The organism is Rhizobium moroccans, assembly GCF_057559155.1.
The window spans coordinates 31,977-88,988 of the sequence record NZ_JBHFJG010000041.1; the positions used below are offsets into that span (position 1 = coordinate 31,977).

Genomic DNA, 57,012 nt, shown 5'->3' on the forward strand with positions numbered 1-57,012 from the left:
CCGCACGCCTATCATTTTTTGAGGGGTCGCATCGTGCCGCACTGGCTTCAACTGATGGCGGATTCGCTGCCCACGCTTCTGTGGGCCGGTATCAAGTTCACGATCCCGCTGACGCTGCTTTCCTTTTTCTTCGGCCTCATTCTCGGCCTGGCCACTGCGGTCGCGCGCCTGTTCGCCCCCGCGCCCGTTGCGCTCGTCGCGCGTTTCTATGTCTGGGTCATTCGCGGCACGCCGCTGCTGGTGCAGCTCTTCGTCATCTTCTATGGCCTGCCCAGCATCGGCATCCTGCTCGATGCCTTCCCCGCGGCACTGATCGGCTTCACGCTCAATATCGGGGCATACAGTTCCGAGATCATCCGCGCCGTTATCTCCTCCGTGCCGAAGGGACAGTGGGAGGCCGCCTATTCCATCGGCATGTCGTGGCGCCAAGCCATGAGCCGCACGATCATGCCGCAGGCCGCACGCGTCGCCGTACCGCCTCTTTCGAACACTTTCATATCGCTGGTGAAGGATACCTCGCTGGCCGCGGCGATCACCGTGCCGGAGCTTTTCCAGGCTGCCCAGCGAATCGTCGCGACGAGCTATGAGCCGCTGATCCTCTATATCGAGGCCGCACTCATCTATCTCGTCCTGAGCTCAGTGCTATCCGCACTGCAGGTCCGCCTGGAACGGCGTTTTGCCCGCTATGGCGGCATGCTGGAGGCAAACACATGATCGAGCTTTCGGATATCGAAAAGCGTTTCGGCGATTCCGTGATCCTGAAGGATATCAGCCTCCGCATTCCGGAGGGCAGCGTCACCGCCCTTGTCGGTCCGTCCGGCGGTGGCAAGAGCACGCTGCTGCGCTGCATAAACCTCTTGGAAATCCCGACCGCCGGCTCCATCCGCCTCGGCGAGGAACGGCTGGACTTCCAGCCCGGCAGGAAGGTCGGCTGGCAGGCGATCCAGAAGATCCGTCGTCAGACGGGCATGGTCTTCCAGAATTTCCAGCTATTCCCCCACCGCACGGCGATCGAGAACGTCATGGAAGGGCTGGTCACCGTTCTCAAATGGCCGAGGGAAAAGGCGCAAGCTCGCGCCATGGAACTGCTGACCAAGGTTGGCATGGCCCATAAGGCCGATGCCTGGCCATCGACGCTTTCCGGCGGGCAGCAGCAGCGTGTGGCGATCGCCCGTGCGCTGGCGCCCTCGCCGCGCGTGCTTCTCTGCGACGAGCCGACCTCCGCTCTCGACCCGGAACTCTCCGCGGAAGTCGTCGACGTGCTGGGCAGGCTTGCCAATGAGGGGACGACCATGGTGATGGCGACCCACGACCTGCGCCTGGCCTCCCGCATCGCGCATGCCGTCGTTTTCCTGGAGGCCGGCAGGGTTGTCGAGACCGGCAGCGCCCGGTCGATGTTTACCTCCCCAGAGCATGAGCGCACGAAGCAGTTCATCTCGACCATCAACGCCGCCCATAGCTACGATATCTGAACTCCGGCCCACCAACCGGCGCTCAGGCAGGATCGCCCCCGAATTCCTCGACCAGGAAGTCGAGGAACACCCTGAGCTTCGGGGCGAGAAACCGCCGGGACGGGTAGATGGCATAGAGGTTCGTGTCGGCCGTGGACCAATCCTCGAGCGCCGTTTGCAGCAATCCCTTTTCCAGATCCTCCTGAACATAGGAGCGCGGAATGAGGCTGAGGCCGAAGCCGGCGCGCAGCGCGTCACGAACCGCGAGGCTCGACGTCACCTTGTAGCGGCCGTTGATGGCGATGCGCGCCACGCGGTCCTCCTTCCGGAATTCCCACATATCGGCGCTGCCCGAGAGGCTGAACTGGATGCAATCATGCCCCGCCAGTTCTTCCGGCGTCGCCGGCCGCCCGAAGGCCTCGAAATAGGAAGGTGCGGCACAGACCACATGCGGCATGGAGGCAAGCTTGCGGGCGATCAGGCTGGTGTCCTCCAGCTGATCTCTGCCGCGGATGGCGATGTCATAGCCTTCGCTCACGATATCCACGCGCCTGTCGTCGAGGTTGAGATCGAGCGACAGGTCGGGATATCGCGAAAGAAACCGGGGGATCGCCGCCGATAGCCGCGTCAGGGTCACCGTCATCGGGGCCGCCACCTTGAGCAGTCCGCTCGGCGCGTCCTGGAGCGGCCCCATGGCACGGTCGGCCTCCTTCAATCCGTCCAGGATGCGCGCGACATGGTCGAGATAGACCACGCCCGCCTCGGTAAGGCTGACCCGGCGCGTCGTGCGGTTGAACAGGCGGACGCCAAGATGCGTCTCCAGTTCGTTGATGTTCTTGCTGATGGCGGGCGGTGAGAGACCGAGCCGCCGCCCGGCTTCGGCGAAATTCTTCAGTTCCGCTACATGCCGAAACACATTGAGCGCGGTTAGTCGATCCACTTTTATTTCCTATTGGTGAATAATCATATCACCATATAGCTTATTATCCCCGGCAAGTGAATTCGGTAAAAACAGCCTGACAGCCAAAGAGCTGCTCGAAAGCGCCGAGCGAGGCGCGAAGACCGCATTCAGAGATCCGATCATGACCCATCCGACCATTACCCTCATCGAGAAACGCGTTTCCGCCAATCTCTTCGATCCGTCCCATACGCTGCCGGCTGCCGATATCGAGCGGCTGGTCGGCCTGGCGACGCGGGCGCCCACCGCCTATAACCTGCAGAACTGGCGCTTCATCGCCGTCCAGTCGCCCGAGGCCAAGGCGCGGCTGCGCGCCATCGCCTATGGGCAGAAGAAGGTGAGCGACGCAGCCGTTACCTTCATCCTCTGCGGCAGGCTTCCCGATGCGGCCACGCTTCCCGATCGGCTGCGACCTTTCATCCAAGCGGGCTTCATGCCGCCGGCCATGGCCGATGCCTGGCGGGAAGGCGCCGATACTCAATATGGCGGTTCACAGGCCGCCCGCGACGAGGCGTTGCGCTCCGCCACCTTTGGCGCGGCGACACTCATCTACGCCGCCGAAGCACTCGGCCTTTCCTCCAGCGCCATAGTCGGGTTCGATCCGGATGCGCTCCGGGAAGAATTCTCCTTGGAACCCGATGAAATACCTGCATTGCTGGTTGCCGGCGGCGCGCGGCCGAAGGCAATTGGCCGCAAAAGCCCCGTCGCCCCGTCTCGGAGGTTTTGGACATACTATGAAAACATCCAGCTTCGATCTGCTGATCACGGCTCTCGCGCCGGCCATCTGGGGCAGCACCTATATCGTCACCACCCAGTTCCTGCCGCAGGGCTATCCCCTGACGGTCGCCGTCCTTCGGGCGCTGCCGGCCGGTTTGCTCCTGCTCCTCTTCGTCCGCCGGCTGCCCTGGGGCACATGGTGGATGCGCATCGCGATCCTGGGAGTTTTGAACTTCTCCTTCTTCCAGGCCATGCTCTTCATCTCCGCCTACAGGCTGCCCGGAGGCATTGCCGCAACCGTCGGCGCCATTCAGCCGCTGGTCGTCGTCGTGCTCGCACGCCTCCTGCTCGGAAGCCCTATCCACCTTCTGTCGGTCGTCGCCGCGATCGCCGGTCTCGTGGGCGTGGCATTGCTGGTCCTTGCTCCGGGCGCGGCACTCGATCCGCTCGGCATTGTCGCCGGCCTTGCAGGCGCTGCCTCCATGGCCGCCGGTACCGTCTTGAGCAGGCGATGGCAGCCGCCGGTCTCGCTGCTGACCTTCACAGCCTGGCAGTTGACGGCGGGCGGCATTCTCCTGCTGCCGGTGGCCTTCTGGTTCGAGCCGTCCTTGCCGCCGCTCACCGCAACCAACCTGCTGGGGCTGGCATGGCTCAGCCTGATCGGGGCCGCAGTGACATATGTTATCTGGTTCCGGGGAGTTGCCCGCCTGCCGCCCTCCGTGGCTTCGTCGCTTCTCCTTCTGAGCCCAATGGTGGCGGTCCTGCTCGGCTGGATATTTCTCGATCAGACCCTGAGTGCCGTACAGATCGCCGGCAGCCTTCTGGTGGTCGCCAGCATCCAGCTCAGCCACCGTGCCCAGTCCCCAAGCCCGCAACCGGCCACTCGGTAAGCCGGGAACGCAACCCAGAATGCGAAAACCCGCCGGAATGACCGGCGGGTTTTCGTTTGTCTTGGTTTTCCCAGTGTTTAGCGCTTGATGCCGGCCGGACCACTAAACCGGTTCGGGTCGATCGACCTTGCCGCGGTGACCGGCTTGAAGCCGCCGCTCGCATAGGCTGCCGAATAATCCGCGTTGAGCGTGCGGGTGACGACGCGCGGCGCCTTGACGGAAGCCATCTCTCCCGCGCGATTGTTGTTGACGGCCCATTTGGCGATCACGTCGCCGGTCAGCGCGCCGTCGTCCGGCTTTTGCTGGCTGGGCTTTCCTGCGCGTCCGCCCTTTACGACGGCCGCCGGCTTGGAGCTCTCGACGGGCGCATCGAAGCCGTCGCCGAAGCGCATTCCGTTTCCGGAAGGCTGTGCGGGTTTGGAAGGAATTGCCGCCATCTCCATCGGCCTCGCCGCGGGATGTGCCGGCTGCATCTGAGGCGTCATGGCTGCCCGGGCTTCTGCCGCGCTCTGGGTGAGCGCCGCGACGACGGACGGCGTGAGTTGCTGCTGTTCCACGAGATCCGCTTCGCTTTCCGGATCGGCCTCGACGGAAGCAAGCAGAGGTTCGGCGACCGAGGGCCGGGCGACCGGCAGCGGCACGGCCGCAAGCTCGCCGGCAGGCAGCGTGCCATCGGCCGAAGCGGTCATCACGCCCTGTTCCGCATCGCCTTTCAGGCCGCGCGGGCCGAGCAGCGTCGGAACGGGAATGGCATATTGGGCAAGATCGGCGAAGTTTTCGCCTTCAGGCGGCCGCGGCTGCGGCGGCATCGCTGCCTGCAGGGCCTCCTGGGCGGTGTTGCGGGTGGGGGAATAGAGCGCCGTGGCCAGACCGCCCGGCCCATTCTCTTGGCGCAGCGCGGGGCGCGAAAGCGGCACGGGTGCTGCGATATTCTCGGGCTGCTGTGGCTCGACCGCCGCCACCATGACCGGCTGCTCGGCTGCCGGCTGAGGAGCTACCGGCTGCGGGGCGGGTTCCGCCTGCCTCTGCCGCGCGGGGGCAACCGGGGCCGGGGCCGCGATGGCATCGGCATCCTCGTCCTCGTCGCCGCCGAAGAGCACGGCCAAAAGGTTGCGCCGCTTGCCGCTCGAACTGCCGGAAGCGCTGGCGATCTCGATCTGCTGGCCCGAGGAAAGGCGCTTCTTGTAGGAGGCGAGCGCCGTATCGTAGCCCGGAAGCGGCTTGCCGTCGGAAGGAAGATGAACGGTATTTCCGTTCGGGAAGAGCCTGGCCAGTTCCTGGCGGCTCATGCGCGGCCATGCCCGCACTCCACCAACGTCGAGATGCACGAAGGGCGAGCCGGAATTCGGATAATAGCCGACGCCGCCCACTTCCATCTTCATGGCCGTGCTGCGCAGCGTCGCGAGCTTTACGCCGGGAATGTAGAAATCCATCGCCTTGCCGAGCATGTGCTGGCTGTTCTTCGCCACGCCTTTGGTGCGCGAACGCAGCGCGCCGTTGGTCGCGGGAGAACGGTAGGCGGAGACGACGTGGATATAATCGGTAGCGCCGCTGCGCCGGTAGACTTCCCAGACGAGGTCGAGCAGCCGCGGGTCCATCTTGGTGGGCTCATTGCGGCGCCAATCCCGCAGGAGTTGGTTGACCTGCTGCAGCCCCTTGGGATCGAACCTGCCGTTCCGCTTGTAGGTGATGATCGCCCTTTCCTTCGTGTGGACGAAGTAGAGCTTGAGACTGCGATTCTCCGCAGCCGCCTCAGAAACGGAAGCCAGGGTAAACGGGATGGCCATGCACATCAAAAACGCAGCCGCGGCGGCACGCTTCGCGAGAGCCCGGAAAAGCCCGGCATGGAGACCGCGCACGCTTTCACCCGAAGGCGTTTGGCTGGCATTCAGATCAGGCAAGGCTATCCCCGTCTTGTAGGCAACATTCCCCTGTTGCCTCAAATGACTGTCAATTGCGGTGACACGATGGCAATTTTGCCACACATTCACAAGCTTCTCACATTTAGTCAATAATCGACTAACGAGAGATTGACAAAGGGTGACAGAACATCCTTGCCCGAAAGTTAACACCAGCTCACATGCTAATGCCTTGATTTGGCTGGCGGACCTCAGGCCGCCTCCTTCAGCGGATCGTCGGGATCGATGCCGTAATCCTTCAGTTTCCGATAAAGCGTGGACCGCCCGATCCCCAGCTTTCGCGCCACCTGGCTCATCTGGCCGCGGTAGAACTTTAAGGCAAAACGAATGAGTTCCTCTTCCACATCCGCGAGCTTGCGCACTTCGCCGGCTTGATCCGTGCTGGAGATGACGTTTTCCGCGGAAGGATAAGCCGCCGCGAGAAGCGCGCGCGGATCGGGCCTGTCCGGCCGGGGAGGCTCGCCGCGTTCCCTGGCTGCCGCATCGAGCGGCAGGGTGATGACCGGCTCGTAGCGGACGGACGGCGCGATATCCTCCTCCGTGGCGGAAAGCTCGGCACTCCGGAATTCCGGAACCTGCGCGGCGATCTGCGGGAAATCTGCTTCCGTCAGCTCGTCGCCCTCCGCCAGCACGACGGCGCGGAAGACGGCGTTTTCGAGCTGGCGGATATTGCCCGGCCAGTCATAGGCCGTCAGCAGGGCAAGCGCCCCGGCGCCGACCGACAGCATTTTCGGCAGCTTCTGCTCGAACGAGAAGCGCTCGGCAAAGACGCGCGCCAGGTGCGGAATGTCCTCCTTGCGACGGCGAAGCGCGGGAATGGTGATCGGGAAGACGTTGAGCCGGTAATAAAGATCCTCGCGGAACCGGCCTGCCCTCACCTCCTCGATCAGGTCCTTGTTGGTGGCCGAAATCAGCCGGACATTGACCTTCTGCACCTTTGCGGCGCCGACCGTCTCTATCTCGCCCTGCTGCACGGCGCGCAACAGCTTCACCTGCACCTCGAGCGGCAGATCGCCGATCTCATCGAGGAAGAGCGTGCCGCCGTCGGCCTCCACGAACTTGCCGGTATGCCGCTCGGTGGCGCCGGTAAATGCACCCTTTTCATGACCGAACAGGATGCTTTCGACGAGATTGTGGGGAATGGCGCCGCAATTGACGGTGATGAACGGCTTGGCCGCCCGGTCGCCGCCGGACTGGATGGCCCGCGCGATGAGTTCCTTGCCGACGCCCGATTCACCTTCGAGCACCACAGGAATGCTGGATTGCGAGGCGCGCCTGGCCAGATCGATGACGCGCAGCATCTCGGTACTGGCCGAAACGATATCGGTGAAGTTGACGGAGCTGGAGCGGACGCGGCGGCCGGCGCGGTTGCGCCCCTCCCGCTGGTCGAGCTTCAGCGCATTGGAAATGGAGGCGGCGATGCGCTCTGGCGAGACGGGCTTGACCACAAAATCGAAGGCGCCGGCGCGCATGGCCTGCACGACGGATTCGATGCTGCCCTGCCCGGTCTGCACGATCACCGGCGTCTCGACGCCCATTCCACGGATCGTTTCGAGGAAGGTGAGACCGTCCATTTCCGGCATCATCAGATCGAGCACGATGACGTTGATCTCGGAGCGGGAGCGCTTCAGGAACTCGAGCGCGGCACGGCCGTTCTCTGCGAGATGCGCCGCATGACCGTGGCGTTCCACGGCATTCTTCAACAGGCGGCGCTGGATGGGATCGTCATCGACAACAAGGATTTGCGCAATCATGCTCGGCTCCTGGCAGCGGTCATTATGTCCCCTCATGGGCTCATTACAGGCCGCTTGTCCCATAAAGGGTTGAACATCCCCTTTTGAGAAAAGCTTGCATTTTAACTGCTGGCGCGGAAAAGAAGCGAGCATGACGGAAGCGGCGACCCAGGAGAAACAATATGTTGAATATGCCCGCAATCGCAATTCCCCGTGCTCTTGCCCCTGCGGGTAAGGGTGCCGCCGCCGATCCCGCGCTCGGCCTCCTGCCCGTCTGGAAGCTTTCCGATCTCTATGAGGACAAGGATTCTCCGGCTTTCCGCGCCGACCTCGACAAGGCTGCGAAGCTCGCCAGGGAATTCGAGGCGAAGTGGAAAGGCAAGCTCGCCGAAGCAGCCGGCAAGACGGGCAGCGGAGGCATCGGCGAGGCGCTTGCCGAATACGAGGTGATCGAGGATATCTTCGGCAAGATCGGCTCGTTTGCCGGCCTCACCTATTTCTCCGACACGTCCAACCCCGCAAACGGCAAGTTCTACGGCGACGTGCAGTCGAAGCTCACCGATCTTTCGGCGCATCTCCTGTTCTTGCCCCTGGAGCTGAACCGTATTGACGACGCGGTGATGGACGCCTGCATGGATCGTGACCCGGCGGCCGGCCATTATCGCCCCTGGATCGTCGATCTCAGGAAAGACAAGCCCTACCAGCTCGAAGACAAGCTCGAGCAGCTCTTCCTCGAAAAGTCCATGACCAGCAGCGCCGCCTTCAACCGCCTCTTCGACGAGACCATGGCGGAGCTCCGTTACGACATCGACGGCGAGAAGGTGCCGCTCGAAGTGGCGCTCAACATGCTGCAGGAGCCGGACGAGCCGACCCGCGCCAAGGCGGCGGCCGCGCTTTCGAAGACCTTCAAGGACAATATCCGCATCTTCACGCTGGTCACCAACACGCTCGCCAAGGACAAGGATATCTCCGACCGCTGGCGCGGCTTCGAGGATATCGCCGATAGCCGGCACCTCGGCAACCGCGTCGAGCGCGAAGTGGTGGATGCGCTGGCCGAAGCGGTCAAGGCCGCCTACCCCCGCCTCTCGCACCGCTACTACGCCATGAAGGCGAAGTGGCTCGGCATGGAAGAGATGAATTTCTGGGACCGCAACGCGCCGCTGCCGGAAACCTCGAACGCGCTCATTTCCTGGGAGGAAGCGAAAAATACGGTTCTCTCGGCCTATGGCGGCTTTGCCCCGGAAATGGCCGATATCGCCCGCCGCTTCTTCGATGAGGAATGGATCGACGCGCCGGTGCGCACCGGAAAGGCGCCGGGTGCGTTTGCGCATCCCACCGTCCCGTCGGCGCACCCTTACGTGCTCGTCAACTATATGGGCAAGCCGCGCGACGTGATGACGCTCGCCCATGAACTCGGCCACGGCGTGCATCAGGTGCTGGCCGGCAAGCAGGGCGCCCTGATGTGCCAGACGCCGCTGACGCTTGCCGAGACCGCCTCGGTCTTCGGCGAGATGCTGACCTTCCGCGCCCTTCTCGAAAAGACGAAGGACAAGCGCGAGCGCAAGGCCATGCTCGCCCAGAAGGTGGAGGACATGATCAACACGGTCGTGCGTCAGATCGCCTTCTACGAGTTCGAGCGCAAGGTTCACACCGCCCGCAAGGAAGGCGAGCTGACATCGGAGCAGATCGGCGAGCTCTGGCTTTCGGTTCAGGCGGAAAGCCTGGGGCCCGCGATCCGCATCTCGGAGGGCTACGAGACCTGGTGGGCCTATATCCCCCACTTCATCCACTCGCCCTTCTACGTCTATGCCTATGCCTTCGGAGATTGCCTGGTGAACTCGCTCTACGCGGTCTACCAAGGCGCGGAGCCCGGCTTCCAGCAGAAGTATTTCGAGCTTCTGAAGGCCGGCGGCACCAAACATCACTCCGAATTGCTGAAGCCCTTCGGCCTCGACGCCACCGATCCCTCCTTCTGGTCCAAGGGGCTTTCGATGATCGAGGGCCTGATCGATGAGCTGGAGGCTTTGGACAAGGGTAATCGCCTTTAGGGGAGAATGCCCTCATCAGGCTGCCGCCACCTTGTCCGGCCCTTCGCTTCGGCTCAGGGCGTTCGTCATTCGAAACGATTCACTGGATCGTTTCGTCGGCTGCGCCGACCATTCCTCACCCCCGCATGCGGGGAGAAGGGATATGCCGCGACCTCTTCGTCATTCTTTGCCGGCAAGTTCGGCAGGTCCCCTCTCCCCGTCTGACGGGGAGAGAGTTAGGGTGAGGGGCAAGCAAACCTTCGGAAACCAACACGTAGATGGCAGACCACCCACCTTATGCGCTGTTTCGCGACGATCCTGCCGGACGGAGCCTCGTCTTCGACCGGCCGAGAGAGATCGTGACCGCGCATAAGGCCGAGGATGTGCTGCCCGCGTTGGAACGCTTGGAAGAAGCGCGCCGTGCCGGCCAATGGCTCGCGGGCTATATCTCCTACGAAGCGGGCTACGTCTTCGAGGAGAAGCTCAAGCCCCTGATCGTCCCGGAGAGACCGACGCCGCTCATCGCCATGGGCATTTTCGATGCCCCCGCCGGCGAGGACCATCCGCTTGCCGCGCCGCTTGCCGCCAGAAACGAAGAGCCCTTCACCGAACCGCGCGCCGCCTGGGATTTCGAAACCTATCGCGAGCGGTTCGACCACCTGCATCGGCATCTGCGCAACGGCGATTGCTACCAGGGAAACCTCACCATGCCGGTCACCGCCCGCTGGCAGGGCGATCCGCGCTCCGTCTTCTGGTCGCTCGTCGCGCGCCAGCCGGTCCGCTATGGTGCGCTCGTCGATTTCACCAGGGATGCGGGCGGCCCGGTCGTCCTGTCGCGCTCGCCGGAGCTCTTCTTTTCGGTGGATGCCGGGCGCTTCATCGAAACCCATCCGATGAAGGGTACGGCCCCGCGCGGCAAGACGCCGGAGGAAGACAAGGCGATCGTCGAGGCCATGCTCGCCGACGAGAAGACGCTTGCGGAAAACCGCATGATCGTCGACCTGCTGCGCAACGACATCTCACTCGTCAGCGAAGTGGGCACGCTTGACGTCCCGAAGCTGTTCGAGATCGAGACCTACCCGACCGTCCACCAGATGGTGAGCCATGTGCGGGCGAAGCTGAGGCCCGAAATCGGCCTGCCGGAAATCCTCGCCGCGCTCTTCCCCTGCGGCTCGGTCACGGGAGCGCCCAAAATGTGGGCGATGCAGATTCTCAGGCGACTGGAAGCCGATTGCCGCGATGTCTATTGCGGCGCGATCGGCTGGTGCGATCCGGCCGGGCCGATGCGGTTTTCGGTGGCGATCCGCACGATCTCGCTTTTCAACGACGGCAAGGCCGTCTTCAATGTGGGGGGCGGCATCGTCTTCGATTCGAAGGCCGAGGCCGAATACGAGGAATGCCTGTTGAAGGCGCGGTTTGCGGTAGGCGATCAATGGATTTCTCGCTGATCGAAACGATGCGGTGGGAGCCCGAAACAGGCTTCGTTCGGCTGGAGCAGCATCTTCGCCGCTTGAGCCGTTCGGCCGATGCGCTCGGCTTCCGTCAGCCGCCGCTGGATACGCTCAACCAGCTCGAAGCCGCAGCCGGCGGCCAAGTGCCCTTGCGCGTCCGCCTCGTCATGACCTATCGCGGCAAGATCGAGATCACGACCACACCCTTCACACCGATCCCGGAAGGTACGGTCTGGCGCCTGCGCATCGCCAAAGCCGCCCGGCTTGCCTCGGACGATCCCCTCTACCGCCACAAGACATCGAGACGCGAGCCCTATGAGGCCGCCCGCGCCGAGTTTTCGCCCGAAGAGGCAGACGAGGTGCTGCTCCTCAATGAGCGCGGCGAAGTCTGCGAAGGCACGATCACCAATGCCTTCCTCGAGGAGCCGGACGGCTCGCTTCTGACGCCGCCGCTGACCAGCGGCCTGCTGCCCGGCATATTGCGCGCCGAACTCATCCGTGAGAGGAAGGCACGCAGCCAGGTTTTGAAGCCCGAAGACCTCGGGACCGGAAGGCTCTTCGTCGGCAATTCGCTGCGCGGATTGATCCCCGCCGAACTCGTCGGAGAATCATGAGCCCTGAGTGTGGATCTCGGGGCATCTGCAGACTGGAAACGGCGTTTTCCCGCTCCATTTGACAGGCTCTTTATTGTGACGAGATTTTATGATCTTAGAGCCTGCGAACTGCCCAGTTGAAAACCGACCCACGCGTAACAATCATTCCTTCCACTGCCGCACAGTCGGACCACGGCCGAGAGGCCGCCGATCAAGGAGAAACACATGTCAGAAAAGACCTATCCGGTGTATGGCGAGATCACCGGCCCGATCGTGATGATCGGCTTCGGTTCGATCGGCCGCGGAACGCTGCCGCTCATCGAGCGTCATTTCAAGTTCGACAAGAGCCGGATGGTCGTGATCGACCCGCGCGATGACGCCGATCACACAGAGATTCTGGCAAAGCACGGCGTGCGGCACATCAAGTCGTATGTCACCAAGGAAAACTACAAGAAACTCCTGAAGCCGCTGCTGACCGAAGGCGGTGGCCAGGGCTTCTGCGTCAATCTTTCCGTCGATACCGGCTCGCTCGACATCATGAAGCTCTGCCGCAAGCTCGACGTGCCCTATATCGATACCGTGGTCGAACCCTGGCTCGGCTTCTATTTCGACAAGAACATGAAGAATGCCGACCGCACCAACTATGCGCTGCGAGAAACCGTGCGCAAGGAGAAGGAAAAGAACCCGGGCGGCGCGACCGCCGTTTCCACCTGCGGCGCCAATCCGGGCATGGTTTCCTGGTTCGTCAAGCAGGCGCTCGTCAACCTCGCCAACGACACCGGCCTGAAATTCGACGAGCCCGACCAGCATGATCGTGAAGGCTGGGCGAAGCTCATGAAGAAGCTCGGCGTCAAGGGCGTTCACATCGCCGAGCGCGACACCCAGCGCACCAAGCACCCGAAGCCGCTCGACGTCTTCTGGAACACCTGGTCCGTCGAAGGCTTCATCTCCGAAGGCCTGCAGCCCGCCGAACTCGGCTGGGGCACCCACGAGAAGTGGATGCCGAAGAACGCCAAGAAGCACAAGAAAGGCTGCAAGGCGGCGATCTATCTGGAGCAGCCCGGCGCCAATACCCGCGTGCGCACCTGGTGCCCGACGCCCGGCCCGCAATATGGGTTCCTGGTCACCCATAACGAATCCATCTCGATCGCCGACTATTTCACGGTGCGCGACAAGGATGGCGACGTGACCTTCCGCCCGACCTGCCATTATGCCTATCACCCGGCCAACGATGCCGTGCTGTCGCTGCACGAGATGTTCGGCAATGGCGGCAACGCACAGCCGGTCCACCACGTTCTGGACGAGGACGAACTGGAGGACGGCATCGACGAACTCGGCGTCCTGCTCTACGGCCACGAGAAGAATGCCTACTGGTTCGGTTCGCGCCTGTCTCTGGAAGAGACCCGCCGCATCGCCCCCTATCAGAACGCAACCGGCCTGCAGGTGACCTCCGCCGTGCTCGCAGGCATGGTCTGGGCGCTGGAAAATCCGAACGCGGGCATCGTCGAGGCGGACGAGATCGACTACAAGCGCTGCCTCGAAGTCCAGCTTCCCTATCTCGGCCCGGTCGAGGGCCATTATACCGACTGGACCCCGCTCGAGGGCCGTCCCGGTCTCTTCCCGGAGGACATCGACACCAGCGATCCCTGGCAGTTCAGGAACGTCCTGGTCCGCTGAGGCGAGCCTCCCTCCATTGACCTTTATGAAACGCCCGCCTTCCCGCGGGCGTTTTCATGTGTTGAAAAGAAGAGCCTGTGGATAGTTGGACTTGGAGCGCTAGCTGTCCACAGGCCTTGGCCCTATGAAACTGCGCGCCTTGCGTTACATAGGCCTTCGCGGCATGGTTTAGCGCCAGGCCAGATCGAATCGCGGGAGACAGAGTCATGAAAATCAGAGCGAGCCTCGTGCTCATTGCCGCCGCCACGCTCAGCGCGTGCGTGTCCTCTCCTCCTCCCGGTCGCCTGCCGCCGCCCTCCGGAACGCCGCAGGCGCGGGGCGTCGAGGGCAGCTGGGCCGATCCGAACGGGATCGTCTCCACGTTCCAGGCCGGCACCTTCAGCACCCGGTCGACCGACAGCAATGCCCTGCTTGCTTCCGGCAACTACAGGAACGTCTCGCCCACGCTCGTCGAGATCAACATGACCTCGCTGGTGCGCAACACGACCTCCAGGGTCAACTGCGCGCTCGTCTCGCCGAACCAGCTGAACTGCACGCAGGATAGCGGCGCGCAATTCTCGCTCGCACGGCGGAGCTGAGCGACTTCCATCCTCACGGTTCCGAAACCCCGCTCCGGCGGGGTTTTTCGTATTTTCCCGGAGACGCGAAACGCCGCGCCTGCCTGTCATATTTCCCTTGAAACCGACCTTTGTTGATGAAAACATGCCCGGCAGAACGGCTGTCATGGTGGGATGTTACGACGGCCGGCAGTGAAGCGGTGCAACGCCGCCAACAAAGGGAACAGGAGAGGCAACATGATGAAAACATTGAGACTTGGGCTGATGACCGCATCGGCCATGGCTCTTTCGTGCGGCGCCGCACTCGCCGATTACGAACTCAATATCCTGCACATCAACGATCTTCATTCCCGCATCGAAGCCATCAACAAATTCAATTCCACCTGCACCGCGGAAGAAGCCTCCAAGAACGAGTGCTTCGGCGGCATCGCCCGCGTGAAGGCCGCCATCGACGGCCGCCGCGGCGAACTGAACGGGCAGAACCTGCTGGTGCTGGACGCCGGCGACCAGTTCCAGGGATCCCTCTTCTACAGCACCTTCAAGAGCGGCCCGGTCGCCGATTTCATGAACGGCATCGGCTTCGATGCCATGGCGATCGGCAATCATGAATTCGACGATGGTCCGGAAGAACTCCTGAAATTCATCGACGCCGCCGATTTCCCGATCATTTCCGGCAATACGATCGCCGCCGACAACAGCCCGGTCGCCAAGAAGTTCGAAGGCTACATCGTCAAGGACATGGGCGGCCAGAAGGTTGCCGTCGTCTCCGTTCTCGCGACCGATACCGACGAAACCTCCTCGCCGGGCGACACTATCCGCTTTGAGGACGAGGTCGAATATCTCAACAGGATCGTGCCGGAGATCGAGGCTCAGGGCGTCAACAAGATCATCGTCCTGTCGCATGTCGGCTATGTGCGCGACCAGGAGATCGCCGCAGCCGTGAACGGCATCGACGTCATCGTCGGCGGCCATAGTCACACGCTGCTCTCGAACACCGATGAAAAGGCCGCCGGCCCCTACCCCACGCTGGTGAAGAACCCCGCCGGCGTGGACGTCCCGATCGTTCAGGCCTATGCCTACTCGAAATACCTCGGCGACCTGAAAGTGGTCTTCGACGATAACGGCGTGGTGAAATCGGCGGAGGGCGCCCCGAAGCTCCTCGATGCCTCGGTCACGCCGGATGCCGCCTATGTCGCCAAGGTCGCCGAACTCGGCAAGCCCCTGGAAGAACTGAAGAAGAAGGTGGTCGGCGTTTCCGAAGGGCCGATCGAAGGCGACCGCACGGTTTGCCGCGCCAAGGAATGCACGATGGGCAATCTCGTGGCCGAGGCCCAGCTCGACCGCGTGAAGGGCCAGGGCATCACCATCTCGATCGCCAATGGCGGCGGTCTGCGCGCATCGATCGACGGCGGCGATGTGACCATGGGCGAGGTGCTGACGGTGCTGCCGTTCCAGAACACCATCGCCACCTTCCAGCTCAAGGGCTCCGATCTCGTCACCGCGCTCGAAAACGGCGTCGGCCAGATCGAGGAAGGCGCCGGCCGCTTCCCACAGGTCGCCGGCATGAAATATTCCTTTGACCGGTCCAAACCTCCCGGCGGCCGCGTGAGCGACGTTCAGGTGAAGGAAGGCGAGGCCTTCGTGCCGCTCGATCCAAACAAGACCTATGGCGTCGTCACCAACAACTATGTGCGCGGCGGCGGCGATGGCTACAAGACCTTCGCGACCAACGCCGTCAATCCATACGATTTCGGCCCCAACCTCGAACAGGCGGTTGCCGACTACCTGACGGCCAATAATCCCTACAAGCCCTTCACGGATGGCCGCATCACCGACCTTACCCCGGCTGATTATACTCCGCCGGCCAAGGAGGCTCCCGCGGCATCCTCTTCCGCTGCGGCTCCAGCGGCACCCGCCCCCGCCGCTCCGTCGTCCGGCCAGACCGCTGCCGCTCCCGCAACCCAGGCACCGGCGCCTGCGACGCCCGCTCCGGCCGTCGGCGGACCGAAGACCTATACGGTCGCCCGCGGCGATTCTCTGTGGAAGATCGCGGAAGCCGAGTATGGCGATGGCAACCAGTGGACCAGGATCGCCGAGGCCAACAGCCTGCGCAATCCGAACCGCATTCTGGTTGGCGCGGAACTGGAGCTGCCCGCCCAATAAGCAGCTAAGACGATTTGTCTCGCTTGAAGAACCGGTCCGGGCCTTTCCCGGATCGGTTTTTGTTTCTAAATAGGCCGCAATCCGGGCAGCCAATGCCCGCTAGTGAGATCGAAAGAGTGTCCATGGCTTCCGAAACCGCGCATATGCCGATCCTCCAACCGGAGACGAGCTTCGGCAAGGTCGGCGTATTGCTGGTCAATCTCGGAACGCCCGACGACACGAGCTACTGGCCGATGCGCCGCTATCTCTCCGAATTTCTCTCCGACCGGCGGGTGATCGAGTGGTCGCGCCTCTACTGGTATCCGATCCTCCAGGGCATCGTCTTGAGCAAGCGCCCGCAGAAGGTGGGCAAAGCTTACGAGGCGATCTGGAACAAGGAAAAGAACGAGAGCTTTCTGCGCACCTATACCCGCAACCAGGCGGAGCTCATGGCCGAGGCGCTCAAGGACCTGCCGAACGTGGTGGTCGATTGGGGCATGCGTTACGGCCAGCCCTCGATCGCCGCGCGCATCGACGCGCTGAGGGAAAAGGGCTGCGAGAAGATCCTCGTCTTCCCGCTCTATCCTCAATATTCCGCCTCCACCACGGCGACCGTCAACGACAAGGCCTTCGAGCATCTGATGAAGCTGCGCTGGCAGCCGGCGGTGCGCACCGTGCCGCCCTATCACGACGACCCGACCTATATCGAGGCGCTGGCGAATTCCTACAGGCAGACTCTTTCCAGTCTCGATTGGGAGCCCGAGGTTCTACTCGCCTCCTTCCACGGCATCCCCCTCTCCTATTCAGAAAAGGGCGATCCCTATCGCGGCCATTGCGAGACGACCGGGCACCTGCTCCGCGAAGCGCTCGGCCTGCCGCCGGAAAGGTTCATGGTCACCTTCCAGTCCCGTTTCGGCCCGGAGGAATGGCTACAGCCCTATACCGACAAGACGGTCGAGAAGCTGGCAGGCGAAGGCGTCAAGCGCATCGCGGTCATGAATCCCGGCTTCGTCTCCGACTGTCTGGAGACGCTGGAGGAGATCGCCGGCGAAGCGGCCGAGAGCTTCCTGCACCACGGCGGCGAGAAATTCGTCCACATCCCCTGCCTCAACGACAGCCCGGATGGAATGACGGTTCTGGAACAGGTCGTCCGCCGCGAGCTTCAGGGCTGGGTTTGACCGCTCAAACCCCGCGCCGGTTTCCCCAGAGCAGAACATGAAGCTGTGGCAGCACGCGGGCTGCGAACCAGCGATCCTCCGTCACCTTGCCGACGAGCCACAGCATCCGGTCCATGACCCCGTCGATATCGACCACCGCCTCGTCGTCATCCGGTGGCGGCGGCGTGTGATTGCCGGGCTGCAGATAGACCGGCAGATGCGGAAAGCGCGCCGCCGCGTGCCTGGCGAAAGCATAGTCGGCATCGTCGAACACCACGATCTTCAACACCGTCTGCGGCTTGCTGGCCGCCATGTCGAGACAGTTTTGCAGGGCATGCCAGTCCGTTTCCATGCCGCTCGAAGGCGGCTTCGGGCTCAGCACCAGCGTGTCGAGATTTTCGAACCAACCCTTGGCGATGCTGCCCTGTGTTTCGAGCGCGAAGCGGTAGCCCCGCCGATTTCCGTGCTCGATCAGCGGTCCGAGCGGCTGGATGGCCGGATTGCCTCCGGAAAGCGAGACCGTCAGCGGCACGCCGCCGGAAAGGCGCTCCACCTCGGCCCAGATCGCCTCGACGCTCATCGGCTTCCACTCGTCGCGATAGGCGCTGTCGACCGCATGCAGCGTATCGCACCAGCCGCACCGATAGTCGCAGCCGCCGGTGCGCACGAAGACCGTCGGCTGACCGATCAGCACGCCCTCGCCCTGGATCGTCGGCCCGAAGATCTCGCTTATCCGGATGCGGGCATCCGCGCCGGTCATGGCCGGTATTCCGCCCAGGTCTTCGGCGTTTCGCTGACGCGCACGGCAGACGTTTCCGGCAGCCGCGCCTTGCACCAGTCGTAGAAATGCCGGGCGAGGAATTCCGATGTCACCCGCTCGTGCCCGAAGACCTCGTTCAGGTGCCGGTGGTCGAATTTCTCGTCGATATACTGTTTGAGCGGCTTCAACTCGTGATAGTCGCGTACGAAGCCGTCCTCATCGAGCTCGGCGGCGGCAAGCTCCACCACGACGATATAGTTATGGCCGTGCAGCCGGGCGCATTGATGGTCGGCCGGCAGATGCGTGAGCTGATGCGAGGCGGAAAAGTGGAACTCCTTGGTGATCCGGTACATCAGCGGACCTCCTCGGCCCGGAAGCCTTCGGTCGCGGCGATCCAGAAATCCGGGTCCTCGTATTCCGTCGGGTCGGCGATACCGGCCAGATGAAAGGCTTCCCGCCGCTCCACGCAGGTGCCGCAGCGGCCACAATGCCGCTCGCCGCCCTTGTAGCAGGACCAGGTTTCGGCAAAGGGCGTGCCATGGGCCGCACCATCCTTCACGATCTCGGCCTTCGATCCATGGACATAGGGCGCCAAAAGCTTCACCGAGGCATAGCCTTCCAGCGCATGGTCCTGCATCGCCTGGAAGGCGTCGATGAAGCCGGGGCGGCAATCGGGATAGATGAAGTGGTCGCCGCCATGGACGGCGATCGCCACCGCGTCCGCCTCGCGCGCCGCCGCCACGCCGAAGGCGATTGCCAGCATGATGGCGTTGCGGTTCGGAACCACGGTGATGCGCATGGTCTCTTCCGCATAGTGCCCGTCCGGCACATCCACGTCGTCGGTGAGCGCCGAGCCGGTCAGCCGGCTGCCGATGCCCCGCATGTCGATGATTTCGTGGAAGACGCCGAGCCTTTGCGCGCAGGCGGCGGCATAATCGAGCTCCTTGCGGTGCCGCTGGCCGTAATCGAAGGAGATCAGTCCGATAAGTTCGTGTTCCGCAGCGATTCTGTGCGCGAGCGAAACGGAGTCCAGTCCGCCGGAGCAGACGACGATGGTTTTCATAGTCAGGTGTCCTTGTTTTGTCCGGGTAGGCTGCGACCGGTCTTCAAGGCGGCCTCTTTAGAGACTGAGGCCCGCCGCGTCAAACATCCTGTGCAAAGTTCCCGCAACCCACCAGAACTACTGGGTACTGCTTCCCGGATTCGGGTATAAGGGCGGCAAGGACCGTGCTTGTGAACGGCGCGGCGTGTCGACAGCATTGCGCAGCGGGACGCATCACAGCCCCCATAGGAGGGAATTCATGGTTCTGGATGGCTTCGATATCTTCGTGCTGATACTGGTCCTGTTGGTCATCCTGGTGCTGTTCGCCGGCATCAAGACCGTGCCCCAGGGCTATCGCTACACGGTGGAACGCTTCGGCCGCTACACGCGCACGCTCGATCCCGGCCTCAACATCATCACCCCCTTCATCGAACGCATCGGCGCGCGCATGAACGTGATGGAACAGGTGCTCGACATACCCACCCAGGAAGTCATCACCAAGGACAATGCCAGCGTCTCGGCCGATGCCGTTGCCTTCTACCAGGTGCTGAACCCCGCCCAGGCCGCCTATCAGATTTCCGATCTCGAAAACGCCATCCAGAACCTCACCATGACCAATATCCGCTCGGTCATGGGCTCGATGGACCTCGACGCGCTGCTTTCCAACCGCGATGTCATCAACGAGCGGCTGCTGCGGGTGGTGGACGAGGCGGTCGGCCCCTGGGGCATCAAGGTCACCCGCATCGAGATCAAGGACATCCGCCCGCCGACCGACCTGGTGGATGCGATGGCGCGGCAGATGAAGGCCGAGCGCGAGAAGCGCGCCCAGGTGCTGGAGGCCGAAGGTTCCCGCAATGCGCAGATCCTGCGCGCCGAGGGCGCCAAACAGGCCGCCGTCCTCAAGGCGGAAGGCGAACGCGAGGCTGCCTTCCGCGAGGCCGAGGCCCGCGAGCGCCTGGCGGAAGCGGAAGCCAAGGCCACCCGCTCGGTTTCCGAGGCGATCGCCGCCGGCGACATACACGCCATCAATTACTTCGTCGCCCAGAAATACACCGAGGCGCTGACGGAAATCGGCACAGCGTCCAACAGCAAGATCATCCTGATGCCTCTCGAGGCCTCGTCGCTGATCGGTTCGCTCGGCGGTATCGGCGCGATCGCCAGGGAAGTCTTCGGAGATAGCGGGGCTGCGCCCGCCCCGGCGTCTGCTCGGCCCCGCGCAGCGCCGCCGCGCACCACGCCACCCGTCAGGCCCTCCACCCCACCGTCAGAGACCTGAGCCATGGTCCAGTCGCTCGCCGCTGAACTCGGGCCCTGGAGCTGGTGGATCGTCGGCCTCGTGCTACTGGCCGCCGAACTCGTCGCGCCCGGCGTCTTCCTGATCTGGATCGGGCTTGCGGCGATCGTCGTCGGCATCCTCTCCCTGCTCCTGTGGGGGACGCCCTTCTGGTCCTGGCAGGTGCAATTCCTGGTCTTCGCCGTGCTTTCGGTCGTATTCGCCCTGGCTGGTCGCCGCTTCTACGCCCGCGACAATCACACAAGCGACGAGCCGATGCTCAACCGGCGCGGCGAAAGCCTGATCGGCCGCACAGCCACGCTTGCCGAACCGATCACGGAAGGGCGCGGGCGGATTCGTCTGGACGATACCTGGTGGGCGGTCATGGGGCCGGATCTGCCGGCCGGCACGCGGGTAAAGGTGGTTTCATCAACCAGTAGCGGTCTGACCGTCGAAGCCTCGGATATCTGAAAAGACCGCCTCCGCGACGCCGACGCAGAGCTTTACTCCGAAGTGCCTTGTCAGGCGACGCCGACGCGCAGCAGGTCGTGGAAATGCACGATGCCGACCGGCCGCCGGTCCTCGTCGGTGACGATCAGGGCGGAAATATTGTGCTTGTTGAGCAGCCCCATGGCCGCGGTGGCAAGCATGTCTTCCGTCACCGTCTTCGGATTGCCGGTCATGATGTCGTCGACCACCATCTGCGAGAGATTGAGGTTCAGGCCGCGCGCAAGGTCGCCATCGGTGACGATGCCGCAAAGCCGGCCTTCCTCGTCGAGCACGCCGACGCAGCCGAAGCGCATTTGCGAAAGCGTCATCACCGCCGTCGGCAAGGGCGTGCCCTTCTCTACGAGCGGAATGCGATCGCCGCGATGCATGAGGTCTCCGACCCGGCTCAGCATCGCGCCGAGCTTGCCGCCCGGATGGAAGACGCGGAAATCGAGCGCGGTGAATCCCCGAGCTTCGAGCAGCGCCACGGCCAGCGCATCGCCGATCGCAAGCTGCATGATGGCCGATGTGGTGGGCGCCAGCCCGTGCGGGCAGGCCTCCTGCTCCTTCGGCAGCAGCAGAACGATATCGGAAAGGCGCGCGAGCGTGGAAGCCGCACCGGAGGTGATCGATACCAGCGGAATGGAGAAGCGGCGGCAGAAGCTGACGATCCCCTGAAGTTCGGCGGTCTCCCCGCCCCAGGAAAGGGCGAGCACCACGTCCTCGGAAGTAATCATGCCGAGATCGCCATGGCTGGCCTCGGCCGCATGAACGAAGGACGACGGCGTTCCGGTGGACGCGAAGGAGGCAGCGATCTTCACGCCGATATGCCCGCTCTTGCCGACCCCGGTAACGATGACCCGTCCCTTGATGCCGCCGATCAGTTCGACGGCCTTTCGGAACGGCTCGGCAAGCTCATTGCGCAGCGCGTTCTCGAGGGCCTCGAGCCCCTGTCTTTCAATAGAGACTGTCCGAATGGCGGAATCGACCAAGTCCATCTCGACGATTTTTAGAGCTCTCTTGATCATGCTGCCGTTTAGCGTGTTTCGCCGCTCAAGTCCATTGGCATCCATTTACAGCCATTTACCTTCCGTGACCCTGTTCCACAGCAAATTCAGTTGGACAACCAATAATTAACCACATGGCTTTACGTTTGGGTAAGCTTTCGGGTGCCCAGGCAGGTTCATGGCAATCAGCGGCAAAACAGGTGCAACGCTTCCTCGGCGCGGGAGACCGCTCGCGCTGCTGCTTGCCTGTTCCGTGCTCGTCCAGCCGCTGCATGCAGGTGCGCAAAGCGTCTTCCCGCCGCAGGAGACAGCCGGCGCCACCGGCACGCCCATTATCGGCCGCTCCGCCTGGCCGGGCGCGGTGCCGCCGGCGGATGGCGCTCCCGATGCCACCGATCCATTGGGGGCGAACACTGTCGATCCCGGAACCGATACCTCGCTTGCCGGCGATGCCCGGCTTCGCATGGGCGAAACCTCCGCGGGTACCGCCGGGGAGGCCTCTTACGCGGCAGACCTGAACCAGCCCTACGAAGAGGATGACAACCTACCCGCCGGACCGATCGAGGGAGATCAAACACCGCGCGCGGAAGTCGATGCGACCGGCATTCGGCTCGGCACCTTTCTTCTCCGCCCCTCGGTGAACCAGAGCGTCAACACCGAACGGCGCTCGGGGGGGACAGACGAAAAGCGGAACTATCTCGCCACCACGGTTCGCGGCACGCTCACCTCCGACTGGGCGCGCCATGCGCTGACGGTCAACGGCGAAGGCACATTCGAGCGGACGATCAGCGGGGACCGAGAGAACGAGCCGGAAGCGCGCATTGATGCCGATCTGCGGCTGGACCTTGCGGGCGATACCGTCGCCCACCTCACCGGCGGCTATGGTTTCGAGCGCGAGGATAACGACGATCCGAACGCCATCGGCGGCGCGGCCACTCAGTCCGGCGTGCACCAGTTCGATGGCGGCCTCTCGGTCGAGCGCGATCTCGGCGTGATTCGCGGTCTTGCGGCGGTCGCCGTCAGCCGCGAGATCTATACGGAAGCCAAACTCAGGGACGGCACGACCGTCGACCTCAGCGATCGCGACCGCACCGGCATCGATGGCAGGCTGAGGCTCGGCTACGAACTCTCCCCGGCCCTGATACCCTTCGTGGAAGTGGCGACCGGCCGGACCTTCTATGACGAGAGGCGCGATAGCGCCGGTTACGCCCGTTCCTCGCGCAGCTATGCGGCGCGCGGCGGCGTGGAATTCGATTTCGGCGAAAAGCTGCATGGCGAGATCGGCGCGGGCTACGAGACCACGCGCTATGACGACGACCGCCTCGCCTCGCTCGATGCCGTCACCTTCGATGGCCTCGTGGCCTGGTCGCCGAAGCGCGGCACCGATGTCAATATCGGGCTGGCGACGACCATGCAGGATGCGACCGCGCCCGGCCAGAGCGGCTGGGTGGAATATGCGCTGACGGCGGAGGTTACGCACCAGCTCCGCAGCAATCTCGTGGCCCGCTTGAGCGGCGGAACGACGCTGCGCGACTTTTCCGGCGAAACCTCCAGCGAGACTGGCTGGATCACCGGGGCCGGGCTGACCTGGAGCATCAGCCGCTATCTCGATCTCACCGGCGATGTTGAATACGAGCGCAACGAAAATTCGGGCCGCGCCAGCGACAATATCTTCCGCGCCGGTGTCGGCCTCACGCTGCGCCGCTGACGCTTTTCGAGCGGCCGCTTTTCACCAGATATGGGTTTCCTGAACGGTGAAGCCACCAAATGTGAACCGTCTCGGCCTTCCAAACTTCGCAGATGCAGCATATTAGGGCGCAGGCGGAGAAAATCCCGCCGCACCGCAGCATCGACTGCGCCTTTGTGTGTGTAGGAAGGTTTGAACGTGGCTAGTTATTCCAATAGCAGCGTTACGACGGGCGGAAACAGCTCCGCTGCCGGGTCGAGCGCCAACAATTATCAATTCGCACTGATTGCCCTCACCACCCTGTTCTTCATGTGGGGCTTCATCACCTGCCTGAACGACATTCTCATCCCGCATCTGAAGAGCGTCTTCTCGCTGAACTATACGCAGTCCATGCTGATTCAGCTCTGCTTCTTCGGCGCCTATTTCATCGTGTCGCTTCCCGCCGGCGCGCTCGTGAAGCGCATCAGCTACAAATGGGGCATCGTGGTCGGGCTCCTCGTCGCGGCAGTCGGCTGCGCGCTTTTCATTCCAGCGGCCAGCTACCGCGTCTACGGGCTCTTCCTCGGCGCTCTCTTCGTGCTTGCCGCCGGAATCACCGTGCTGCAGGTCGCGGCCAATCCCTACGTCACGGCACTCGGCGCGCCGGAAAGTGCGGCAAGCCGGCTGACGCTCACCCAGGCGTTCAATTCGCTCGGCACCACGCTCGCCCCCATGTTCGGCGCCTTCCTCATCCTCTCGGCCGCAACCGCGAGCCTGCCGGGCGCAAGCCCCGAACAGATGGATGCGCTCCGGGCGGTCGAGGCGGATGCCGTCCGCTTCCCCTATCTCCTTCTCGCCGTCGCCTTCATCGTCCTGGCCGCGATTTTCGCCGCCTTGAAACTCCCGAACGTCGATGAGGAAGAGACCGAAGCCGCAGGCGTCAAGGAAGGCTCCGCCTGGAGCTACCGCCATCTGGTGCTCGGCGCGATCGGCATCTTCGTCTATGTCGGCGCGGAAGTCAGCATCGGCAGCTTCCTGGTGAATTTCCTCGGTGAGCCGACGATCGCCGGCATGCCGGAGGCCGAAGCAGCCCATTACGTCGCCTATTTCTGGGGTGGCGCTATGGTCGGCCGTTTCATCGGTTCGGTAGCGATGCGCTACATCAACGACGGCAAGGCGCTCGCCTTCAATGCCGCCATTGTCATACTGCTTCTTCTCGTCACGATCCTGACGAGCGGCAAGCTGGCCATGTGGACCGTGCTGGCCATCGGTCTCTTCAATTCCATCATGTTCCCGACGATCTTCAGCCTGGCATTGAAGGGTCTTGGCCGCCACACCAGCCAGGGCTCCGGCATCCTGTGCCTTGCGATCGTCGGCGGCGCGCTTCTGCCCGTCGTCCAGGGCGCCCTTGCCGATACGGTCGGCATTCAGCATGCCTTCGTGCTGCCGATCCTCTGCTATCTCTACATCGCCTTCTACGGCGTGAAGGGACACAAGCCGGTCTGATCGCGCAGGTCCCGCTCCGCGACTTGCAAGCAATAAAAAGCCCTCGCGGTCTCCCGCGAGGGCTTTTCGTTTGGATAGATCGAGCGGTCTTTACTTGAGGCCGGATACCATCGCCTTCAACGGCCCTTCGATCGCCGGGCGGATATCCTGGCGCTGCAGGGCGAATGCGAGGTTCGCCAGGATGAAACCGTCCTTGGCGCCACAGTCGTATGTCTCGCCCTTGAAGTGGTAAGCCGCGAATTCCTGTGCCTTGGCGAGCGCCAGCATGCCGTCGGTAAGCTGGATTTCGTTGCCGGCCCCCCGCTCCTGCGTCTCCAGGATCTTGAAGATTTCCGGCTGCAGGATGTAGCGGCCGTTGATGTAGAAATTCGACGGCGCGGTGCCCTTGGCGGGCTTTTCCACCATCTGGGTGATCTTGAAGCCCTCGTTACCGACCGCGGAACCCTTGCCGACGATGCCGTATTTGTGGGCCTGGTCCGGATCGCACTCCTGCACGGCCAGAACGTTCCCGCCGGTCTGGTCGTAGAGTTCCACCATGCCCTTGAGGCAGCTTTTTTCCGAAGACATGATCATGTCCGGCAGAAGCACTGCGAACGGCTCGTCGCCGACGATGTCGCGCGCGCACCAGACCGCATGGCCGAGCCCGAGCGGAACCTGCTGGCGCGTGAAGCTTGCGGTACCGGCCGTCGGCAGGAGATCGGAAAGCAGGGTCAGCTCGGCATTCTTGTTGCGCTCGCGCAGCATCTGCTCCAGCTCGTACTGGATGTCGAAATAGTCCTCGATGACCCCCTTGCCGCGGCCGGTCACGAAGACGAAGTGCTCGATGCCCGCCTGGGCCGCTTCATCCACCACATACTGGATGACCGGCTTGTCGACGACGGTGAGCATCTCCTTCGGCACTGCCTTGGTCGCGGGCAGGAAACGTGTCCCAAGGCCGGCAACCGGAAAAACTGCTTTTCTGATCTTCTTCTGTCCCACGCATACCTCCTGCGGCATTTTCGATGTGAGCCTTTACTAACGGTTTGCTGCCGTTTCGCAAAGAGTGCGCTCGTCCTCTCTCTATGGTAAAGAATTTGTTGACTCTATGATGCTAATCGGTCGTGGAGCCGCTTTGAGCACTCGCCGATGTTAACACAAGAGCAACGGACACGACTGCCGATGACCATGTTTCGCACCAATCGCTTTCGCGGGCTTGTTTTCTCTCTGATCGTAGGCATTGCCGCCGCGACAACTCCGATAGATGCCCGGGCCAACGACAGCTTCAAGTCCTGGATCGCAAAATTCTATCAGACGGCCGCGGCAAGCGGCATCAGCCGCTCGACCTATGAAAAGGCATTCGCAGGCATCACGGAACCTGATTCGGCGGTTCTGGACAAAGCGAACTATCAGCCGGAGTTCAAGGCGAAGATCTGGGACTATCTGGATTCGCGGGTGAACCCCTATACCGTTCGCATCGGCCGAGAAATGAAGGCCAAGCACGGCTCGACGCTCAATGCGATGGAACGCCATTTCGGCGTCGACAAGCACATACTGCTCGCCATCTGGTCGATGGAATCGAATTATGGCGCGGTGCTCGAAAAGCCGGACCGGCTGCATTACGTGCCACAGGCGCTCGCGACCCTTGCATGGGGCGATCCCAAGCGCGCGAAGTTCGCCCGCAACCAGTTGATCGCGGCGCTGAAGATCCTGCAGGCCGGTGATATCACCCCGAAGCACCTCACCGGCTCCTGGGCCGGCGCCATGGGGCACACGCAATTCATCCCGACCAGCTATCTCCTCTATGCGATCGATGCCGATGGCAACGGCCGCCGCGATATCTGGAACTCCATTCCGGATGCGCTGGCGACGTCGGCCAATCTTCTCGCCAAGAACGGCTGGCAATCCGGCAAGACCTGGGGCTATGAAGCCGTCGCGCCTTCCGGCGCTGCAAAATACGAAGGGCAGACGAAGACGCTCGCCCAATGGGCGGCCCTCGGTTTTGCTCGCCCCAACGGCAAGGGCTTTCCCCGCGGCTCCGATCGTGCCGAGCTGAAGATGCTCGGCGGTCCCAACGCTCCTGCCTTCCTGGTGCTGAGGAATTTCTTCGTCATCAAGCGTTACAATGCCGCCGACAGCTATGCGCTCGCGGTCGGCCTGCTGGCCGATGAGATCGCCGGGCATGGCGGCGTGCATCAGCGCTGGCCCCGCCCGAACGGCACCTTGGACGTGAAGGAAAAATTCGAGCTGCAGAGCAAGCTCAAGGAACTCGGCTATTACGACGGCGAGATCGACGGCAATTTCGGCTCCGGCTCGAAGGCCGCCATCTCGGCGATCCAGCAGAGGCTGGGCATGCAGTCGGATGGTGAGCCCTCGCAATCGCTTCTCGAAGCCTTGCGTTGACAAATGCTTGCTCGCGCCCAAGATCGCTCCTATGAGAGCGATCTGCCGGGGGGCGAGAGCGAACGGCTGAACCATGACGGTATCGAGGCGGACGGATATTAAACCTGTTTGGGGCCGGCTGGTCGCGATCCTGCTCGTCCTCGTCGTGGCCGTTCCGCCCTATGCGCCGCCCGTGGCCGCGCAGGAACGCCGCAACCTTCTGGAAATGCTGTTCGGCATCCGCCCACGCGAGGAGCGATACGATCGCTATGAGCGGTATGAGGGATACGAACGATACGAGCGGCGGCCGAGATACAATCGCCGCGACCGTTCCGTCATAGAAACGCCATCCCGCCGCCAGCGCGACCGCAGTACGATACGGGCCGCCACGCCCCGGCCGCAGCGGCCTGCCGCGCCGCCCAAGCCCGCACCGATCCCCAAGCTTGAAAATGCCCGCAAGATACTGGTGGTGGGCGACTTTCTCGCGGGCGGGCTCGCCGACGAGCTGAAGACCGCCTTCGAAACCTCCCCCAGCGTTGCGGTGGAAAACCGCACCAACGGCTCCTCCGGGCTCGTGCGCGAAGACCATTACGACTGGCCGCCGGCCCTGCCCAAGCTGATCGGAGAGGTCGATCCGGCCATCGTCGTCGTCATGATCGGCGCCAACGACCGCCAGCAGATGCAGATCGGCTCGACTTCGGAAAAATTCCGCACCGACGCCTGGTTCAAGGAATACGAGCAGCGCGTCAGCCGGCTTGCCGCGATCGCCACCGCGCGCAAGCTGCCCCTGCTCTGGGTTGGCCTGCCTTCCTTCCAGTCTCCTTCCATGATGGCCGATGCGGTGACGCTGAACGGCATCTACCGTGACCAGGTGGAAAAGGCCGGCGGCGAATTCGTCGATATCTGGGAAGGCTTCGTGGACGAGGAAGGCAAGTTCATCCTCACCGGCTCCGACATGAACGGCCAGCAGGCTCGCCTGCGCGGCGGCGATGGCATCACTTTCACCACCGCCGGCAAGCGCAAGCTCGCCTTCTATGTCGAGAAGCTCGCGCGCCGCCATCTTGGCGAAATGACCGATCCCGACCTCGTGAAGCTGGATGCGAGCAACCTTCCGGCATTGGCTACACTTCCGCCGGCCGCCAATGCGGTGCCCACTCAGCCGATCAGCCTGGCCGATCCCGAGCTCGACGGCGGCACCGACCTGCTCGGCGCCGGCCAGCCGCCCGTCAGCCTCGTGCAGTCGCCGCGCGACCTGCTGGTCAAGCGAGGCGAACTGCCCCCCGCCCCTTCCGGCCGTGTGGACGACTATCGGATACCCGCCGCGACGACGCGGTAGTTGCCGGAAGTCTCGCTCCGCCCCTCATCCGGCTGCCGCCACCTTCTCCCCGCGAGCGGGGTTAGGGGCAATTTCAAAATGATCTGCCGTCGCGGGACAGGATACGCATCAACCTACAGGATCGACCACTCGCGCCTTGTCCACCCGTTGCCTCTCCGCATACCATCTGAGGCATTCCTCGAAGCCCGTAAGATCGGTATAGAGCGCATCGGGTGCTGCCGCATGGACGGCGATATGGCCGCCGCGCCGTTCGATGCCGCCGTGAAGCATGAGATTGTCGATCATGTCGAAATCTTCGAGAGACATTCCGTCCGGCCCACGACGCCGGCCGTCCTCGCCCTCGCGAACGTTTCCGTCGTAAAACCCGGCGGTTCGCGCAAAGTGGCTGTCGGCGACATTGGTATAGGCCGCGACCACCTTGCCCTGCGCGCACATATAGCCGAGCTCGAAGGTCGTGCCGATATCGGCGGCGATGCCCCGGAACGGCGTGAGGTTTGCGATGATGCCGCCGGCCGCATTCATCATGCCCTCGTCGACGGCACTGATCTTCAAGCCGAATCCATGGCGCGTCGGCGCCGGCTCGATGGAGATGTCGCCGGGGCAGATCGGCTGGAAACCATAGGTCCGCGCCAGGGCCGCCTTCGCATCGAGCATCTGCCGGGCATTCGGAAGGAAGACCTCCGGTCCGGCAAGGTAGAGTTTCAGGCTCATCGGACCGTGGTCTCCCGCTCGAACGGCTCTGCCGCTCAGCGCGGCAGGACCGAGCTTCCCATCAGCGCCTCGTCGATGGCGCGGGCCGCCTGACGGCCCTCGCGGATCGCCCAGACCACCAGCGACTGGCCGCGGCGCACGTCGCCGGCCGTCCAGAACTTGTCGACCGAGGTCTTGTAGTCACGGTCGTTGGCGACGACGTTGGTCGAGCCGCGGCGGTCGAGATTGAGCGTCAGCTTGCCTTCGAGCTCGGCAAGAATGCCGTCCGTCAGAGGGCCGGAAAAGCCGATGGCGATGAAGGCGAGATCGGCCTTGATGATGAATTCCGTGCCGGCGATCGGCTTGCGGCGCTCGTCCACCTCGCAGCAGCGCACGCCGGTCAACTGTCCGTCTTCGCCGATGAACTCGAGAGTGGCCACCTGGAACTCGCGGATCGCGCCCTCGGCCTGGCTGGACGAGGTGCGCATCTTGGTGGCCCAGAACGGCCAGACGGCGAGCTTGTCTTCCTTTTCCGGCGGCTGCGGGCGGATGTCGAGCTGCGTCACCTTGACGGCGCCCTGGCGGAAGGCGGTGCCGACGCAGTCGGATGCCGTATCGCCGCCGCCGACGACCACCACATGCTTGGCGCCGGCAAGGATCGGCTCCGCCGCCCATGCCACGCTGTCGATGTTCTCGCGGCCGATCCGGCGGTTCTGCTGCACCAGATAGGGCATGGCGTCGTAGACGCCGTGCAGGTCGGCGCCGGGAATGCCGGCCGGACGCGGCGTTTCCGAGCCGCCGCAATAGAGAACTGCGTCATGCTCGGCGATAAGCTTCTCGACGGGCATGTCGACGCCCACGTTGACGCCCGTATGGAAGGTAACGCCCTCGCCCTTCATCTGCTCGACGCGCCGGTCGATGAAGTTCTTCTCCATCTTGAAGTCCGGAATGCCGTAGCGCAGCAGCCCGCCGGGCTTGGATTCACGCTCGTAGACATGCACTTCATGGCCCGCGCGGCCGAGCTGCTGGGCGGCCGCCATGCCGGCCGGGCCCGAGCCGATGACCGCGACCTTCTTTCCGGTATGAACCGTCGCCGGCTGCGGCGCGATGAAGCCCAGTTCATAGGCCTTGTCGGCGATCGCCTGCTCCACGGTCTTGATGGCGACCGGCGTATCCTCGAGGTTCAGCGTGCAGGCCTCCTCGCAGGGCGCGGGGCAGACGCGGCCGGTGAATTCCGGGAAGTTGTTGGTGGAATGGAGGTTGCGAATCGCCTCCTCCCACTTGTTGTTGTAGACGAGATCGTTCCAGTCCGGGATCTGGTTGTGCACCGGACAGCCGGTCGGCCCGTGGCAATAGGGAATGCCGCAATCCATGCAGCGCGCCGCCTGCTTGGTAACTTCCGCATCGGACATCGGGATCGTGAATTCGCGGAAATGGCGGATACGGTCGGAGGCCGGCTGATACTTCGCCACGCTCCGGTCGATTTCCAGGAAACCCGTTACCTTGCCCATATTTCTACCTCTTCAAAGCAGGGTGCCCGTAGGACCCCAGTACCAGTAGGCGAAACCCATGACCGCCCCCAGTACGATGAATTCGATTGCGACTTCGCCGTTCATTCCGAATGCAACCGCCGGAACGGCGATCGCGATCAGCACCGAAATCAGCCGGTGCATGAAGGGCCAACTCATTCCGCGGCAATGCCCATCCGCATGCGCTCCATTTCCTCCAGCGCGCGCCGGTATTCAACCGGCATGACCTTGCGGAACTTCGGCCGGTACTCGCTCCAGCGATCAAGGATTTCCTTGGCGCGGGTCGAGCCCGTGTAGTGCATGTGGTTGGAGATGAGCTGGTAGAGGCGCTCCTCGTCGTGGCGCGTCATGTCCTCGGAAACGTCCACGCGTCCCTTGTGCATGATGTCGCCGCCATGATGGTGCAGCTTCTCCAGCATGTCGTCCTCTTCCGGAACCGGCTCGAGCTCGACCATCGCCATGTTGCAGCGCTTGGCGAAATCGCCCTGCTCGTCGAGCACATAGGCGACGCCGCCGGACATGCCGGCCGCGAAGTTGCGGCCCGTCTCGCCGATCACCACGACGACGCCACCCGTCATGTATTCGCAGCCGTGGTCGCCCACGCCCTCGACGACGGCGATCGCCCCGGAGTTACGCACGGCGAAGCGCTCGCCAGCCACACCACGGAAATAGCACTCGCCCGTGATCGCGCCGTAAAGCACAGTATTGCCGACGATGATCGAGTTTTCGGCCACGAGCTTGGAGTTCTCCGGCGGGCGCACGATGATGCGACCACCCGAAAGCCCCTTGCCGACATAGTCGTTGCCGTCGCCGACGAGATCGAAGGTGATGCCGCGCGCGAGGAAGGCGCCGAAGGACTGCCCGGCCGTGCCGGTCAGCGTCACATGGATCGTATCGTCCTTGAGGCCCTTGTGGCCCCAGCGCTTGGCAAGCGCACCGGAAAGCATCGCGCCGGCGGAGCGGTCGACGTTCTTGATCGGCACTTCGAAGACCACCGGCTCCTTGCTTTCGAGCGCCGGCATCGACTTTTCGATCAGCTTGCGGTCGAGGATGTCGTCGATCGGGTGCTTCTGCCGCTCCGTCCAGTAGGTCGCTTCCTTGGGAGCCTCCACCTTGTGGAAGATCTTCGTGAAGTCGAGCCCCTTGGACTTCCAGTGGGCGATCGCCTCGTCCTTCTCCAGCAGTTCGGACATGCCGATGATGTCGTCGAGTTTGGTGAAGCCGAGCGATGCGAGGATTTCACGCACCTCTTCGGCCACGAAGAAGAAGTAGTTAATGACGTGCTCGGGCGTGCCCTTGAAGCGCTTGCGCAGAACCGGGTCCTGCGTGGCCACACCGACCGGACAGGTATTCAGGTGGCACTTGCGCATCATGATGCAGCCGGCGGCGATCAATGGCGCGGTGGCGAAGCCGAATTCGTCGGCGCCGAGCAGCGCCCCGACGATGACGTCCCGGCCGGTCTTCAAGCCCCCGTCCACCTGCAGCGCGATGCGCGAGCGAAGCCCGTTCAGCACCAGCGTCTGCTGGGTTTCGGCAAGGCCGATTTCCCAAGGTGATCCGGCATGCTTCAGCGAAGTGAGCGGCGAAGCCCCAGTGCCGCCGTCGAAGCCCGCGACCGTGATATGGTCGGCGCGCGCCTTGGCGACGCCCGCCGCAACCGTGCCGACGCCCACTTCCGAGACGAGCTTCACGGAAATGTCCGAGGTCGGGTTGACGTTCTTCAGGTCGTAGATCAGCTGCGCCAGGTCTTCGATCGAATAGATGTCGTGGTGCGGCGGCGGCGAAATGAGGCCCACACCCGGCGTCGAGTGGCGGGTCTTGGCAACCGTCGCATCCACCTTGTGGCCGGGCAGCTGGCCGCCCTCGCCGGGCTTTGCGCCCTGCGCCACCTTGATCTGCAGCATGTCCGCGTTGACCAGATATTCGGTCGTGACGCCGAAGCGGCCGGACGCGATCTGCTTGATCGCCGAGCGTTCCGGGTTCTGGCTACCGTCCGCCAGCGGCATGTAGCGGTCGCTTTCCTCGCCGCCCTCGCCGGTGTTCGACTTGCCGCCGATCCGGTTCATGGCGATCGCCAGCGTCGTATGCGCCTCGCGGGAAATCGAGCCGAAGGACATGGCCCCCGTCGAGAAGCGCTTGACGATATCGACTGCCGGCTCGACCTGATCGACGGAAACCGGCTTGCGGCCGATCTGATCCGCCGTCTTGATGTTGAACAGGCCGCGGATGGTGTTCATCCGAAGCGCCGTCTCGTTCACCATCTCGGCGAATTCGCGGTAGCGGTCCTGGCTGTTGCCGCGCACGGCATGCTGCAGGGAGGCAACCGCATCCGGCGTCCAGGCGTGGCTTTCGCCGCGCATGCGGTAGGCGTATTCGCCGCCGATATCGAGCGTGGAGGCTAGAACCGGGTCCTTGCCGAAAGCGGCATGGTGACGGGCGACCGTCTCTTCGGCGATCTCCTTGAGGCCGATGCCTTCGATCGAAGTCGCCGTGCCGAAGAAATATTTCTCGACCAGTTCCGAGGAGAGGCCGATCGCATCGAAGATCTGCGCGCCGCAATAGGACTGGTAGGTCGAAATGCCCATCTTGGACATGACCTTGAGGATGCCCTTACCCACCGCCTTGATGTAGCGGTAGACGATCTCGCTCGCATCGACTTCCTTCGGGAATTCGCCGCGCATGTGCATGTCGGTCAGCGTATCGAAGGCGAGATACGGGTTGATCGCTTCCGCGCCGAAGCCGGCAAGACAGCAGAAGTGATGGATTTCGCGCGGCTCGCCCGATTCGACGACAAGACCGACCGAGGTGCGAAGCCCCTTGCGGATCAGGTGGTGATGCACGGCCGCGGTCGCCAGCAGCGCCGGGATCGCGATACGGTCCGGCCCGATCTGGCGATCGGAGAGCACGATAATGTTGTAGCCGCCCTTGACCGCCGCTTCCGCGCGCTCGCAGAGGCGGTCGAGCATCTCCGGCATGCCTTCGGCGCCACGCTCGATGTCATAGGTGAAATCGAGCGTCTTGGTATCGAAGTGATCTTCGACATGACCGATGGAGCGGATCTTTTCGAGATCGCCATTGGTCAGGATCGGCTGGCGCACCTCCATCCGCTTCGCCCGCGCCATGCCCTCATGGTCGAGGATGTTCGGACGCGGACCGATGAAGGAGACGAGGCTCATCACCAGTTCTTCGCGGATCGGATCGATCGGCGGGTTCGTCACCTGCGCGAAGTTCTGCTTGAAATAGGTGTAGAGCAGCTTCGACTTGTCGGACATGGCCGAGATCGGCGTATCGGTGCCCATCGAGCCGATGGCTTCCTGACCCGTCGTCGCCATCGGCGACATCAGGATCTTGGTGTCCTCGCTCGTGTAGCCGAAGGCCTGCTGGCGGTCGAGCAGCGATACGTCGCGGCGCAGCGCCCGCGGTTCCACCGGCTTCAGGTCTTCCAGAATGAGCTGCGTGCGGTCGAGCCAGTTCCGATAGGGATGCTTGGTCGCAAGCTCGGTCTTCACCTCTTCGTCTGAGACGATGCTGCCCTTTTCCATATCGATCAGCAGCATCTTGCCGGGCTGCAGGCGCCACTTCTTGACGATGCTCTCCTCCGGCACCGGCAGCGTGCCCGCTTCGGAGGCAAGAATGATGCGATCGTCGTCGGTCACCATGTAGCGGGCCGGACGCAGGCCGTTGCGGTCGAGCGTCGCGCCGATCTGCTTGCCGTCGGTGAAACAGACGGCGGCCGGGCCGTCCCACGGCTCCATCAGCGCCGCATGATATTCGTAGAAGGCTTTGCGCTCCTTCGACATGGACTGGTTGCCCGCCCAGGCCTCCGGGATCAGCATCATCATGGCATGCGCCAGCGAATAGCCGCCGCGCACGAGGAATTCGAGTGCGTTGTCGAAACAGGCCGTATCCGACTGGCCCTCGTAGGAGATCGGCCAGAGCTTGGAGATGTCGTCGCCGAAGAGCGGCGAGGAGACGGAAGCCTGACGCGCTGCCATCCAGTTGACGTTGCCGCGCAGCGTGTTGATCTCGCCGTTATGGGCGACCATGCGGTAGGGATGCGCGAGCTTCCACGACGGGAAGGTGTTGGTCGAGAAGCGCTGGTGCACGAGCGCCACGGCGCTCTCGAAGCGCGGATCGGCCAGGTCCTTGTAATAGGCGCCGACCTGGTAGGCCAGGAACATGCCCTTGTAGACGATGGTCGAGGAAGACAGCGACACCGGATAGAAGCCGGTCTCCTGACCGCCGAACTGATCGTAGATGCGGTTGGAGATCACCTTGCGGATGAGAAAGAGCTGCCGCTCGAATTCCAGGTTGGTCGCGGCATCCCGGCCGGCGCCGATGAAGACCTGCAGGTGATAGGGCTCGGTGGCGGCGATATCCGGCGCCTTGGAGAGCGAGGAATTGTCGACCGGCACGTCGCGGAAACCGAGGAACTGCTGCCCCTCCTCCGCGATCACATCGACGATCACCTTCTTGAAATGCTCGATCTGCTCTGCATCGCGCGGCAGGAAGAAATGGCCGACCGCATATTCGCCGGCCTTCGGCAGGGTGACGCCCTGCTTCGCCATCTCCTCGCGGAAGAAGCGATCGGGAATCTGCACCAGAATACCCGCGCCGTCACCCATCAGCGGGTCGGCACCCACCGCGCCGCGATGCGTCAGGTTTTCGAGAATGAAGAGGCCGTCCTTGACGATCTGGTGCGACTTCTTGCCCTTCATATGGGCGATGAAGCCGACGCCGCAGGCGTCATGCTCGTTGCGGGGATCGTAAAGACCTTGGCGCGCCGGCACGCCGGAGGCCTTGAAGGACCCGGCCGGGGGGACGAGCGCTTTCGTCTCGGCGGACATCGGGACCATCTGGCCGGACATCTCGGAGATTATCTTCGTCATCGTCATCCCTCCTGTTGGCCGCTTCTTCGAGCGGGCAAAGTGGCTCTCAACTGTTTCTTCCGGATGACAGGCCGCGGCCATTCCGTTCGCACGAATGGCGCCGCTCCAGCGTTTACCGCAGCCTTGATAGGAGCAGCATAACCCGGATCGGCGCGAGCGTCACGGAAAGCCTGGAACCGAAGCCTCCGAATTCTCGAAAATAGGACAACACTTCTGTCCTATTTCTCAAAATCTATGACACGCTTTCGCCCCGTTCACAAGAGGCGTCTTCAAAAAGTTGGAGCCGAAAACGACAGGAGATTATCCCATCATCAAGACGTGCGAAATTTAATTACGCGGAATGCCTGATCGATTCCGTTTGATTGCGTACGGCAACAGGTCACGCTCTCTACGCAAAGGTAACGATTGATTGCCGTCTCAAAAGGCTTAATTTCACGATCGCCTCCCCCGACGTTTCAAGGTGATGTTTCAAGATGTTCTTCGCTTCCGACAACTGGGCCGGCGCCCATTCCACCATCAATGAGCGCCTCCTTAAGGAATCCACCCGCTTCGCCGCCGCCTATGGCACCAGCGAACTCGACAAGTCGATCGAGCTGCGCTTCAACGAACTCTTCGAGCGTGAAGTCTCGGTCTATTTCGTCGCGACCGGCACGGCCGCCAATTCGCTCTCGCTCGCAAGCGTCGCAAAGCCCGGCGGCGTAACCTTCTGCCATTCGGAAGCGCATGTGATCGAGGATGAATGCGGCGCGCCGGATTTCTTCAGCGGCATGCGCATGATCCCGGTCGAAGGCCCGCACGGAAAGATGGACCCGGAAAACCTTGTCGAGCGTATCGCCCGCTACCCGCAGGACGCCGTGCACCATGGCCGCGCCGCCGCCGTCACGCTCACCCAGGCGACGGAAGTCGGCACCGTCTATTCGCTGGAAGAGATCGATGCGATCTCGAAAATCGCCAGGGAAAACGGTCTGCCGCTCCACATGGATGGCGCCCGTTTCGCCAACGCGCTCGTGGCGCTCGGCGCAACGCCTGCGGAAATGACCTGGAAGCGCGGCGTCGATATTCTTTCCTTCGGCGGCACCAAGAACGGCTGCTGGTGCGCGGAGGCGATCGTCTTCTTCGACCCCGCGCTCGCCAAGGACTTCGCCTTTCTCCGCAAGCGCTCGGCCCAGCTCTTCTCCAAGAGCCGCTTCATCGCCGCCCAGTTCGAAGCCTATCTGCAGGATGGTCTGTGGCTGAAGCTTGCTGCCCATGCCAATGCCATGGCGGACCGCCTGCGCGCCGGCCTCGACCGCTCCAACAGCGCCCGGCAGGCCTGGAAGACGACCTCCAACGAGATCTTCGTCGTGGTCAAGAAGGACGCCGCCCAGGCCGCCGAGGCGAAGGGCGCAAAGTTCTACGACTGGCTGGAGCCGCGCGACATGCCGGAGCCGGTGGGCAAGGACGAGATGCTCGTTCGTCTCGTCACCAGCTTCGCCACCACCGAAGAGGATGTGGACCAGTTCGTCGCGCTGGCGACCGGCCGCTGAATCAGGTTCGATTCTACGGCACGATCCGCGCCACGATGAGGCTCGAAAGCGCCTCCGTGAGCGCGGCATCGGCGCCGCGCCTCGGCACCAGCACGAATTCCACGTCCTCGAGCTGAGGCAGCTTTCCGGCCGCTATTTCCTTGAGGCCCGCCGGCGCCATGCTGCGCGGCTGCACCAGCACGCCCATGCCGGCGCGCGCCGCGGCGGTCAGCCCGCTGAGGCTCCCGCAGGTGCAGACGATCCGCCATGGCACCTTCTCCCGGTCGAGCGCCTCCTGGGCGATCCTTCGCGTGATGCTCGGCGGTGGAAAGGCGATCAGCGGCAAAGTATCCCCGCGGGAAAGAATATGATCGGGATCCCGCGCCAGCCATACAAGCGGTTCGCGATAGAGTAGACGGCCCTGGGTCTCCCCGATATGCCGCTTGGCCAGCACAAGGTCGAGATCGCCGACATCCTGCATCTGGTAGAGCACGGCGGAGAGCGCCACGGTAAGCTCGAGATCGACGAGCGGATGCAGCCTTATGAAGTCTTCGAGGATCGAAGTGAGCCTGCTCGCCACCACGTCTTCCGAAACCCCGAGCCGCAGCCTTCCCCGCAATCGGCTTTCGCCGAAAAGCGATTCGACCTTGCCGTTGAGGTCGAGCATGCCGCGGGCATAGCCGAGCAGCGCCTCGCCTTCAGTGGTCAGCTTCACCTCATGGGTGCTGCGATGGATGAGCTGCTTTCCGAGTGCCTTTTCCAGCCGCTGGATATGCTGGCTCACCGTCGACTGACCGACACCGAGCCTTGCCGCGGCCTGCGTGAAACTGCCGGTCTGCTGCAGCATGACGAAGCTGTTGAGGTGTGAGAGGTTCAGCATGGTTATCGCCGATCGTGATAACTGTTAATGTTTGCATCCTGCTTCATGATGGGCAAAAGAGAAAGCCTCGCTTCCAGGAACCATGCCCAGGAACCATTCTATGGCCCGCTTTCTGCCCGACCGTTTCACCGTGATGCTGATCTGCACCGTCATTCTCGCGACGGTTCTGCCGGTCCAGGGCATATGGGCGGAATATTTCGGCATCGCCACCGATATCGCGATCGCGCTTCTCTTCTTCCTGCACGGCGCGCGCCTCTCGCGCGATGTGGTGATCGCAGGCGTCCTGCACTGGCGGCTGCATCTGACGATCCTCGCAACCACCTTCGCGATCTTCCCGCTGCTCGGGCTCGCCGTCGGCTTCGTACCGGAGGATATCCTCCCCGCCCCTCTCTACATGGGCATTCTCTTCCTCTGCGTGCTGCCCTCGACTGTCCAGTCCTCGATCGCCTTCACCTCCATGGCGGGCGGCAACGTGCCGGCGGCGATCTGCGCCGCTTCGGGTTCCAATCTTTTCGGCATGTTCCTGACCCCGCTTCTGGCGGGCATCCTCCTGTCGACCACCGGCGACGGGGGCTTTTCCTGGGATGCCCTGGAAAAGATCATGATCCAGCTCCTGGCGCCCTTCGTCCTCGGCCAGCTTCTGCAGCCCTGGATCGGCAATTGGATACGCGCCCGCAAGACGCTGCTTGCGCCCGTCGATCGCGGCTCGATCCTGATGGTCGTCTATCTCGCCTTCTCAGCGGCGGTGATCGAAGGCCTCTGGCACACCTTCTCCCTTCGCGACATCGCCGTGGTCATCGCGATCGATATCCTGCTTCTGGCGATCGTCCTTTGCCTCACCATGTTCGGCAGCCGGGCGCTCGGCTTCTCCAAGGAAGACGAGATCGCCATCACCTTCTGCGGTTCGAAGAAGAGTCTCGCAAGCGGCGTGCCCATGGCCAACGCCATCTTCGCGGGCCAATCGATCGGCGCCATCGTGCTGCCGCTGATGCTCTTCCATCAGATTCAGCTCATGGCTTGCGCCGTGATCGCCCAGAAATACGCGAACCGGCTGAAGGAAAGGCAAGCGCAAGGCGCGACCGCAGCGGCATAAACCGCTTTCCAAAGCGCTTGGGTTTTTGTAAGCTCAATCCATGCCGACCCTTTTACGTTTTGCCGGCCTGCGGGTCGTGATCTATCCAAACGATCATCGTCCTGCGCATGTTCACGTAAAAGGCGCCGGTGGAGAAGCGGTATTCCTCTTGAATTGCCCTGACGGACCGCCGGAGTTGCGGGAAAGCTATGGCTTCAAGCTTCCGGATCTTCGTCGCATCGAGGATGCCTTGACGAGCGAACTCGCTACGCTTTGCGTGGCATGGAGTGAACACCATGGCGATTTCTGAGCAGGAATTAAAGGCGGCGGAAAACCGCATGCAGGAGCAGCGCGAGGCGGGTTATGCTGTGTCAGCGCGCTACGATCGGCGTTCGGGCCGCATCGTCATCGAGCTGAACACGGAAGTTCAGTTCGCCATTCCAGCAGGAAAGATCGAGGGGCTGTCGGAAGCAACGGCAAGCGACCTCGCGGAAATAGAAATCAGCCCTTCCGGTCTCGGTCTTTATTGGCCGAAGCTGGATGTTGATACCTATGTTCCCGGATTGCTGCAGGGCGTATTTGGGTCCAAGCACTGGATGGCAGCCCAGCTCGGTGCCGTCGGCGGCAGGGTGCGCTCCGCAGCGAAGGCCGCGACTGCACGCGAAAACGGCCGAAAAGGCGGACGCCCGCGCAAGACCGCCGCCCGTTGATCCAAACGGAAAACGGCTCCTCCCTTTCGGGAAGAGCCGTGGGCTTGCTGGCCGTTTAGGGCCTGCGGAGGATTAGTTGACCTGTTGCGGGGTCACCTGAGCCTCGATCGTCTTCGGCGCGTCGATCGCCTCGGCGGCGATGGCGATGCGGCGCGGCTTCATCGCTTCCGGGATGTTCCGCAGAAGGTCGATATGAAGCAGGCCGTTCTTCAGAGAGGCTGCCTGGACTTCCACATGGTCGGCAAGCTGGAAGCGGCGCTCGAAGGCGCGCTTGGCGATGCCGCGATAGAGAAACTCCGTCTGACCGGTCCTTTCCTCTTCGCTCTTCTCGCCCTTGACGGTCAGAACGTGAGCCTGCGATTCGATCGACAGCTCCTTCTCGTCGAAACCGGCGACGGCCATGGTGATGCGGTAGGTATTCTCACCCGTCCGCTCGATATTGTAGGGCGGATAGCTCTGGCTCTGGCCCTGGTCGGGCTGACCGAGGCTGTCGAGCATGGTGAAGAGGCGGTCGAAGCCGACCGTGGAGCGGTAAAGCGGAGAAAAATCGACGTGACGCATAGTGTCCTCCTTGGAAGCGACGTTTGCGAATTTTGACTTGGGTGGCCGCATCCCTTCTTGGCGATGCGGCTCCCGCTTGGGCGGACCCTTTCGGCGCCCGCACAACCAAGATGGGAATTGCCTTTTCCCGCTTCAAGACCCCCTTTTCGCGAAACGCCGCCTTGCCTGAACCCCTTATGAATGCTCGATTTTGGTAAGGTTCAGGACCTTTTCGATAGAAGGGAGGGGCAAGAAGGCGGACAGCCTCCAAGACTGGTATTATGCGTCCCTTCGGTCTACATTTGCCGGAACCGGGAACCCGGTTCCGGCTTCTTTTTTCATGACCTCGACGGCAGTTTCCATGGACGACATTCTCCGCGTAACACCCGGCAATCCCATGCCGCCGAATGCCACGGCCGGTTATTTCGAAGGTTATCGCGGCGCGAAGCTGAGATATGCCCTCTTTCGCTCCGATATTTCGCCGGCCGCCGGCACGGTGGTGCTCCTGCAGGGGCGCAACGAATTCATCGAGAAATATTACGAGACGATCCGCGACCTCAACGCCATGGGTCTCTGGGTCGCGACTTTCGACCTGCGCGGCCAGGGCGGCTCCGACCGATTGACGAAGGACCCGCGCAAGGGCCATGTCCGCCGCTTCCGCGATTACGAGCGGGATCTCGAAATCTTCCTGGAAAAGATCGTGCTGCCGGATGCCCGGATGCCCTTCTTCCTCATCGGCCATTCCACCGGCGCGCTGATCGCGCTGTCGGCAGGGCCGCGCCTTGGTAACCGCATCAGCCGCATGGCGCTGCTCGGACCCTATATCGGCTTCCAGAACCAGGAAGCTCCCGAGGCAGTGGTTCGCCCGCTTTCGGCCCTGTTGAGCTGGACCGGCCTCGGCCATGTCTCGCTCGGCAAGGACAAGAGCCGGCTGCCCTTCGAGAACAACGGTCTCACGCGCGATCCGCGCCGTTTCGAGCGGAACACCGAGATCATAAAGGCCTATCCGGACCTCACCGTTGGCGCCCCGACCGCCCGCTGGGTGCACGAGACGCTGAGTGCGGCCCGCCGTGTTTCCCGGCAGACCCTCCTGACCGAGATCACCATCCCGACCCTCATCCTCGCGCCCGTTTTGGATGGCGTGGTGCCCTATGCGCTGCAGGAGGAACTGTCGCGCAATTTTCGCGCCGCCCAGCTCGTCACCATCACCGGCGGGCGCCACGAGATTCTGCAGGAGAAGGATATCTACCGCGCCCAGGCTCTGGCGGCTTTTCAGGCCTTCATGCCGGGCGAGGACGGCGGCCTCGATCTTACCGAAACCGCCGCGTGAATTTGAATACGCGCCTGAAAGCCTAAACTTCGGCTGAGGCTCAGGCTGCTCCCGAGAGCAGCTCCAGCGCTTCTTCGTGCACCGCCTTGCTGCCGGCCGCCAGAATGCTGCCGCCCGCCTCCGGCCGGCCGCCGTCCCAGGTGGTGATGATGCCGCCCGCCTGCTCGATGAGCGGGATCAGCGCCCCGACGTCATAGGGTTTCAGCCCGTTTTCCACCACGATATCCACGTGGCCCGCTGCCAGCAGCGCATAGGCATAGCAGTCGCAGCCGTAGCGGAAGAGCCGCACGCGGCTTTCCACCACCCTGTACTTTTCCATATCCCCGCCCACGAAGAGATGCGGCGAGGTGGTGAACAGAATGGCATTGGAAAGAGACCCACAATCCCGCGTCGAAATCTGCCGCTCGCCGTCCGGCCCGCTATACCAGGAGCGCTTGCCGTCGGCGAAGTAGCGCTCGCCGGTAAAGGGCTGGTCCATGAGGCCCATGGTCGCCCGCCCCTCAGATTGGAAGCCGATCAGCGTGCCCCATACCGGCAGGCCGGAGATGAAGGCTCGCGTGCCGTCGATCGGGTCGATCACCCAGATATGCTCGCGGTCGAGGCCGATATTGTCGTGCTCTTCGCCGAGGATGCCGTGCTCGGGAAACTTTTCCGTAATCAGTGCGCGGATCGCCGTTTCCGCCGCCCGGTCGCCCTCGGTTACCGGATCGAAGCCGCCCTCCATCTTGTTCGTCACATAGGCGCCGGTGCGGAAACGCGGCAGGGTCTCGGCCTTGGCGGCGTCGGCAAGGGCATGGAAAAAGGCGCGATCGGGAAACATGGGACACCGGCGAAGGATGAAGATGGGCTGTTTTAGACACGTTCGGCGACAAAGCAAATCGCATTTGCACCCGCGGGCACGTGATCAAATTATAATCAGCAGATAAAGTTGCTTGACATTTGTGCAATGCACCATTAACGTCACAGCTACAGTCTTTCGACTGTAAATACCCTCCTTGGGTGTTTCCTCCCTAGACTTAGCCGCGCCAAAAGCGCGGTTTTTTTTGCCCGCATTTTCTATTCGATCGAAATTATTGCCGGTTATTCAGCCGCGAGCGCTGTGTCGCCCGCGAAATCCTCGACGAACTCCGCCATCCGGCGCATGAAGGCCGAAAGTGCTGCGGCAAGCAGCTCGAATTCCGGCCTTTTGGCGAGCGTCATCTCATCGACATAGAGGGAGCGGTTGATCTCGATCTGCAGCGCATGCAGGCCGCGCACCGGCCTGCCGTAATGCTCGGTGATGAAGCCGCCGGCATAGGGCTTGTTGCGCACCGCCGAAAAGCCGAGATCCTCAAGAAAGTGCAGCGCCGCGCGGGAAAGCTCGGTCGAGGCGCTGGTGCCGTAGCGATCGCCGATGATGAAATCGGGCCGGATATCGGAACCGGAAAGGCGGATATTGCCGGGCATCGAATGGCAATCGACCAGAACGCCGAAGCCGAATCGTGCATGGGTACGGGCGATCAACCGCCTCAGGCAGGTGTGGTATGGCTTGTAGATCGTCTCGATGCGCAAAAGCGCCTCTTCCACCGGCAGGCGCCGCCGGTAGATCTCCATGTTTTCCGCCACGATCCTGGGGATCGTGCCGAGCCCGCCGGCCACCCGCATGGAGCCGATGTTCACATAGGGAGGTAGCGGCCCGTCGAACATGCGCGGGTCCAGCTCATAGGGCTCGCGGTTGACGTCCAGATAGGCGCGCGGGAAATGGGCGAGAAGCAGTGGCGCGCCGAGCTCCGTCACCCCGGCGAACAGCTCATCGACATAGTGATCCTCGGAACGGCGGATCGCCATGGAATCGAGCCGGGTTTCGGCAAGGAGGGAGAGAGGATAGCAGCGGCCGCTATGGGGGGAATTGAAAACGAAGGGGATGGTCTGCTCTACGGGTTCCCTCACCTCGAAGTGCTCGAATTCTCCCGTCACCCAGTCCATCCGGCCTTTACCATTTCACCAGTTTGTTTATCACGGCATGTTGCCAGTTGCCCGGCGCGAAGTCCATACTATCTATACCTCACCATAAGCGGTCCTTCCCCTATTAAACGGATGTTTACCATAAGTTTGATAGCGTGGGCGGACTCATAACATGCGGAATTACGGTCCTGGAGATGATGCAGAAAATCCTTCTCGCCGAAGATGATAACGATATGCGCCGCTTCCTTGTGAAGGCGCTGGAAAAGGCGGGGTACAACGTCGCTTCCTTCGATAACGGCGCAAGCGCCTACGACCGGCTCCGCGAGGAACCCTTCTCGCTTCTCCTGACCGATATCGTCATGCCGGAGATGGACGGCATCGAGCTTGCGCGCCGCGCCACCGAGCTCGATCCGGACCTCAAGGTGATGTTCATCACCGGCTTTGCGGCTGTGGCGCTGAACTCCGATTCCAAGGCCCCGAAGGATGCGAAGGTGCTTTCCAAGCCCTTCCACCTGCGTGATCTTGTGGACGAAGTGAACAAGCTGCTGGCGGCCTGAACCGCGCGATACCGGGTTTGCAAGGCTTTCAAAAAAGCTTCGCATTTTCTGGCAAAAACCAGTTGACGGCCCGATCAGCTTATGGTCTATGCGCCGCCATCGGATGGGCGTGTAGCTCAGCGGGAGAGCACTACGTTGACATCGTAGGGGTCACAAGTTCAATCCTTGTCACGCCCACCATTCGAATTCGCTGAACAGCAAGGGCTTTCGGGAAACCGAAAGCCCTTTTTGCATAGTGGCCCCTAGGCTCATCGAACCTGATGCCGGCATCGCTGCCCGCAACGCCTCTTGAGGCGGCGGGAGCGAATACCCAGCGGCATACCCGCGCTCAAAAACTTTCCACAGACGAAATCACGACTGCCGCTTTCACCGTCGGCAGGAGATCATTCCGCTGCTTCGGTGCCGGCCGCGTGCCATGCAAATCCGATGCGTATGTTGGACTTTACGGAGACGCCTCTAGATTAATGATGAAACCCGCTGGAGATGACACGAATTGCAGAAACCTCCGCTATCCGGCATCTCACCAATCTCCTTTTTTGGCTCCGCAGTAATCTCGCTCGGCCTGATCCTCTTTGCGACCGTGGCCCCAGCCACAGCCTCCAGAGTTTTCGAGACCGCGAACAAATGGATCGTTGAGGAGGCGGGCTGGCTCTACATGCTGGCGGTTGCCGGTTTCGTCATATTTCTGCTCTGCCTTGCGATAAGCCCGCTCGGCAAGATCAAGCTTGGCCCAGACGATTCGTCTCCCGACTACAGCTATGGAACCTGGGTCGCGATGCTGTTCAGCGCGGGGATGGGGATCGGCATCGTCTTCTTCGGCGTGGCCGAACCGATCACGCATTTCTCGACGCCACCGGATGCGCCGGCCCGCACTCCCCAGGCCGCGCGCGACGCGATGGAGATAACCTTCTTCCACTGGGGCATTCACGCCTGGGCGATCTATGCGGTGATCGGCCTCTCGCTCGCCTATTTCGGCTATCGCAGAGGCGAGCCGCTCGTCATTCGCTCGGCTTTTCGGCCGCTTCTCGGCGACAGGGTGAACGGGCCGATCGGCGACATGATCGATATCTTCGCGGTGGTCGGCACTCTCGCCGGCCTTGCGACTTCATTAGGTCTCGGTGTTGCGCAGCTCAACGCCACCGGCGCCTATCTCTTCGGCCTTGAGCAGAACATCACGACGCAGGTCGTCCTGATCGGCATCGTCACGATACTGGCCACAATCACCGTCGGCACCGGCCTCGACAACGGCATTCGCCGCCTCAGCGAAATGATCCTCATCGTTTCCTTCATATTGATGGGACTGATCCTCGCCGTCGGCCCGACCCGTTTCCTTCTTCAGGCGTTCGTCGAGAATATCGGCCTCTATCTCAACGGCTTTGTCTCGCGCACCTTCCATATCTATGCCTATGAGCCCACCGACTGGGTCGGCACCTGGACCCTGTTCTATTGGGGCTGGTGGATCTCGTGGTCACCTTTCGTCGGCATGTTTATCGCGCGCATTTCACGCGGACGGACGATCCGGCAGTTCCTCCTCGGCGTGCTCTTCGCACCCGCCGGCTTCAGCTTCATCTGGTTCACGATTTTCGGCGACGTGGCGATCTGGCTCGATCTGAACGCAGCCAATGGCGAGCTGTCGCGCACGGTTGCGGAGAACATGCCAATCGCGCTCTTCACGGTATTCGAATATCTGCCGTGGTCAGGCCTGCTCGCCTGGATCACGGGCCTGCTCGTCGCCGTCTATTTCATAACGGCGTCCGATGCAGGCGCCCTGGTCATCGCGATGATCACGTCGCGGGGAGACGAAGAACCGGTGCTCTGGCTTCGCGTGTTCTGGGCGCTTGTCTGCGGCGGGGTCGCCGCCTGCCTGCTCCTGGCGGGCGGGTTGGATGCGGTTCAGATGGCGGCGGTCATTGCCGCCCTGCCGCTTGTCATCGTCATGATCCTGATGTGCTATGGCGTCTGGAAGGCTCTCCACGACGAAGTGGCGCTGACCGAAAGCGCCGCCCTCCCCCCGGCGCCGCTTGTTCCGAACGAAGGGACCTTCCTTTGGCGGCGGCGATTGGGAGCGATCGTCAGCCATCCCACACGCCGCCAGATCACCACCTATATCGATAGCACGGTCCGCAAGGCGCTGGATGCCGTGGTCATCGAATTGACGAAGCGGGACCTGTCTGCGACCGTCGAAGATGCCGACGACAGTTTGCGGTTGATCGTCAGCCACGGGCAGGAAGCGCCCGATTTCATCTATGAGGTCCGCCCCATCAGCCAGCCGATACCGGCCTTCGCGCTCACGGACACAGCCCGGGGAGAAAGTGGCCGCAACCGATACTACCGGGCGGAAGTATTCCTGGCGCAAGGCGGCAGGGGCTACGACATCTACGGCTATGACGCCGAACAGGTGATCGCCGATATCATCAATCATTACGACCGCTTCCGGCATTACCTTTCGCTGAAGGTATGATGCCGGTTTGCGGACCTGTCTTCTCCCTCTCTCCTACCTCCTTGTACGATCTTGCTTTAAAGAAACCGATCATGCAGCTAGAAGCATGTCGCGCAAAAGTGTGAAGCGGTTTTGCGATAACGACATGCGTAGAAGCACTCATGCGCACCTGCATTCGAGATTCTTCGCCGAACGGTATTGGGAGCAAACGAGCGATGGCCCAGAAGATCATTCCCGTCATCATGGCCGGCGGCAAGGGCACGAGGCTCTGGCCCCTATCGCGCGCCAGCGCGCCGAAGCAGTTCATCCAGTTCATCGGCGACCGCACCCTCTTCCAGGCAACGCTGACGCGGGTCTCCGATCCCGCGCTTTACGAGGCGCCGGTCGTCATCACCAACGAGGATTTCCGCTTCCTGGTGGCCGAGCAGGCCCGCGAACTCGGCGTCAAGTTGGCAGGCACCCTGCTGGAACCAGTCGCCCGCAACACCGCCGCAGCCGTGGCCGCTGCAGCCGCCTTCGCGAGCAGCCGCTTCGGCAAGGATGCCGTCCTCCAGGTGCTCGCCTCCGACCATGAGATCGTCGCCGATGCCGCCTATTTCGAGGCGATCCGGATCGCCCGCGATACCGCGCTAGAAGGCAGGCTCGTTACCTTCGGCATCACGCCCAGCGAGCCCGCCACGGGCTATGGCTATATCGAGATCGGCGAGAAGCGTCCCTCCGGCGCCCATGCGGTGAAACGCTTCGTCGAGAAGCCGGCCCTGCCGGAGGCCGAACGCATGCTCGCCGCCGGCGGCTATTACTGGAACTCGGGCATCTTCATGTTCAAGGCTTCCCAGGTGCTTGCCGAGATGAAGGCGCTTGCGCCCGAGGTCGAGGCCGCCGCCCGCGAAGCCACCGCCAAGGCCACCAGCGATCTCGATTTTACGAGGCTCGACGCGGAAGCCTTTGCCAAAAGTCCGGATATCTCGATCGACTATGCGATCATGGAAAAGACCGCCAATGCGGCCGTCGTGCCCTCCTCCTTCACCTGGTCCGATCTCGGAAGCTGGGATGCCGTCTGGAAGCTCGGCAAGCGGGATGAGGCCGGCAACGTCACCGCCGGCAACGCCACGGTCGTCAACACAAGGAACTCGCTCGTCATGTCGCGCACCAGCCATCTGGCTGTGCAGGGACTGGAAAACGTCGCGGTGATCGCCAGCGAGGATGCCGTCTATGTCGGGCGGCTGGAGGATAGCCAGAGCGTCGGCAAGCTCGTCAAGCAGCTCGCCGCCGCGAAGGCGACGGCAGCGCTCACCGAGACGCACCCCACCTCCTACCGCCCCTGGGGCGGTTATACCTCGGTGCTTAACGGTGACCGCTTTCAGGTGAAGCGCCTCTTCGTCTCGCCGGGCAAGAAGCTGTCGCTGCAGAAGCATCACCACCGCGCCGAGCACTGGATCTGCGTGAAGGGCACTGCGGAAGTGACGATCGGCGACCAGGTGAGGATCATCCGCGAAAACGAGTCCGTCTACATCCCCCAGGGCGAGGTGCACCGGCTCGCCAATCCCGGCAAGATCACGCTCGAGATGATCGAGGTGCAGACCGGCTCCTATCTCGGCGAGGACGATATCATCCGCATCGAGGATACTTTCGGGCGGAGCTGATTTGGCTCGATGCCGCTGGTGGATGGCGCTTTACGCCACAAGCGGACTTTCAGGGCGAATACCAGTCAGCAAGGTCTGTGAGAGTTGAGACCATGATACGTGCTGCCACCTCCAAGGATGCAGAACAAGCCATCCGCGTTATACAGCGGTCCATTGAGGAACTGTGCGTTTCCGATCACCTGCGAGACGAAAACGTTCTGAGCATGTGGCTTTCGAACAAAACAGCCGAAAACTTTCGCCTTTGGCTAGAATCGCCAGACCAAATTCTCCTAGTGACCGAGCGCGATGGAGTGATTTGCTCCGTCGGGGGAGCGACACGAACTGGTGAGATCACCTTGAACTACATTCTGCCCGGCACTCGCTTCAGCGGGTTAAGCAAGGCCATGGTCATAGCGCTGGAACGAATCTTGCTGGACTTGGGCAACTCGCGCGTTCGTCTCACAAGCACTCGGACGGCGCAGCGGTTCTATCACTCTATTGGATACCAGGATGTCGGGCCCCCAGTGTTCTGGGGGCGACTGCCCGGTTACCCGATAGAGAAAATCATCGCATGAAACGATCCGCTTCGGCCCGCTGCATCATTGAATATCGACAAGCACCTTGCCGACGACCGAACCCGTCTCCAGAGCTTCGTGAGCCTCGACGATACGATCGAGCGGAACCTGCATGCCGATTTTCGGGACATATGCCCCGGATGCGATGCAGGCGTTTATGGCGTCGATCGCATCACGCTTCGCCTCGAACGGTACGTTGTAGATGAACACGAACCGGAACACGCATCCGCCGACCATCGCCTTGAGCAATGGCAGGGAAAGCTCGTCGCTTGCCTGTCCGGTCGCGTAGGAACTGACAACGCCGCCCTGCGCAAGGCAGGCCATGTCGATCGCGAGATTGGCCTTGAGGTTGACGTCAACGATCCGGTCCACGCCGCGGCTATCGGTCTGCGACCGAATGACGGCAGGGACATCCTCCTTCAAGAGATTGATGACGAGGTCGGCACCTGCTGCCTTGGCGACCGCGACGTGGTCGTCGCTGAGCACCGTCGCCGCCACCCAGGCCCCGGCCCATTTGGCGAGCAGGATGGCGGCCGTGCCGACAACGCCTGCCCCGCCATGGACAAGGACGCGACGTCCCTTGATGTCACCGTCTGCAAACAGGCATCTGTGGGCAGTCAGCGCGGGAATTCCAAGGCTTGCTCCAACCTCGAAGGAAACATTCCTTGGCAACGGCACGGCATTGGTGGCGAGTGTAATCGCGTATTCGGCGGCGGTTCCGCTCGCCCGGCCGTACTGCGCCTCGAAAATCCAGACACGCTCACCAAGTCGGCTTTCCGGAACGCTGTCGCCGACCGCATCGATGATTCCGGCCCCATCCTGATGAGGAATGATTCTCGGGAAGGCCATGGTTGCCGAAAAGCCGGTGCGGGCCTTGATATCCGTCGGGTTGACGCCGGACACGTGAATGCGGACACGAACCTCGCCCGGGCCAGGTTGGGGCGTGGACACTTCCCCCACGGCGAGGACATCCCGGGCTTCGCCCTGGCGATTGTAATAAGCAGCTCTCATCCTAATGTTTCCCATTGTTTGGTTCGGGTTGCGCGACGACGATGCATCATGGTTAAATCTGCCCATGCAGGCCATTGCGCAAGAAGGGAAACATTTTATATATAGGGATACTAATTATACTAATGGAGCTCGAATGCCCGTTTCAGAAAGCGGATATCGCTGCGCCGTCGAGGCGACCGTTCATGTGGCGGGCGGCAAATGGAAGCCGATCATCATCCATTATCTGATCAGCGGCACGAAGCGTTTCGGTGAACTCCGCCGCCTGATCGGCGGCATCACGCAACGCTCGTTGACCCTACAACTGCGCGAACTCGAGGAAAGCGGCGTGATCACCCGGGAGGTGTTCGCGGAGGTGCCGCCGCGCGTCGAATACACGCTGACGGAATTCGGGATGACACTGGCGCCGGTACTCTCAGCCATGAAGGAATGGGGAGAGATCTATATCCAGCGCAGGCTCGATAAACAGTAGCGACGCCCGCTTCGGGCAGAAAGCGGACGAACGTCGCCTACGCTCCAAAAGAGCATGACGCCTGAAATTCAGCCTTCCTCGTCCACATCCGCGATATAACCGCCGGTCTGCCTCTTCCAGAGCCGGGCATAGAGCCCATCGCGCAAAAGAAGCTCGTCCGGCGTTCCTTCCTCCACGATCCGGCCTTTGTCGATCACCACGATCCGGTCCATCTTAGCGATAGTCGACAGCCGGTGCGCGATGGCGATCACCGTCTTGCCCTCCATCAGCACGGCGAGCTTGTCCTGGATCGCCGCCTCGGATTCGCTGTCGAGCGCGGAGGTCGCCTCGTCGAGCACCAGGATCGGCGCGTCCTTCAAAAGCACCCTCGCGATCGCCACTCGCTGCCGCTGGCCGCCGGAGAGTTTGATGCCTCGGTCGCCGACGAAGGCGTCATATCCGCGCCTGCCTTCACCGTCGGCCAGTTCGGCGATGAAGCCGTCCGCTTGGGCAGCCCTGGCTGCCTCCTCGATTTCCTCCTGGGAAGCCGACGGCCGTCCATAGCGGATATTGTCGCCCACCGAGCGATGCAGCAGCGCGACATCCTGGGAAATCACGCCGATATTATCCCTGAGGCTTGCCTGCGTCACCGACCGGATATCCCTGCCGTCGACCAGGATCGTGCCGCCCTTCAAGTCGTAGAACCGCAGGAGCAGGCTCACCAGCGTCGTCTTGCCCGCCCCGGAAACCCCGACAAGCCCCACCTTTTCACCCGGCCGGATGATCAGGTTCAGATCGTCGATAACCGTTCCGGTCGGCCGGTAAGCGAAGCTGACGTTCTCGAAACGGATTTCGCCCCGCTCCACGACGAGCGTCGCGGCATCCGGCGCATCGGTGATGGTCGGCGGCGTGGTCATCACCGGCATGGCGTCGCGGATGGTGCCGACCGCCTGAAAAATCTGCTGGCCCATCTGGAGAAAGGTGAAGGTATGGCCGGACAGCCGCTGGAGGATATAGACTGCCCCGACAAACTCCCCGACCGTGATGAAGCCGTCGACGAGGCCCGAGAAACCGATCGAAAGCATCGCCAGCCAGAGAGCCATGTTGAGCGCCACGACGATCAGTTCCGACGTACGATAGACGCGCTGCTCCCTGTGCTGTGTCTGCACCGCCTTCTGTATGATGCGGCGGATGACACCCGCCTCGCTGTCTTCGGCCGCGAACTGCTTGATCATCTGCATGTTGGTATAGAGATCGGTGATGGCGCCGGCCACCAGGCTGCGCTGCTTGGCGGTGCGGCGCGAGCGTTCAACGAAGATCGGCGCCATCTTGACGGCGAGCGCCACATTGAGCGCGATCCAGACGACGACCGGCAGGGCAAGTTGCCAGGACAGCGCGCTGAGCAGGATCACGGAGCCGACCATCTGCAGCAGGAAACGCGGGATCGTCTGGAAAGCAGCAATGATCTGCTGCTGGACGGCAGACGCTACCTGCGACAGGCGCGAGGCCACCTGGCCGGCGAAGAGATCATGGAAAAATCCGAGATCCTGCCGCTCCACCGCTTTGTGCCCCTGCCACTGGATGGCGGCCGGCATGGCGACCCCGAGCGTGTGCGAATTAAGAGTATTCAGGAGGAAAGAGGCGATCGGCATGGCCGGAAAGATCAGAAGCCCGAGAAAAGTCAGAAGCGGCCATTCACTGTTCAGGAAGTTAGAAGCTCCGTGTTGTGTCACGCCATCGACGATAACCGAAAGTCCCCAGACAATGGTCAGATTGATGGCCTCGATCGCCATGGAGGAAAGCGCGAGCGCGATCAGAACCCCGCGGAACATCGAGATGAAATGCAGAAGGACCGCCACCGGCCCGCTCGAAGGCAGCGGCCGGTAAGGAATATCGAGGGGCCGGATCAGCGTCTCGAAAGGGCGATAGACGAATTCGGAAAGCGACATGGCAGCTCGTCACAGCAATGGAGGGTGGCACCATTCCGCTCGTGCGTATGGCCGGGTAACCGAAAAATTGAGTCTATCGGAAAAGTGTACCGCCAATTGCGGTGTGACGCCAAGCGGAGCTTGCCCGTGGCGAAGCATGGCCAAAGGGCGCCGCCGGGCTCATCCGGCGCCGGCTGCAAACACGGGGCCCGGCCCGTGCTGATGGCGGATCAGCCGCGCCGCGCGGCCTCGATCGCCGCGACGTCGATCTTCCTCATGGTCATCATCGCATCGAAAGCGCGCTTTGCCTGATCGCCGCCTGCCGCGACCGCCTCGGTCAGGACGCGTGGCGTGATCTGCCAGGAGACGCCCCACTTGTCCTTGCACCAGCCGCATTCGCTTTCCTGGCCGCCATTGCCGACAATGGCGTTCCAGTAGCGATCGGTTTCCTCCTGGTCGTCGGTTGCGATCTGAAAGGAGAAGGCTTCGTTGTGTTTGAACATGGGGCCGCCGTTAAGGCCGATACAGGGGATGCCCGCCACCGTGAATTCAACGACCAGCACGTCTCCCTGCTTCCCGTCCGGATAGTTTCCAGGCGCGCGGATGAGGGCACCCACCGCGCTGTCGGGAAAGGTCTCGGCATAGAAGCGGGCGGCCTCCTCTGCGTCCTTGTCGTACCATAGGCAGATAGTGTTCTTTGCCATTGCATCGTCCTCTCATCCTTCGTTTTTCAGGCTCATGTGTTGTCCTGATACTACTATGACGAACGTGCCCTGGGTGATCCGACATCGCACCGAAAATAAATTGGAAGCATCCGCGTGCCGGCAAGCATCTCAACAGCAAAACCTGGTTGTGACAGTTCCCACCCTACTTCCTTGCAAAATCTTCCAGCCCATGATAATGACTGTCCAGTCAGTCATAATTGGAAGAGACGATGACGAAGGAAAGGACCAGACGCAAGCTGGAGCCGGAGCAGCGCCGGGCGGAAATCCTGCAGGCGGCATTCGCCTGTTTTTCCGAGCGCGGCTTCGCCGCCACCCGCATGGAGGATGTCGCCGCCCGCGCCGGCATCGCCAAGGGCACGGTCTACCTGCACTTCCCGGACAAGGAGGCCCTGTTCACCGCGCTCGTCTCCGGGGTCGCCTCGCCCATCCTCGGCGAAGTCGAGGCCATGCTTGCCACGCAGGATGTCTCACCCCGTTTCGTCGTCTCCATGTTCTACGCCCTTTTCGAGCGGGAAGTGCTCAATACCGACCGCCGCCATCTGCTGCGGCTGGTGATCGCCGAGGGCCCCATGTTCCCGCGGGTAACGGAATTCTACCATCGCGAGATCATCTCCAAGGGCCTTTCCATCCTGCGGCCGGTGCTGAAGCGGGCCGCCGAGAACGGCGAGCTGCGCAACCCTGCGCTTGCCGAAACCCCGCAGGTGGTGATGGCGCCGGCGCTGCTCGCCGTCATCTGGTCGACACTTTTCGAGCGCTATGAACCGCTCGATGCGCGAAAGCTGCTGGATGCCTTTCTCGACACCCTGTTCCTGCCGGAAGGAGGAACCTCGCCATGAAACGCATCGTGTTCATCGTCCTCATTGCCGTCGCGGCCCTTGCCGCCCTCCCCTTCTTCCTGCGGGATGAGGCCCCGCGTCCCTATCAGGGCTGGGTGGAGGCGGACACGCTCTTCATCGGGGCCGAAAGCGTCGGACGGCTCGCCGCCGTCGATGTCGAGGAAGGCGGAACGGTCGCCGCCGACGCCTCTCTTTTCCGGCTCGATACCGAAAACGAGGAGGCCGCCGTTTCCGCCGCGCGTGCCGCGCTCGCCCGATCCCAGGCCGAACTCGATCTCGCCGAAGCCGCCCAGAAGCGGCCGGAGGAGATCGACGTGCTGCGCGCCTCGGAGCGTGAAGCGGTCGCCCAGCTCGAACTCTCGAAGCAGGAGCTGGCGCGCACCCGCTCGCTCGTCGCCAAGGGCACCGCCACCCAGGCTAGCCTCGACGTGGCGGTCGCCACCGAAGCGGCGAACCGCGCCTCGCTCGACAGCGCCCGCAGCCAGATCACGCTCGCCACGCTCCCCGCCCGCGAACAGGCCGTGCGCCAGGCGCGCGAGAACGTCGAGGCCGCGAAGGCCGAGCTTGCCTCCGCTGAGGCTGCACTTGCCAAGCGCGCCGTCTCCGCCCCTGCCGCCGGCAGCATCGAAAGGCTCTATTATCGCCTGGGCGAGGTCGTGCCCGCCGGCAGGCCTATCGTCGCCCTGCTGCCGCCGGAAAACGTCCGCATCCGCTTCTTCGTGCCGGAGACCGAGATAGCGAGGCTTTCGCTCAGTGAACCGATCCGCGTCACCTGCGATGCCTGCGAGCCGTCGGACGCCCGTATCAGCTTCATCGCGACGGAAGCGGAATTCACCCCGCCGGTCATCTACAGCATGGAGGAGCGCTCCAAGCTCGTCTATCGCGTCGAGGCGATCCCCGCTCAACCGGCGAAGCTGCGCCCCGGCCAGCCGGTCGATGTGGTTCCCGGAGCCGGATCATGATCGCCGAGAACGCGCCCGAGGTCGTCATCGACGTCCATCACCTGACCAAGAGCTTCGGCGGTCGCAAAGTGGTCGATGACGTTTCCATGTCGGTCAGGAAGGGCCGCATTCATGGCTTTCTCGGACCCAACGGCTCCGGCAAGACGACCACGATCCGCATGCTCTGCGGGCTCTTGACGCCGGATAGCGGCACCGGCACCTGCCTCGGCTTCGATATCCTCACCGAAAGCGATCGCATCCGCCGCCGCGTCGGCTACATGACCCAGAAATTCTCGCTCTATCAGGACCTCTCGATCCGCGAGAACCTGGAATTCGTGGCCCGCGTCTACGGCCTGCCCGATCCGCGCGAAAAGGCGGGCGCGGCAATCGAGCGCCTGGGTCTCAAGGGGCGCGAGAAGCAGCTTGCGGGCGAGCTTTCCGGCGGTTGGAAACAGCGCCTCGCGCTCGGCGCCTGCATCCTGCCGGAACCTGCGCTTCTCCTGTTGGACGAACCGACCGCCGGCGTCGATCCCAAGGCCCGGCGTGACTTCTGGAACGAGATCCATGCACTTGCTGCCGAAGGCCTCTCGGTGCTGGTCTCCACCCATTACATGGACGAGGCGGAGCGCTGCCACGAGATCGCCTATATCGCCTATGGCAAGCTTCTGGCCGAGGGCACGGTGGACGAAGTGATTGAAGGCACCGGCCTCGTCACCTTCACCGTCTCCGGTCCGGATGTGCACCGCCTCCAGTCCGAACTCGACGGCGTGCCGGGCATAGACATGATCGCCCCCTTCGGCACCAGCCTGCATGTCGCGGGCCGCGATGCGGAAGAGCTGGAAAAGGCGATCGCCCCATGGCGCGACCGGCCGGGCCTCAAGTGGGAAAAGGGAGAGGCGACGCTCGAGGATGCCTTCATCGACCTGATGCGTCGCTCGGAGGACAATTTCCGATGAGTGCGAACGGCCCGAACAACAGCAATAGTAACGGCAACGGAGGCTTCTTCGGCCGCTTCTGGGCGATGACGGTCAAGGAATTCATCCAGATGACCCGCGACCGCATCACGCTCGCGACCATGATCATGATCCCGATCATGCAGCTTCTGCTGTTCGGCTTCGCGATCAACACGACACCGCACAACCTGCCGACCGCCGTGCTGATGCGCGAGAATACGGATATCGGCCGCTCCATTCTCGCAGCGCTTAAAAACACCGATTTCTTCGAGGTCCGCTCGGTCGTCACCCGCGCCGAGGACATGGACCGGCTGCTCGAATCCGGCGAGGCGCTCTTCGTCGTGGAAATTCCCGAAGGCTTCGAACGCAGTCTGAGGCGCGGCGATACCCCTGCCCTGCTGATCGCCGCCGATGCCACGGACCCGGTTGCGGCAAGCTCGGCGCTCGGCGCGCTTTCCGGCATCGTCACATCCGCGCTCGCCGGCGATCGGCAGGTGGAGTTCGCCGAACCGGCAAAACCGGCCTTCGAGGTCATCCAGCACCGGCGCTACAACCCGGCCGGCTCCTCAACGCTCAACATCGTGCCCGGCCTGCTCGGCACCATCCTGACGATGACGCTCTTGATCTTCACCGCCCTTTCGGTGACGCGCGAGACGGAACGCGGCACCATGGAAAACCTGCTTTCCATGCCCATCAAACCGCTGGAGATCATGCTCGGCAAGATCACGCCCTACGTTTTGATCGGGCTCATCCAGGCGCTCATCATCATCGCCGCCGGCATCCTGGTGTTTCAGGTGCCGATCATCGGCCATCCGGCCGCGCTCGCCGCCATCACGGCTCTCTTCGTCATCACCAACCTGTCGATCGGCTACACCTTCTCCACCATGGCCACGAACCAGTTGCAGGCCATGCAGATGGCGATGATGTTCTTCCTGCCGAACATCCTGCTCTCCGGCTTCATGTTTCCTTTCGCCGGCATGCCGCGCTGGGCGCAGTGGATCGGCGAGGCGCTCCCCCTCACCCATTATCTCCGCGTCGTGCGCGCCGTCATGCTGAAGGGCGCGGAAATCGGCACGCTCGCCTATGATACGGCAGCACTCGCCGGTCTCACCCTCATCGCCATGCTGATCGCGGTGCGCCGCTTCCGCCGCACGCTGGATTGAGCCCCACCTTGCTTT

Annotated in this window: 49 protein-coding genes, 1 tRNA gene and 1 pseudogene; 32 read left to right on the plus strand and 19 right to left on the minus strand. The window is 62.7% G+C overall.

The features are described from left to right. Positions 1 to 33 precede the first annotated feature (33 nt). Complete coding sequence (locus ACE04I_RS19455) at positions 34 to 714, plus strand: amino acid ABC transporter permease (RefSeq protein WP_046794637.1); 681 nt, start codon at positions 34 to 36, stop codon at positions 712 to 714. Further along, positions 711 to 1,472 (plus strand): amino acid ABC transporter ATP-binding protein, encoded by a 762-nt coding sequence (locus ACE04I_RS19460; RefSeq protein ID WP_046794638.1) that lies wholly within the window; start codon positions 711 to 713, stop codon positions 1,470 to 1,472. Before ACE04I_RS19455 ends, ACE04I_RS19460 begins: the two co-directional genes overlap by 4 nt. 22 nt (positions 1,473 to 1,494) lie before the next feature. On the opposite strand, the gene ACE04I_RS19465 is transcribed toward ACE04I_RS19460, so the two are convergent. After that, the gene (locus ACE04I_RS19465; protein WP_046794639.1) at positions 1,495 to 2,391 is read right to left on the minus strand and encodes a LysR family transcriptional regulator; all 897 of its coding nucleotides are present in this window, start codon (positions 2,389 to 2,391) and stop codon (positions 1,495 to 1,497) included. A 142-nt stretch (positions 2,392 to 2,533) separates the two neighbouring features. On the opposite strand from ACE04I_RS19465, the pseudogene ACE04I_RS19470 reads away from it, so the two are divergent. Both ACE04I_RS19470 and ACE04I_RS19475 read left to right on the plus strand, forming a co-directional pair. Further along, positions 2,534 to 3,013 (plus strand): annotated as a pseudogene (locus tag ACE04I_RS19470) (nitroreductase family protein); the annotation flags it as partial. Positions 3,014 to 3,143: 130 nt separating this feature from the next. Beyond that, complete coding sequence (locus ACE04I_RS19475) at positions 3,144 to 4,016, plus strand: EamA family transporter (RefSeq protein WP_046794641.1); 873 nt, start codon at positions 3,144 to 3,146, stop codon at positions 4,014 to 4,016. A 77-nt stretch (positions 4,017 to 4,093) separates the two neighbouring features. Here the strand turns inward: ACE04I_RS19475 and ACE04I_RS19480 are convergent, their stop codons facing one another. Together ACE04I_RS19480 and ACE04I_RS19485 are read right to left on the minus strand one after the other, a co-directional pair. Next, complete coding sequence (locus ACE04I_RS19480) at positions 4,094 to 5,917, minus strand: peptidoglycan L,D-endopeptidase MepK (protein ID WP_046794642.1); 1,824 nt, start codon at positions 5,915 to 5,917, stop codon at positions 4,094 to 4,096. Between the two features lie 209 nt (positions 5,918 to 6,126). Beyond that, positions 6,127 to 7,689, minus strand: a complete 1,563-nt coding sequence (locus tag ACE04I_RS19485) for a sigma-54-dependent transcriptional regulator (RefSeq protein ID WP_137326808.1) — start codon at positions 7,687 to 7,689, stop codon at positions 6,127 to 6,129. Positions 7,690 to 7,859: 170 nt separating this feature from the next. Between ACE04I_RS19485 and ACE04I_RS19490 the strand changes: the two genes are divergently transcribed. The 7 genes from ACE04I_RS19490 (at position 7,860) to hemH (ending at position 17,293) form a co-directional block, all read left to right on the plus strand. Then, on the plus strand, positions 7,860 to 9,716 hold the full coding sequence (locus ACE04I_RS19490) for a M3 family oligoendopeptidase (protein ID WP_046795080.1): 1,857 nt from the start codon (positions 7,860 to 7,862) through the stop codon (positions 9,714 to 9,716). A 257-nt stretch (positions 9,717 to 9,973) separates the two neighbouring features. Next, the gene (locus ACE04I_RS19495) at positions 9,974 to 11,143 is read left to right on the plus strand and encodes an aminodeoxychorismate synthase component I (RefSeq protein ID WP_046794644.1); all 1,170 of its coding nucleotides are present in this window, start codon (positions 9,974 to 9,976) and stop codon (positions 11,141 to 11,143) included. Continuing rightward, positions 11,128 to 11,760: an aminotransferase class IV family protein gene (locus ACE04I_RS19500; protein WP_082118340.1), complete on the plus strand. Its 633-nt coding sequence runs from the start codon at positions 11,128 to 11,130 to the stop codon at positions 11,758 to 11,760. The genes ACE04I_RS19495 and ACE04I_RS19500 overlap by 16 nt, the downstream gene beginning before the upstream one ends. A gap of 204 nt (positions 11,761 to 11,964) precedes the next feature. Next, on the plus strand, positions 11,965 to 13,416 hold the full coding sequence (locus tag ACE04I_RS19505; RefSeq protein ID WP_046794645.1) for a homospermidine synthase: 1,452 nt from the start codon (positions 11,965 to 11,967) through the stop codon (positions 13,414 to 13,416). Positions 13,417 to 13,622: 206 nt separating this feature from the next. Beyond that, positions 13,623 to 13,994 carry an outer membrane lipoprotein Omp10 gene (omp10, locus tag ACE04I_RS19510; protein ID WP_046794646.1) on the plus strand — a complete coding sequence of 124 codons (372 nt, stop codon included), beginning with the start codon at positions 13,623 to 13,625 and terminating at the stop codon, positions 13,992 to 13,994. A gap of 216 nt (positions 13,995 to 14,210) precedes the next feature. Then, entirely contained in the window at positions 14,211 to 16,136 is a 1,926-nt protein-coding gene (locus ACE04I_RS19515) for a 5'-nucleotidase C-terminal domain-containing protein (RefSeq protein WP_487207530.1), read from the plus strand. Positions 16,137 to 16,258: 122 nt separating this feature from the next. After that, on the plus strand, positions 16,259 to 17,293 hold the full coding sequence (hemH, locus tag ACE04I_RS19520) for a ferrochelatase (protein WP_046794648.1): 1,035 nt from the start codon (positions 16,259 to 16,261) through the stop codon (positions 17,291 to 17,293). A gap of 4 nt (positions 17,294 to 17,297) precedes the next feature. On the opposite strand, the gene queE is transcribed toward hemH, so the two are convergent. The 3 genes from queE to queC are packed head-to-tail and all read right to left on the minus strand — an operon-like array spanning position 17,298 to position 19,095. Continuing rightward, entirely contained in the window at positions 17,298 to 18,032 is a 735-nt protein-coding gene (queE, locus tag ACE04I_RS19525) for a 7-carboxy-7-deazaguanine synthase QueE (RefSeq protein WP_046794649.1), read from the minus strand. Beyond that, entirely contained in the window at positions 18,029 to 18,385 is a 357-nt protein-coding gene (gene queD, locus ACE04I_RS19530; RefSeq protein WP_046794650.1) for a 6-carboxytetrahydropterin synthase QueD, read from the minus strand. The genes queE and queD overlap by 4 nt, the downstream gene beginning before the upstream one ends. Next, positions 18,385 to 19,095 carry a 7-cyano-7-deazaguanine synthase QueC gene (queC, locus tag ACE04I_RS19535; protein WP_046794651.1) on the minus strand — a complete coding sequence of 237 codons (711 nt, stop codon included), beginning with the start codon at positions 19,093 to 19,095 and terminating at the stop codon, positions 18,385 to 18,387. Before queC ends, queD begins: the two co-directional genes overlap by 1 nt. A 238-nt stretch (positions 19,096 to 19,333) precedes the next feature. On the opposite strand from queC, the gene ACE04I_RS19540 reads away from it, so the two are divergent. Both ACE04I_RS19540 and ACE04I_RS19545 read left to right on the plus strand, forming a co-directional pair. Continuing rightward, a complete protein-coding gene (locus ACE04I_RS19540; protein ID WP_046794652.1) occupies positions 19,334 to 20,350 on the plus strand; it encodes an SPFH domain-containing protein in 1,017 nt (338 codons plus the stop codon). Positions 20,351 to 20,353: 3 nt separating this feature from the next. Then, positions 20,354 to 20,818, plus strand: a complete 465-nt coding sequence (locus tag ACE04I_RS19545; RefSeq protein ID WP_046794653.1) for an NfeD family protein — start codon at positions 20,354 to 20,356, stop codon at positions 20,816 to 20,818. A 50-nt stretch (positions 20,819 to 20,868) separates the two neighbouring features. On the opposite strand, the gene ACE04I_RS19550 is transcribed toward ACE04I_RS19545, so the two are convergent. Next, on the minus strand, positions 20,869 to 21,864 hold the full coding sequence (locus ACE04I_RS19550; protein WP_046795082.1) for a KpsF/GutQ family sugar-phosphate isomerase: 996 nt from the start codon (positions 21,862 to 21,864) through the stop codon (positions 20,869 to 20,871). Positions 21,865 to 22,021: 157 nt separating this feature from the next. Between ACE04I_RS19550 and ACE04I_RS19555 the strand changes: the two genes are divergently transcribed. Continuing rightward, entirely contained in the window at positions 22,022 to 23,551 is a 1,530-nt protein-coding gene (locus tag ACE04I_RS19555; protein ID WP_052760402.1) for an outer membrane beta-barrel protein, read from the plus strand. A 177-nt stretch (positions 23,552 to 23,728) separates the two neighbouring features. Further along, positions 23,729 to 25,015 carry a sugar MFS transporter gene (locus tag ACE04I_RS19560; protein ID WP_046795084.1) on the plus strand — a complete coding sequence of 429 codons (1,287 nt, stop codon included), beginning with the start codon at positions 23,729 to 23,731 and terminating at the stop codon, positions 25,013 to 25,015. Between the two features lie 90 nt (positions 25,016 to 25,105). Here ACE04I_RS19560 and galU read toward each other — a convergent pair whose 3' ends face one another. Continuing rightward, complete coding sequence (galU, locus tag ACE04I_RS19565; RefSeq protein WP_245282089.1) at positions 25,106 to 25,993, minus strand: UTP--glucose-1-phosphate uridylyltransferase GalU; 888 nt, start codon at positions 25,991 to 25,993, stop codon at positions 25,106 to 25,108. Positions 25,994 to 26,179: 186 nt separating this feature from the next. Here galU and ACE04I_RS19570 point away from each other — a divergent pair, with 186 nt between their 5' ends. Together ACE04I_RS19570 and ACE04I_RS19575 are read left to right on the plus strand one after the other, a co-directional pair. Further along, positions 26,180 to 27,394 (plus strand): lytic murein transglycosylase, encoded by a 1,215-nt coding sequence (locus tag ACE04I_RS19570; protein WP_137326872.1) that lies wholly within the window; start codon positions 26,180 to 26,182, stop codon positions 27,392 to 27,394. A 73-nt stretch (positions 27,395 to 27,467) separates the two neighbouring features. Then, on the plus strand, positions 27,468 to 28,709 hold the full coding sequence (locus tag ACE04I_RS19575; RefSeq protein ID WP_046794656.1) for an SGNH/GDSL hydrolase family protein: 1,242 nt from the start codon (positions 27,468 to 27,470) through the stop codon (positions 28,707 to 28,709). Between the two features lie 108 nt (positions 28,710 to 28,817). Here ACE04I_RS19575 and ACE04I_RS19580 read toward each other — a convergent pair whose 3' ends face one another. From ACE04I_RS19580 to gltB, 4 genes are read right to left on the minus strand one after another with little or no spacing between them, the layout of a single operon-like run. Then, positions 28,818 to 29,420, minus strand: coding sequence for a nucleoside 2-deoxyribosyltransferase (locus tag ACE04I_RS19580; RefSeq protein ID WP_487207531.1), 603 nt, complete (start codon positions 29,418 to 29,420; stop codon positions 28,818 to 28,820). Positions 29,421 to 29,455: 35 nt separating this feature from the next. Further along, positions 29,456 to 30,910, minus strand: coding sequence for a glutamate synthase subunit beta (locus ACE04I_RS19585; RefSeq protein ID WP_046794658.1), 1,455 nt, complete (start codon positions 30,908 to 30,910; stop codon positions 29,456 to 29,458). A gap of 12 nt (positions 30,911 to 30,922) precedes the next feature. Then, positions 30,923 to 31,072 carry a hypothetical protein gene (locus ACE04I_RS19590; RefSeq protein ID WP_487207532.1) on the minus strand — a complete coding sequence of 50 codons (150 nt, stop codon included), beginning with the start codon at positions 31,070 to 31,072 and terminating at the stop codon, positions 30,923 to 30,925. 11 nt (positions 31,073 to 31,083) lie between these two features. Beyond that, complete coding sequence (gltB, locus tag ACE04I_RS19595; protein WP_487207542.1) at positions 31,084 to 35,775, minus strand: glutamate synthase large subunit; 4,692 nt, start codon at positions 35,773 to 35,775, stop codon at positions 31,084 to 31,086. A 515-nt stretch (positions 35,776 to 36,290) separates the two neighbouring features. Between gltB and ACE04I_RS19600 the strand changes: the two genes are divergently transcribed. Then, positions 36,291 to 37,343: a threonine aldolase family protein gene (locus ACE04I_RS19600; RefSeq protein WP_487207533.1), complete on the plus strand. Its 1,053-nt coding sequence runs from the start codon at positions 36,291 to 36,293 to the stop codon at positions 37,341 to 37,343. A 13-nt stretch (positions 37,344 to 37,356) separates the two neighbouring features. On the opposite strand, the gene ACE04I_RS19605 is transcribed toward ACE04I_RS19600, so the two are convergent. Further along, positions 37,357 to 38,202, minus strand: coding sequence for a LysR family transcriptional regulator (locus ACE04I_RS19605; protein WP_487207534.1), 846 nt, complete (start codon positions 38,200 to 38,202; stop codon positions 37,357 to 37,359). A gap of 100 nt (positions 38,203 to 38,302) precedes the next feature. Here ACE04I_RS19605 and ACE04I_RS19610 point away from each other — a divergent pair, with 100 nt between their 5' ends. From ACE04I_RS19610 to ACE04I_RS19620, 3 genes are read left to right on the plus strand one after another with little or no spacing between them, the layout of a single operon-like run. Next, positions 38,303 to 39,295: a bile acid:sodium symporter family protein gene (locus tag ACE04I_RS19610; RefSeq protein WP_170986371.1), complete on the plus strand. Its 993-nt coding sequence runs from the start codon at positions 38,303 to 38,305 to the stop codon at positions 39,293 to 39,295. Between the two features lie 40 nt (positions 39,296 to 39,335). After that, positions 39,336 to 39,584 carry a DUF4160 domain-containing protein gene (locus ACE04I_RS19615; protein ID WP_082118341.1) on the plus strand — a complete coding sequence of 83 codons (249 nt, stop codon included), beginning with the start codon at positions 39,336 to 39,338 and terminating at the stop codon, positions 39,582 to 39,584. Beyond that, complete coding sequence (locus tag ACE04I_RS19620) at positions 39,571 to 39,984, plus strand: DUF2442 domain-containing protein (RefSeq protein WP_046794664.1); 414 nt, start codon at positions 39,571 to 39,573, stop codon at positions 39,982 to 39,984. Before ACE04I_RS19615 ends, ACE04I_RS19620 begins: the two co-directional genes overlap by 14 nt. A 72-nt stretch (positions 39,985 to 40,056) precedes the next feature. Here ACE04I_RS19620 and ACE04I_RS19625 read toward each other — a convergent pair whose 3' ends face one another. Then, complete coding sequence (locus tag ACE04I_RS19625) at positions 40,057 to 40,545, minus strand: Hsp20 family protein (RefSeq protein ID WP_046794665.1); 489 nt, start codon at positions 40,543 to 40,545, stop codon at positions 40,057 to 40,059. A 340-nt stretch (positions 40,546 to 40,885) separates the two neighbouring features. Between ACE04I_RS19625 and ACE04I_RS19630 the strand changes: the two genes are divergently transcribed. Beyond that, positions 40,886 to 41,854 (plus strand): alpha/beta fold hydrolase, encoded by a 969-nt coding sequence (locus ACE04I_RS19630; protein WP_046794666.1) that lies wholly within the window; start codon positions 40,886 to 40,888, stop codon positions 41,852 to 41,854. A gap of 40 nt (positions 41,855 to 41,894) precedes the next feature. Here the strand turns inward: ACE04I_RS19630 and hisN are convergent, their stop codons facing one another. Both hisN and ACE04I_RS19640 read right to left on the minus strand, forming a co-directional pair. Next, on the minus strand, positions 41,895 to 42,674 hold the full coding sequence (hisN, locus tag ACE04I_RS19635; protein ID WP_046794667.1) for a histidinol-phosphatase: 780 nt from the start codon (positions 42,672 to 42,674) through the stop codon (positions 41,895 to 41,897). 260 nt (positions 42,675 to 42,934) lie between these two features. Next, complete coding sequence (locus ACE04I_RS19640; RefSeq protein WP_046794668.1) at positions 42,935 to 43,819, minus strand: N-formylglutamate amidohydrolase; 885 nt, start codon at positions 43,817 to 43,819, stop codon at positions 42,935 to 42,937. Between the two features lie 173 nt (positions 43,820 to 43,992). Here ACE04I_RS19640 and cpdR point away from each other — a divergent pair, with 173 nt between their 5' ends. The 5 genes from cpdR to ACE04I_RS19665 all read left to right on the plus strand — a co-directional run bounded on the left by cpdR (position 43,993) and on the right by ACE04I_RS19665 (position 48,992). Further along, entirely contained in the window at positions 43,993 to 44,355 is a 363-nt protein-coding gene (gene cpdR / locus ACE04I_RS19645) for a cell cycle two-component system response regulator CpdR (protein WP_046794669.1), read from the plus strand. 105 nt (positions 44,356 to 44,460) lie between these two features. Next, positions 44,461 to 44,535 (plus strand) — tRNA-Val (locus tag ACE04I_RS19650). Positions 44,536 to 44,848: 313 nt separating this feature from the next. Next, positions 44,849 to 46,816, plus strand: a complete 1,968-nt coding sequence (locus ACE04I_RS19655) for a BCCT family transporter (protein WP_046794670.1) — start codon at positions 44,849 to 44,851, stop codon at positions 46,814 to 46,816. 194 nt (positions 46,817 to 47,010) lie between these two features. Then, positions 47,011 to 48,438 (plus strand): mannose-1-phosphate guanylyltransferase/mannose-6-phosphate isomerase, encoded by a 1,428-nt coding sequence (locus ACE04I_RS19660; RefSeq protein ID WP_487207535.1) that lies wholly within the window; start codon positions 47,011 to 47,013, stop codon positions 48,436 to 48,438. A gap of 203 nt (positions 48,439 to 48,641) precedes the next feature. Next, entirely contained in the window at positions 48,642 to 48,992 is a 351-nt protein-coding gene (locus ACE04I_RS19665) for a GNAT family N-acetyltransferase (RefSeq protein WP_487207543.1), read from the plus strand. A gap of 24 nt (positions 48,993 to 49,016) precedes the next feature. On the opposite strand, the gene ACE04I_RS19670 is transcribed toward ACE04I_RS19665, so the two are convergent. Next, positions 49,017 to 50,003, minus strand: coding sequence for an NADPH:quinone reductase (locus ACE04I_RS19670; RefSeq protein ID WP_046794673.1), 987 nt, complete (start codon positions 50,001 to 50,003; stop codon positions 49,017 to 49,019). Positions 50,004 to 50,136: 133 nt separating this feature from the next. Between ACE04I_RS19670 and ACE04I_RS19675 the strand changes: the two genes are divergently transcribed. Further along, a complete protein-coding gene (locus tag ACE04I_RS19675; protein WP_046794674.1) occupies positions 50,137 to 50,472 on the plus strand; it encodes a winged helix-turn-helix transcriptional regulator in 336 nt (111 codons plus the stop codon). A gap of 68 nt (positions 50,473 to 50,540) precedes the next feature. Here the strand turns inward: ACE04I_RS19675 and ACE04I_RS19680 are convergent, their stop codons facing one another. After that, complete coding sequence (locus ACE04I_RS19680) at positions 50,541 to 52,400, minus strand: ABC transporter ATP-binding protein (protein ID WP_046794675.1); 1,860 nt, start codon at positions 52,398 to 52,400, stop codon at positions 50,541 to 50,543. A gap of 209 nt (positions 52,401 to 52,609) precedes the next feature. After that, a complete protein-coding gene (locus ACE04I_RS19685) occupies positions 52,610 to 53,083 on the minus strand; it encodes a VOC family protein (RefSeq protein ID WP_046794676.1) in 474 nt (157 codons plus the stop codon). A gap of 230 nt (positions 53,084 to 53,313) precedes the next feature. Here ACE04I_RS19685 and ACE04I_RS19690 point away from each other — a divergent pair, with 230 nt between their 5' ends. From ACE04I_RS19690 to ACE04I_RS19705, 4 genes are read left to right on the plus strand one after another with little or no spacing between them, the layout of a single operon-like run. Continuing rightward, positions 53,314 to 53,940, plus strand: a complete 627-nt coding sequence (locus tag ACE04I_RS19690) for a TetR/AcrR family transcriptional regulator (RefSeq protein WP_046794677.1) — start codon at positions 53,314 to 53,316, stop codon at positions 53,938 to 53,940. Next, positions 53,937 to 54,902, plus strand: a complete 966-nt coding sequence (locus ACE04I_RS19695) for an HlyD family secretion protein (RefSeq protein ID WP_046794678.1) — start codon at positions 53,937 to 53,939, stop codon at positions 54,900 to 54,902. Before ACE04I_RS19690 ends, ACE04I_RS19695 begins: the two co-directional genes overlap by 4 nt. Beyond that, on the plus strand, positions 54,899 to 55,837 hold the full coding sequence (locus tag ACE04I_RS19700) for an ABC transporter ATP-binding protein (protein ID WP_046794679.1): 939 nt from the start codon (positions 54,899 to 54,901) through the stop codon (positions 55,835 to 55,837). Before ACE04I_RS19695 ends, ACE04I_RS19700 begins: the two co-directional genes overlap by 4 nt. Next, complete coding sequence (locus tag ACE04I_RS19705) at positions 55,834 to 56,997, plus strand: ABC transporter permease (RefSeq protein WP_046794680.1); 1,164 nt, start codon at positions 55,834 to 55,836, stop codon at positions 56,995 to 56,997. Before ACE04I_RS19700 ends, ACE04I_RS19705 begins: the two co-directional genes overlap by 4 nt. Positions 56,998 to 57,012 lie beyond the last annotated feature (15 nt).

Bases quoted from the DNA above. Each gene is read 5' to 3' on its own strand.
- ACE04I_RS19685 (WP_046794676.1), bottom strand. From the start codon at position 53,083: ATGGCAAAGAACACTATCTGCCTATGGTACGACAAGGACGCAGAGGAG.
- ACE04I_RS19675 (WP_046794674.1), top strand. From the start codon at position 50,137: ATGCCCGTTTCAGAAAGCGGATATCGCTGCGCCGTCGAGGCGACCGTT.
- omp10 (WP_046794646.1), top strand. From the start codon at position 13,623: ATGAAAATCAGAGCGAGCCTCGTGCTCATTGCCGCCGCCACGCTCAGC.
- ACE04I_RS19515 (WP_487207530.1), top strand. From the start codon at position 14,211: ATGATGAAAACATTGAGACTTGGGCTGATGACCGCATCGGCCATGGCT.
- ACE04I_RS19580 (WP_487207531.1), bottom strand. From the start codon at position 29,420: ATGAGCCTGAAACTCTACCTTGCCGGACCGGAGGTCTTCCTTCCGAAT.
- ACE04I_RS19670 (WP_046794673.1), bottom strand. From the start codon at position 50,003: ATGAGAGCTGCTTATTACAATCGCCAGGGCGAAGCCCGGGATGTCCTC.
- ACE04I_RS19620 (WP_046794664.1), top strand. From the start codon at position 39,571: ATGGCGATTTCTGAGCAGGAATTAAAGGCGGCGGAAAACCGCATGCAG.
- ACE04I_RS19485 (WP_137326808.1), bottom strand. From the start codon at position 7,689: ATGATTGCGCAAATCCTTGTTGTCGATGACGATCCCATCCAGCGCCGC.
- ACE04I_RS19665 (WP_487207543.1), top strand. From the start codon at position 48,642: ATGTGGCTTTCGAACAAAACAGCCGAAAACTTTCGCCTTTGGCTAGAA.
- ACE04I_RS19600 (WP_487207533.1), top strand. From the start codon at position 36,291: ATGTTCTTCGCTTCCGACAACTGGGCCGGCGCCCATTCCACCATCAAT.
- ACE04I_RS19460 (WP_046794638.1), top strand. From the start codon at position 711: ATGATCGAGCTTTCGGATATCGAAAAGCGTTTCGGCGATTCCGTGATC.
- ACE04I_RS19615 (WP_082118341.1), top strand. From the start codon at position 39,336: ATGCCGACCCTTTTACGTTTTGCCGGCCTGCGGGTCGTGATCTATCCA.
- ACE04I_RS19585 (WP_046794658.1), bottom strand. From the start codon at position 30,910: ATGGGCAAGGTAACGGGTTTCCTGGAAATCGACCGGAGCGTGGCGAAG.
- ACE04I_RS19555 (WP_052760402.1), top strand. From the start codon at position 22,022: ATGGCAATCAGCGGCAAAACAGGTGCAACGCTTCCTCGGCGCGGGAGA.
- queD (WP_046794650.1), bottom strand. From the start codon at position 18,385: ATGTACCGGATCACCAAGGAGTTCCACTTTTCCGCCTCGCATCAGCTC.
- queC (WP_046794651.1), bottom strand. From the start codon at position 19,095: ATGAAAACCATCGTCGTCTGCTCCGGCGGACTGGACTCCGTTTCGCTC.
- ACE04I_RS19575 (WP_046794656.1), top strand. From the start codon at position 27,468: ATGACGGTATCGAGGCGGACGGATATTAAACCTGTTTGGGGCCGGCTG.
- ACE04I_RS19680 (WP_046794675.1), bottom strand. From the start codon at position 52,400: ATGTCGCTTTCCGAATTCGTCTATCGCCCTTTCGAGACGCTGATCCGG.
- ACE04I_RS19505 (WP_046794645.1), top strand. From the start codon at position 11,965: ATGTCAGAAAAGACCTATCCGGTGTATGGCGAGATCACCGGCCCGATC.
- ACE04I_RS19605 (WP_487207534.1), bottom strand. From the start codon at position 38,202: ATGCTGAACCTCTCACACCTCAACAGCTTCGTCATGCTGCAGCAGACC.
- ACE04I_RS19475 (WP_046794641.1), top strand. From the start codon at position 3,144: ATGAAAACATCCAGCTTCGATCTGCTGATCACGGCTCTCGCGCCGGCC.
- ACE04I_RS19545 (WP_046794653.1), top strand. From the start codon at position 20,354: ATGGTCCAGTCGCTCGCCGCTGAACTCGGGCCCTGGAGCTGGTGGATC.
- ACE04I_RS19640 (WP_046794668.1), bottom strand. From the start codon at position 43,819: ATGGACTGGGTGACGGGAGAATTCGAGCACTTCGAGGTGAGGGAACCC.
- ACE04I_RS19690 (WP_046794677.1), top strand. From the start codon at position 53,314: ATGACGAAGGAAAGGACCAGACGCAAGCTGGAGCCGGAGCAGCGCCGG.
- ACE04I_RS19610 (WP_170986371.1), top strand. From the start codon at position 38,303: ATGGCCCGCTTTCTGCCCGACCGTTTCACCGTGATGCTGATCTGCACC.
- hemH (WP_046794648.1), top strand. From the start codon at position 16,259: ATGGCTTCCGAAACCGCGCATATGCCGATCCTCCAACCGGAGACGAGC.
- gltB (WP_487207542.1), bottom strand. From the start codon at position 35,775: ATGTCCGCCGAGACGAAAGCGCTCGTCCCCCCGGCCGGGTCCTTCAAG.
- queE (WP_046794649.1), bottom strand. From the start codon at position 18,032: ATGACCGGCGCGGATGCCCGCATCCGGATAAGCGAGATCTTCGGGCCG.
- ACE04I_RS19590 (WP_487207532.1), bottom strand. From the start codon at position 31,072: ATGCACCGGCTGATTTCGGTGCTGATCGCGATCGCCGTTCCGGCGGTT.
- hisN (WP_046794667.1), bottom strand. From the start codon at position 42,674: ATGTTTCCCGATCGCGCCTTTTTCCATGCCCTTGCCGACGCCGCCAAG.
- ACE04I_RS19660 (WP_487207535.1), top strand. From the start codon at position 47,011: ATGGCCCAGAAGATCATTCCCGTCATCATGGCCGGCGGCAAGGGCACG.
- ACE04I_RS19570 (WP_137326872.1), top strand. From the start codon at position 26,180: ATGTTTCGCACCAATCGCTTTCGCGGGCTTGTTTTCTCTCTGATCGTA.
- ACE04I_RS19540 (WP_046794652.1), top strand. From the start codon at position 19,334: ATGGTTCTGGATGGCTTCGATATCTTCGTGCTGATACTGGTCCTGTTG.
- ACE04I_RS19490 (WP_046795080.1), top strand. From the start codon at position 7,860: ATGCCCGCAATCGCAATTCCCCGTGCTCTTGCCCCTGCGGGTAAGGGT.
- ACE04I_RS19500 (WP_082118340.1), top strand. From the start codon at position 11,128: ATGGATTTCTCGCTGATCGAAACGATGCGGTGGGAGCCCGAAACAGGC.
- ACE04I_RS19625 (WP_046794665.1), bottom strand. From the start codon at position 40,545: ATGCGTCACGTCGATTTTTCTCCGCTTTACCGCTCCACGGTCGGCTTC.
- ACE04I_RS19495 (WP_046794644.1), top strand. From the start codon at position 9,974: ATGGCAGACCACCCACCTTATGCGCTGTTTCGCGACGATCCTGCCGGA.
- ACE04I_RS19630 (WP_046794666.1), top strand. From the start codon at position 40,886: ATGGACGACATTCTCCGCGTAACACCCGGCAATCCCATGCCGCCGAAT.
- ACE04I_RS19550 (WP_046795082.1), bottom strand. From the start codon at position 21,864: ATGATCAAGAGAGCTCTAAAAATCGTCGAGATGGACTTGGTCGATTCC.
- ACE04I_RS19695 (WP_046794678.1), top strand. From the start codon at position 53,937: ATGAAACGCATCGTGTTCATCGTCCTCATTGCCGTCGCGGCCCTTGCC.
- ACE04I_RS19700 (WP_046794679.1), top strand. From the start codon at position 54,899: ATGATCGCCGAGAACGCGCCCGAGGTCGTCATCGACGTCCATCACCTG.
- ACE04I_RS19705 (WP_046794680.1), top strand. From the start codon at position 55,834: ATGAGTGCGAACGGCCCGAACAACAGCAATAGTAACGGCAACGGAGGC.
- cpdR (WP_046794669.1), top strand. From the start codon at position 43,993: ATGATGCAGAAAATCCTTCTCGCCGAAGATGATAACGATATGCGCCGC.